This window comes from Halomicrococcus pelagicus (assembly GCF_050954125.1).
On the sequence record NZ_JBPBWC010000018.1, the window covers coordinates 57,672 to 105,333 of the forward strand.

Consider the following 47,662-nt stretch of genomic DNA (forward strand, 5'->3'; position numbering starts at 1 on the left):
ATTACAGACCGTAATCCGACGCAACTGCGCGCAGTCGCGAGGACTGCGACTCCGCTCAACACCCGCGCCTTCGGCGCGGTGCGACGGGATTTGTCGGGCTGTGGTGGAGCAGCCGACCCTCACGGACGCACTGGGCGTTCGGGTGTTACTTCCAGCCGACCCGTTCCGGGGAGGCCGAGGGGAATTGAATTCACCTGCGGTGGCGGTGCGGACCAAAACGGTGACGTCACGGGGACAAGCCCCGAGGTACTTCACTAAGTGGTGAACGTGACTGTGCTCCAGTTGTGCAGCGATCAATGCTGCTGAAAACGGTGGGGCGTAGGGAAGCCTCAGGAGAGATTTGAACTCTCGACTGACTCCTTACAAAGGAGTTGCTCTGCCAGCCTGAGCTACTGAGGCACCAAGTGGAATTCACTACTGTTAGCAAATTATTCTTCCGATCCGTCGGGTATTCCACAGCTATCCTTGCTCACCTGGGATTCGTTCGAAGCCCAGCGTTTGAAAGTCGCTATCAAAGGCGAAGATATGCTCGATGTCGTACTCGCGGGCTAGCACCGCACTGGTGTAATCGACAAAGGAAATTTGTTGGTCGTCGTAGCGTTCGAACTCCTCACATGCCGTATCGAACGTCTGCTTGCCGATGGGCAGAATATTGAACGTCTGCGACTCTCGAACCGTTGTGAGAGCATCCACCGCTGCTGGCTGCCCAATCTGATACAACATTAGCGTCGTAAACTCAGACAGCACATAGCGGCTCGTGAAGACGGGTCCATACTCGCCAGCTTCCATTCCATCGAAAACGGCATCTGCAGCGTCGTGGTTGACATCGTCTTCATCAAATCCGGCATACAGTCCACCTGTATCCACAAATATCGGCAGTGGACGACTCATTCTGACTGATTGGACTGATCTCGATACAGGAGGTCATCCACTCGCTCGGACGCATCCGTTGCTGTCCCAGACCGATACGTCGTCCGTGTAAAGATCGGATCACTTGGCTCTACTTCATTGACGCCATCCTCATCGGCGAGCCACCAGACCATGCGGCCAGCAGTCTGTCGATTCTTCACCCGCCCCTGATTTTCGAGTTGGCCAAGTTTGCGCCGAGCCGTTTCACGCGAGCAATCGAGGACGTCAGCGACGTCGCCCGATGTCACCACGGGACCTTCGACTTCTTCGAAGACTGCGAGCACGTCAGTGAGGGTGACGGTTTCGACGTACCGTCCTGAGTCGCCCCGGTCTTTGGACATACCTGCGACTACAGTCTGGGGCTGCTTAGTCCTGTTGGTGTACACCATATGGTGTATGGCAATCTTCACGCCATATGGCGTATACAATATGGATGGAGAACGGTACCCCCGGGCGTGTTGAAGCGTGCCGGGTGCTGGTACACCCGGCACCGATCTTTTGAAAATGAGGCTCAGAAGACCATGTCAACGAAATCGCCTGCAGACCTTGAATCTGGCGAGAAGGTACAGCAACGCACACAGTTCAGTTTCCGCGTCGAGGCCCCCGGAATGGTCGAAGTGACTAACGAGAGTCACGACAATCCCGCTAAGCATCAATACGTCGTGACGCTGGATGATGTGACCGAAGACGCGATGGCCTGCACCTGCCCGCACCACGTTCACCGGAGCGCGTTCTACAAGCCCATGGCCGCCGTCAAAGACGCGACTGCTGACGGCTTGCTTGACGCCGTCCCCGCTGACGACGATGACGAGAATGATGGGCCGCGCATAACTGGCCCGCACGTCCGCCAGGACACGTACGGCAACGTCGATCACCACTACTGGCGGTGTGAACAGTGCGGGGCCGAGACCACTGACAAACGTGCTCTCGACAACTGCTGCTAACCGGTTTTCTTCTTGTTTGTCGAGTCGCAGTTGCTGACCTGGTTAGCTGGGCTGGCTAATCGAGCTTGCGTGGTGTTCGATTCGAGTCCAAAACCTCCACATTTGTCGAGTCTGCTACCTCTACATGGAGATTTTTCGAGCATGGTCTACTTTCTTCGAAGAAATCTGCTTAGTTTAGTCCCAGCCTAGTGGTGACAAATGCGTAAAAATACAAGAACTGTGATATAGACAGAGGTGGTATGCAAACACCCTCGCGACGGCAGTTCTTCGCCGTTTGTGCCATACTCCTGTGTTGCCTCGCACTTTTTGCTCCCGCACTTGCCACCCAATCGGTCGAGCAAGGAGATGAATCGAACCCCTGCGTCGGAACCATCGCGAATCCAGCAAACGGAACTACCGTGGTCGCGGTGCAAGGTTACTCATGGCTCGAAGATGGCGGCAAATCACCTGCGAAACTCGTCGCCATCGGACCGAAAGGGAACGTGAAATGGGTACACCATACTGCAAAACATGGTATGGTGTGGGGCTACGACGTCGACCCCATGCCGAATGGGAATCTCTTCGTCACCGGAACGGCGAATAGGCAAACAGTTGTCTACGAGTTCAACCCTCGAACGCAGGAGCACGTCTGGAAGGAGACACTCCCCATCCACGACACACACGACGTTGACCTCATCAACAACGGGACGCAGTTGCTCGTCGCCAACATGCGCGCCTACGACGAGGACGAAGAGCGCAACGACGACAGCATCTTCGTCTACGATCTGAAGAAAGACGAGGTCGTCTGGCGCTGGTATTTCCGCAACCACTACCCGAAGAACACCGCGAAGAATTACTCCAACGACTGGACGCACGTCAACGACGTAGACAAGATTGGCGATGGGTTGTATCTCACCTCGCCGCGAAACTTCGACCAGGCCATCGTCATCAACCGTTCGACGAACGAAATCGAGATGCGACTCGGCTCTGACGGCAAACATGACATTCTCCACAAACAGCACAACCCGGACTATTTGGAGAGCGAGGATGGAAATCCGACACTCCTCGTTGCTGACTCCGAGAACGACCGGATCGTCGAGTACGAGAAACGAAGCGACGGCTGGAAGCGGACATGGGCGCTCGGCAACCGAGACGACCTGAGGTGGCCCCGCGACGCCGACCGTCTGCCGAACGGCAACACGCTCATTGGTGATTCGAAGAATCAGCGCATCCTCGAAGTGACGCCGACGGGCGAGGTCGTCTGGGAGTTCTACGCACCATGGCTGGTGTACGACGTGGAGCGAATCGGCACCGGTGACGAATCAAACGGTCCGACCATTGCAGATCAAAATGCGTTGGGGAGATATCGCGTGAAAGGGGACACCGCGAAGTACAACGCCAAGACCATGAAGCGATGTCACAGCTACCTTCAGTCGATCGACGGATGGGCGGACGGCCAACGACCGGAGATGACAACCATAACGGGCGGTTCGGGAGTGAACGATGACGATGACCGTAATAACGGAAACCTTGGCGGGCTGGCGAAGCCTGGCACTGTCACCGATCACGAGGCTCCATTCCTGGCTGTTGCTTATAGGGATTAGGAGATGTGTTGATGCTCTCTGAGGGCGTAGTAGCGTCATAACTCGTGAAGGCTTAAAATTGGATGGTGTCGATCCGGAGTAGTTACGTTCCAGAATGGAGCAACGTGCTTTCTAAACTCGTCTCGGTACTTCGAGAGCACGTACACATTCTCCTCCCCCAGTGGAATGATCGTGCGAACGTCATCCCGTCGAGCCAGCTGTAGAAGCGCGTCTTTGTATCGATGCACATCTTCGGTCGGCGACGGTACCGTGACCGCCTCGTCACAATATTGTGACTCAAACGCCGGAGTGTTCTTCCACTCCGAACACGCAATCGTTCGGACGCCCTCCCGTCCGAGCGATCGTAGACACGTTATGGGACTAGCCGCGTCGACCTTACAAATAATTACTCTTCCCTCACAGGAAGTATTTCATTTCTAAAGCGAACTCCATGACAAAGTTAGAGGCTGCGTACTGAATCAGAGTCTAGCGAGTTTCTTCAAGTATTAATGCAGATATCATCATTCAGGGATTCTATTTTTCAACCAGTTCTGCCCCCAGGTAGGAAGTGCTTCATTGCCTTTTTCACCTAGATCGTGAATGTCCGGGGAAATATTGAATTAGCACATTCTATGCGAGCAGATTAGAGACCGTCATTGATTGGGATGTCGTAGCCAGCGTAATTAAAGGCCAATTTGTAGTTTTTCGATGCTTTCATCATAACTGTCTGCTTGTGAAATATTATTGGACCGTATTTGTACAATAGCGGCTGAATTATTGGATAGACGGTTTTCTGTAACAACGATACCATTACTTGCAATAAGAAGGATTGCTTGCACACTACTATCCATGACCGTATTACCGGTGATATCGTTGTTATCACTGTGTAGAAGACGAATACCGACAGCATTCTTAGTGGCGGTGTTGTTTGAGAGTAAATTTTGATTTGATTGATCACCGAGATACACGCCATAGAATCGGTTTGAAGCAGTGTTATGTATAATAGTATTGTCATCTGATTCAGATAGCCACACTCCAGCAATCCGATTAGAAACAACTGTATTGTTGATAATTGTATTCTCGATAGTACCGATGAGAACGATTCCATACTCATTTCGTGCTGCAAAGTTCGATTCTATTACATTATTTTTCACACCGTTTTGAATCAGATGAATACCGAACAACGTATTGGATGAGGCAGTGTTATTTGCGATCACGTTATCATGGCTTGTTTCCTGAAGCGATATTCCATATACTGCATTCTGTATAGCGGTGTTATTGATAACACTACTTTGATTCGAACTAAGTAATGTGAGACCAACTCGATTATTCTCAGTAACCGTGTTCGCGACTGTTCCGTTTGTAACGTGAATATAGCGGATTCCATCGTCCCAGTCGGACACATTTATATTCCGAACACTGACATTCTCAGTGGACGTTTTGAACGATCCAACGAGTACTCCTCCGGTCCCAAATGCACCCGTCCCGTCGATTGAATGTCCGTTTCCGTTGAGCACGACATTACTCGACGTGATCCGAATGCACTTGTTGGCGTTACTGTCTTCGATATCTTTTGTGAGTTCGTATCGTCCAGGTTTGTCAATTGTAGTACATGCATCGATTTCCTTCGTATTTTGTTGGTTTTGAGGGTCTGTTCCAACGAAATTGAGGCCGGTGTACAGGAGGCCACAAAGGACGAATACAAGTCCACTTACAATTATCGCGATTTGAAATCGGCTTCGGGCGATATCGGATGCCATACGGGACGCAAGAACCATGGTCAAATTAATTCTACGCCGATGATAAATAAAATGAGACAAATAATTACAATGGCTGTGCATGTGTGAAGATCGACGACCTCCACGAATCGCTGAAGGAGCACGTGTTGATGAAGGACACGTCCTTCTCTCGATAGGGCCGCGCAAGGGGGCTAAGTGATTCCGAACATGGTAGGACGAAGTGGTTCAGGTAGTCAAGTATCGCTTCAGTGCAGCGGCACTGCCGATACTAGCAAGTGCCGCGAGCACGCCAAATCCAGGTTGATCTGTCTTCGTTGTGGACCGATTCGTGGTTGTTTGTGCATTTGTCGTTGCTGACGTTGTTTGAGAGGTGGTGATACCGAAGTCCGCAAGTGCGTCTCGGAGCGTGACGATATCGATATTTCGGTCTTTCGCCATCCGAATCACCATCCGAATTCGAGACGGTGGAAGTCTCTCTTGCCACCAACTATGGCCACCCAGAATACCGAGGCCGTTCTGCGATGCAATCTTATCCAGGAACGTTCTAAGTTCAGATTTCGTGGCAGACCCTTCCCGGAACAGCATTCTGGAGAGATGAGGGAGCCGGATTTGGCTCGGCTCCATGATCTGAGGACTTCCGCCGGCTGTGGACTCCGCGTTCGCCACAGCCGTATAGTACTCGTCGACCATCTCCCGAGTTCGTTTTCCGTATCCGGCGTACGGCATCACGATGTTCGTCACGTTCACACCGTACCCCTCCAGTTGCCGTTTCGACTTCTTCAGCGCCGTTTGTATGACGTCTTTTGTATAGTGTGTGAAGACCTCGTCACTGGCCGTGAACGACTGTCCGACCGAAGATTGAACTCTAACAAATTTGCCCCGGTTGTCAGAGCCTTTTCCAGAGACAGTGACGGTCGCCGATTGGGAACCATTGCTAACGACGAGTGTGTCACCCGGAAAGCTCCCATGAAAATTCTCCTCTACGTAGATTTTTTGATCATTGGCTGCGATGTCTCGTGTGACCGTAATATGCCCCAGCATCCGATGTTTGACCGAATGCGACATGATTTCCCAGCCTTCATCTGTGAGTTCCTGAATTTGATCTCCACTCAAGTTCCCGCTTTTCCCGACATACGATGAGGGAACAGCCGAACAGGCTGGGACACCCTCTCTGCGATGAGCTTTCTGATAGGTGTGCGTGTAATCCTCGATGGGGCCATCGTCGTACGTGAACACCAGTTTCCCATTTGGCGGAGCAGCCGTGGCCGCCATTCCGGTCACCGTTGGCGCACCGGCGATAGCCAGCCCGTTTTTGAGTACCGCTCGCCGTGTCGCTGAATTCGGACTGTTGCTCATTGTTGCTCCCTCTGCGAAGCATCGGCATGCCTGCTTGTCCGAAGCGACTTCAGCATACGCGTTCGGTTGCCGACTTGGCCGCTTGCCTGCCGGATGGCAGAGACACGATTCGCTATCGAATTCCCGGCTTCGGCAGCGATACCCAAGCTTTGCCACCTAAGGGCATTCGACAGAACGCCTGGCAAGGACCTCTTGCGATGTTCAGCCACTATATCGGCTCTATAGCTCCGCTCACAGGCCCTACACAGCAACTGCTGGGTGTTCGTTACGCCGTCACTGGATGGCTTCATGAGTTTATTTGCACGTAAACCTGATCCAATGTTTGTTATGACGATGATACACCTACACAAGGAGTTCGTTCCAAGGAGGTGGTATCACCGCGAAGCGTTGTCCTTATCGCTGCTTGCGCTTTTCACTTGGTGGACTGACGCTAACCGGTTGGTAGGCCCTGTCAGTTGAGTTGATTATTTCGACCAACCCGCCCTTTCTTAGTCAAGAGGCGTATAACGAAGGTCGGTCCCTACCTATACGGCCTCCAATGGATGACGATGGAACCCTGACCGAGGAGATTGACGGTTGGCTTTCACGAGAACGAATCCAACGGATTTCCTGCGACGCCTTTTTATTATAATATACAAATTCACAGAAAATAGACCATGTCAGCGATATACACCTGTCTTATCCCTTGAAAATCGCCGCCAAAAACTCGCCCACACATCATTACCGATGACTCGTGACAAGCAGAAACGGCGACGCATACTCAGGGCCTCCGGCGCACTTCTCGCCGGATCGTCCCTAGCTGGCTGTTCTAATTCGCAGCCCAAAGACGGCGAAGGCAGCACAACGTCGACTACGACTACTACTACTGCAAAACAATCGATCGATCCAAGCCGCGTATCGCTAAAGAAACTCGACCAACTGTACCCCTCGGCTCAGCCCCCGCCGAGTTCGCCGAAGCCCAGCGGCGGATACTCGGAGGTCGACGTCCGAGACGACGGGCGGTACGCCGTTCTCGGAACTAAGTGGGGTGTTGACGGCAGTTATCTCTTTGATATCACCGATCCATCCACTCTAAAACAGGTTCACTACCTGCCTAACGAGGACGATGCACCGACCATCGACGTCAAGTTCGACCACCGGAACGGCCTGTACTATCGGGCGATAGAGCGAACGTGGCCCGGCAACTTCGAAGTCGTCGACTACGGATACTCAGCCGGAAAGCCGACGGAACCGACGGTCATCGGCACCGTCTCGGACGGCAAGTCACACAACGTAGAGCCTCATCCAAGGAAGTCGGTTCTCTACACGATGAACTACCAGCTAGAGACGAACGGATTTGACGTGTACGACGTCACGGATCCGTCGTCGCCGCGTAAACTCGGCGAGTATGGGCCACAGGGTGCAGGTCACGACATCAACGTTGATCCGGAGCGCGAGGTACTCTGCTGTGCGTACCAGTCTGGGAAATTTATCGGACTTGTTCTCTACGACGTGAGCGACCCGAGAAACCCGAAGGAAATCAGCCGCTTCGACTACAGGAAGCGAAACCCGTACAATCAGGCGAAGGTTGGCGAGCAAGCGTTCGGAAGTGCGCACCACGGTCACTTTGATCCGCGACGCGACCTGCTCGTTATCGGAGACGAGCGCACATCGGGAGTTCCGGGTGGCAAACACGTCTTCGACGTCGGATGGAAGAACGGATCGCTGGCCGATCCAATTCCCGTCGGCTTCACTGTCTCGCCGAACGCTCGTCGGATGGGCGACGAGTTCGCCGAACGCTTTGACTGGACCGGCCACCACTTCAATGTCGTTCCGTGGGGGGACGCCACGTTCGTCGTCGCCGCCGACTGGCACGACGGGGTGGTGGCGTACGACATCACCGACCCGACGAACCCGCATCCGGTCGATCGGTATCCGACAGACGACGGGACGCAGGCGAACGCGCCGAACGACAAAGTTTCGCTGCTCGGCGAACCGCCGATGGCGTGGAAGGCGGCGTACGACGACTCGCGCGACCGTAAACTGATCGTCGGAAGCGATACATTCACGGGGATTTACACATTCGAGCTAACGGCTGGATGACATAGTTTCGGGGCAGGGACGCTTTCAATCGCATCGACTACCAGACCAACGACGACCGCCTTGTCATCCTTCCAATTGACTGTGAGTCATCCGCCTGCTGGATGGACCTGCTCGATATCGCCCGGCACTGCGAGCGATTCACCTCGCCCAACTGGTGGCTGGTCTGCATAGACGTGGCCAGCGTATCGGGTGGTATCGCCGCTCGAAGACGGTCCATACCTGACCGTGATCACCGACGGAGTATCCCACCGATAGTTTTTCCCGCATACGCAAGTGCGTCCATACCTCGAGGAATCGTATACACCTCACCAAGCGTTTCCGGCGTCGATGGCTCGAAATCCGGATCCTGCAGTCGCTCGATAGCCGTCACAAGCATCTCCTCACAGACCGCGATTTGATGACGTTCGACCTCACGCCACGTATCTGCATTATCGATCGGCACTTCGTCTTCTACGACGATTTCGCCAGCATCAAGCGAGTCACTAATTCGCTGGAGCGTCACCCCTGCTGTCGGCTCATCATGCAGAAACTCCCAGAGTCCCCCAGGTTGGCCACGATACGCCCGGAGATCCCCGCGATGGAAACTCAGTACGCCGTGGGTCGGCTTCGATAACAGCGGATCAGTGAAAATGCCGAACCCAAACCGGATAACGACGTCCGTGTTTTCTCCAACTGTTTCGGTCACCTGATCCGGCAGATGATTCCCAAAGTCTGTGTCCGTAACTGCCTCACAATAAATCCGGTCCGTATCGTCAAAGCCGGCAATCGAATTGATCGGCGTGGGTTCACGATACTCCGGTGTGTCGGCGAGCTGTCGGGCAATACCAAGTAGCGACCACAATGCATGTGAATTGAGTCGCATATAACATAGCTGAAGATACGTCAGCAAGCCGCCGGGGAACGACTCTTCGAGATACTCACTGAGATTCATCGGTGATGAATCATCTCGAATGACGAGATGCGTGATCTCAACATCTGTCTCCGCAACCATCTTCTCAATTGCGCGCTTCTGCCATGTCGGAATTGTTTCGCCGGGTAAGAGGATTCCAACATGGAGTATATCTTGCTGTGATGAATCTAATACAGTTTGCCGCTCCGGATTGCCTTGTTTCACTTGTGGAGAAGAAGTCGTACTCTCTTCTGAGAGGTGGTTTGAGGGTGGCATACCGGTGAGACCCTATTTCTTCCTTGACCCTAGGTCCCTTTGTTACTACATAGAATAGTCTGCGATTCGAACGGTAGCCAAGGATTGCGTTCTGATACAACCTGTTCCTGCAGTAACGACTGCATCATTGCTGGTGGATCGCGAGATCGGCTGCCTTAGTCGCTGTTCGCTGTATCAAAAGCGGCTTATCAAGTTAATCCGCACGAGCGGCGCCTCGTTTCGCCTGAGAACACCCCTGAGTCCCTCGTTGACACAATCGATTGGGGCGATCTCCGAGCAGGCTCAGCGATAGGCTGGTGTCACCGAATACGGTCTAGACATATCTATGAAAGTCTGCTATCTCCACAAACCACGTCTGCGTTAGTAGATTGTTCGGGAGACCGAATCCTCAGGTAGTTATCCGAGAAGGAACGGCGGTGACTGGCCAGTGACCTCCTCCACGCCCGTGAGAGCGTGGCATCCCCTATGGGATATCAGCCGAGTGTGGCGTTCGAGGGTTCACCCCGCACTTCCAAGGGAACCAGCAACATACTGGGGGAACCTCGGTTTCACTCCCTCAGTAGGGCTGTGGTCCGGTCACTCAGGCCCCGTCTCCGGCCGAGTCATCGGCAGACGTGTGTTCTCTGGAATGGCTCTCTCCGCCGGAGTAGCCCGTCTAACCATGTAGTACAACCGCTTCAACGGACCGGCGTGGGATATCATCCGCCCCGGCTAGTGGCGGCGGTTGTCGCGCCGGGCCTATCACGCGACTCGCGCCTAAAGACGCGGGTATGCGTTAGACATTCCTATCAGCCGGCGAGCGGAGGTCACGTGAATACAAAAGCTGTGGCTCCCGCTAGCTGCATGAAGCCGCTGTGGCCCGCCATTCGGCGGGCCACAGCTGCTCACTCCTGGTGGATCATACGCCTCCTTGCGTTGCAGCATGTGGGAGATTGATACAAGCAGTCTGCGAGCCATTGCAACAATCGCAATCTGATGGTTCTTCCGCTCTGCAACAGGAGCGTTTGTCTGCGCCTGAAGGCGTGAGGCGCGTTCACGACCGTGCCTTGCGTGAATTCCCGTGACTGATCCAAACGTACTGGACAAGACTGTAGACGATTACAAGCGGCATGAAACTGACCTCCTCGCACAGGACCGAGATGTGGCCCAGGTGTCGACGGCGGACGTCGACAAGACGACTGCACGTCACCTTGTCAGTGACCTCGTGGACGATGGTATCGTGACGCCGGTCGCCGACCAGCGAGCGCTAGTCCATGAACCAAGTGGCGAGGCCTTCGATTTGATTCAGCAGATCGCTGTTTTCCATCGCGGGTGGACGGCTGGCCGCTCGCTCCGGCCGGGTCGGCGCGCGGTACTGGATGATTGACCTCCTCGGGCGCGCTCTCGCTCGCGAAGGCGCGAGCGAGAGCGCGCAGATGGGTCTGTTGGGCGTTGTCGTCGGAAAACCGCGATGTAGGAGCATCGCGGTGTCGGCGCGTGAGTGCCTTCAGGTCTATAGTGAGACCAATGTCAAGTAACAACGTCACCAGTAATGTAGTTTCGGTCGATGAACAGGCGTTCGAACAAGCGGACGAGCAGACGGTCGATACGGATGGGTTCCCGGTCGTCGACGGGACGCCAGAGTTCGAGGCGACGGTTGAACAGGAGACACAGACGAAGGTCGATGCGAACCACCCAGACGGGATCACGGACACGAGTGACGAGCGGATCCACGGTGCGACCCTCGAACAGGAAGAGCGCATCAAGGCACGGGAAGCCGAACTAGAGCGCATCAGTGCCCAAGCCGAACTGGGCACGCAGAACGGTCGGGAGAAGCGGACGCGGGATATTGTAGCAAACCGGAGTATCGAGCGCCGAACTGAGTTCCAGAAGCGCGCGGCGAGCGTGAACCCGATAGCGGATCCGGAGCATGACGATCCCCGTGCAGAACTCGCGCAGGAACAGTTGGCGGCGGTGAACAAGCAGTCGATGCGATTGGCGGAGAAGCTGGATGGTTGGTCGCGAGCGGCGATTGGCCGGCGGCTAGGTGAAGCCGTGGTCGGTGGGAAAGACCTGATGAGCGCGGTCGTCGGGGTGTTCGAGGAGCTGTAGACGGCACCCGCGCAGGTGGTTCCCATCGAGAAACTCGAGGAGATCGATCGCAAAGAGGTGAACATCGAAGGGATTGTGACCCAATTGTGGGAGCCGTCGAATTCAGCCATTTCCCAGGTGGGGCTCATCGAAGATGAGAGTGGGAAAACGAAGTTCACCAGCTGGGTTGCAAGCGACCAACCATGGATCGAAGAGGGCGAACGCGTTCGCATTCACGGGGCGGCGAAGAACTGGCACAATGGGCGTGTCTCGGTCGCACTGACCGGCTGGACCACCGTGCATTTCCCAGAGCGTGGTCGGTGGTGGGAATAGCCGGGGCGACGCCCCTTTTTTGCTGGTGTGTACCTGGTCACCACCACCTCCCACCACCTCCACGGTCCGGGCTGCTCACGGCGCTCCGAGCGCCATTGTGCTGCCGGGCTTTCGCCACAGTAGGTGCCCCTCCGTTGCTGTACTGCAAGGTGTTTGTTTGCCCCAGAGTGGATGAGGGGCGTCCCGAGCAACCCATCGCCTCCTCGTGAGTATCATGGCTACCAGGGAGATCTACGAAACAACGTTCGACGAAGACATCCAGACTGAGACAGAATTGAACCAATGTCCTGAGTGCGACGGCTGGGTCACCACCAATGCTATCGAAACCGTCTGCGAGGACTGTGGGCTTGTCATCGAAGCGAATCGAATCGACCATGGGCCGGAGTGGCGGGCCTATGACGATAGTGTTCGTGTGAAGCGCGACGCGTTGGCGAGGCGGAGATAGGGGCCAGAGACGAAGCGCTCATCAGACCCACTAGCCTGGCTTGAACCAGTGACACAGGAGATCGTTGAAGCATTGTACGTTGATCCATTCGCCGTGATGAACACAATTGGACTCATCGCGTTCGCGCTGGTTGGCGCAACTAAGGCGATACGCGAGGAGTTCGATATGTTCGGGGTCACAGTGGTCGGCCTCGCCACAGCATTTGCTGGCGGAATGACTCGTGACCTCCTCGTCAATCGGATTCCGCTCGCACTCAGCTCACCCATCGAGATCGCGCTCGGCTTGCTCGGGGTTGGGCTGGCGATTGGGGTGAGTGCTGCACTCGAGTCAGCCGACACCCATCCACTGACATTGGTCGCTGATGCGATCGGACTCGCCGCGTTTACCACGACCGGCGCCATCGTTGCAACACAGGTCGATATCCCGGCGTTTGGCGTCGTCGCGATTGCGACGATCAACGCGGCCGGGGGTGGTGCCGTTGCGGATATCCTGCTGGATCGCTCACCGTTTATCCTGCTCGACGACTTCTACGCCAGTTGTGCGGTACTGGGTGGCAGCACATACTGGGTTGTCGTCACTGCCGGCGGCGCCAGCGGAACTGCTGCAGCACTATGCGCAGCGGTGGTCGTTGGAACACGAATTGGTGCACTCATCTATGGATGGTCGCTCCCAACTGCACAACGACTAGGGTTAACGCGCGAGTAGGAGGCTTAACGGCCACGAGAGGGGGAGACAGATGAAGCGTGGGTCTCTCGTCGTTCGAATCGCCGGAGTCGTTCTATCATCATCGATTGACTACCGTCGGTTGTACACGTCTTCCAGGAAATCAAGGAGAAAGCCCCGCCCTGAAGGGCTGTCTTTTACCCACAAGTTGCGCGACTAGTATGGGAGACATCATCGACCGGCTCGTCACGAGGACACACTGACGTGTCCGTGTAGGTTCGAGGGGCACGCTGACCTCATGGCCTCAGAATCGTTCCTGAGACGGCGGAACTGCACGGTTGGGTCGATGGCATGGCCCGTGTACCTCACGTGGAACAAACACAACTGGCGGGACCACCATAGTTCGCCTGTGCCGGCTCGTCGCTCGGTTCCGTCTCCGATAAGTTCGGCTGCAACGAGTTCTCCTGCTCGTTCGGCGTGGACTGTCCCGTCGGTGTGGCCGTGTCGTTCGCCGTCTGCGGGAGTCGCTCGTCGCCAGGCCGGTTGGCCGTTTCCAAGTCGTCACCGCCTTGGAGAGACGCTGCGGGGGATCCATCACCCAGCAAACCTATCGACTCTGGTGACGCGACGTCACCCGCCGAGGCCAGGGCTACCGGGTCACGGCCGGGGCGCAGATCACGACGAGCACCGTCACGATCAGTGGTATCGTCGGACGTGAATTCATACGGTCGACAGGCAGCGGTTCGTTTAACGGAATGAGGCGCTAAGTCCCCTTCCTCAAGGAGCAACGCAGGGAGCGAAGCGACCGAGTAGCGCAGGAGGGAGGGGATACAGCGCCGCACAGTTCTCATACACCCGCGACACCCGGCCCACAGGCCCATCGCTTCCTTTATGTCTATCCACAGTCTATACATCAGTGATGGATAGGTTTGAAATCGAAGGCGAGGAAGTCCTCGACGGGACTGCAAAACCGTCAGGCAATAGTGCCCACGTCATCGTTCCTAAACGCTGGCGCGGAGCCGACGTGAAAGTCGTCCGCGTTTCCGAACCCACTTCAGACGAGTAGGCCATGCAGTACAACTACAAGTATCGACTCAACCCGCCGGAAGCTCTCCAAGAGGAGCTTCGCCACCACGTCGATACTTGTAGGCAACTGTATAACCACGTCCTCTACAAACTCAACAACTCTGACGACATCCCTGCCCGCTACGAGGTGCAGGGGCAACTCCCTGCCCTCAAAGCGTGGTGGGACGAGCTCGGAGACGTTCACTCGAAAGTGTTGCAGATGGTCGTCAAGCGCGTCTACGACAACCTCTCCACGCTCAAAGCACAGAAGGAGAATGGGCGTGCTGTGGGGATGCTCAAGTGGAAACCTCCTCGGGAGTACCGGTCGCTCACCTACAATCAGTCCGGCTTCAAACTCAAGAATACGAGTGGTCGGTCTACGTTGTGGTTGAGCAAAATCGGTGAGATACCCGTCACCCTCTACCGAGACATCCCCGAGGACGCAACCGTCAAACAGGTCACGGTTAAACAGGAACCCACAGGCGAGTGGTTCGCCACATTTGGCATCGACGTGGACGAAGACACCCCCGCGAAACCTGAGACGCCGGAGCAGGTCGTTGGCATCGACGTGGGGATTCTCACGTACGCACACGACACCGATGGCTGCGCCATCGAAAGTCCCGACTTCAGCGACGAACGTGAGCGACTCGAACGCGCACAGCGCGACCTTTCACGAAAAGAACACGGCTCTGCGAATTGGGAGAAACAGCGCAAAATCGTGGCCGAACGCCACGCCGACCTGAAGCGGAAGCGCCGAGACTTCCTCCACAAGTTGTCGAACTACTACGCCCGAGAGTACGACCTTGTGGCGGTCGAGAACTTGGACGCGAAGGGACTGGTCGAACTCCCCGGCAACTCACGGAATCGCGCGGGTGCGGCGTGGGGGACGTTCCTCCGGATGCTCGAATACAAGTGCGAGCGCGAAGGAACGCATTTCGTGGCGGTCAACCCGAGAGGAACGACCAAAGAGTGCGCGTCATGCGGCATCTCGACGGACAAGCCGCTGTGGGTTCGTGAACACTCGTGTCCTGCCTGCGGTTTCGAGGCGGACAGGGACGCGAACGCGGCGTGGAACATCCTTTCTCGCGGTCTCGAAGATGTAGGAGTGGTTCACTCCGAATTAACGACTGTGGAGACTGCGCTCCCGACGGGAACCGATTCGGTTCCTGCACAGCGCGTCGTTGAAACAGGAAGCCCCACCCTCACGGAGCGAACGGCGGCAGCCGTGAGCGAGTAGGGTGGGGTAGTTCACCGCGGACTTACCGATCAGATTGTGGAGTAAACGAACTGTCCATGCTTTACGCGGAACTGCCGACGGACCAGACAGGTGATCTCCTGCGACACGTGATGGGATGACAGTCGATTCGCCGAGCCGACGACGGGTACTCGGAGCCGTAAGTGCGCTCGGAGCGGGGTCTATCGCTGGATACCTCGACGCCGGAACCGACGGGCAGGAGGAGCAAACCCGGTCCGAAAGCCCGCGACAGGTGACGGCCGAGTCCTGTGAAATCCCAGTGTTTACCGACAAATACGTCGGATTCAGCGTCGGCCGGCCCGAGGGATGGACCATCGAGTACACCGGCGGGATCATCTGGCTCGCACCCATCGCGCCGGACGATCCCACGCTCGCGTTCGTCTACCCCGGCTGGCTAGAGGCTGGCGCGTCCGTCGACGACGTCGCGAGCGAGTTCGTCGCGGGGCTGAACGACGCGAATGCGGACGGCGGTACGTCCCTCCACTGGAACGCAGAGACCGGTTCGCTCACCGGGACGCGTGACGGAAAGGCGGTCGAAGGTGAGGTCTGGACCGAGCAGTCCGGCCAGTACGGACTGATCGCGGGCGGCTTGGGGCCAGAGGGAGCGTGGTCGTCGCTTCGGGAGACGGTGGCGAACATCCCCGCGTGTCTGGACCTGTTCCCGAGCGTTCCGCTGGTGGTCCGTACCGCCTCGGCGTCGGACGCCTACGGCGCAACGACCTGGGAATACGCTGCGCCGGAGGGATGGCAGGCGGGAGGGGCGACAAGCTTGACCATAGACGTCTACGGGGCTCGCAACGAGCAGGACGGGCTGTACGACGCACAGGTCTCGGTCTCTTCCTACCCAGTGATCCCGGGAACGACGTCGTTCACGCACGAGGAGTACCTCGACGCGTACCTGCAAAGCCAACGGGAGGCAGGCGTTTACTGGGAGATACTCGACCGCGGCGAACCGCGACTCCTCGGTGAGCTCCCCGACGGCATCGGCGGCTCCTGGGAGCTGAAGGCGTTCCCGCTGCTGATGAACTTCGGTTACCAGGACATGGTCGTCGTGGTCGTGACGGCCATAACCAACTGGCAGAACTACACGCTCTCGATGTTCTGGTGGCGCGCCGTGGCTGCCCGGCGATGGGACGAACTCGCCGCGATTAGCGCTATCGTCCAGTCCAGCATTACAATCCTGTCCCACCAGCCCGGTGCCGGACTCTCGCCGCCGGTCGCCGACTCCGGCGTGAGCGACATTATCGCGGAGGTCGGCGACGCCAACAGCGCCGCCCAAGACCGTATCGGAGACCAGTTCTCGGGTGCCCTCCTCGGCAACGACCGCGTCGTCATCGACGACTACCCGGACACCGAGATACTCGTCCCGTCCAACAACTACGACCCGGCACAGTGCCCGGAGGGGCAACGTCCCATCCCGCACCCGGCCACTGGCGAGATGGTGTGCGGCACCGTGCTCTGAGGCCACCAAATCGAAGCGAGTGGACGACTACTCGAGCGTAGTCGATTTTCGCGGCCTGGCCGGGCAGTCCGAATCAATCCTATTCTTCCCCCAATATTCCGAACGTACAGTTTGTGGCCGTTCAAAAGGACGTGATGTGTGATCACGCCTCGGAGGTGTTTTTCTTGTCGGAGCACGGCTCTCCGACAATGTGTGATGGAACCTTCTATTCAATAAGCTTTTCATTGAGGCAAAACCATCAAACAAATATATAGAAATACTAATATTATAATATATTCACAATTTTGGGCAGGTAAGAGTTGTTATCAACATTTATCTGGGTGGTTGGAATCGTCATTTTCACTATTTTCGGAAGATGGCTCAGGATAGAGTGGGAGCTGGTAGGCCACTTCCTCTTGTGTATTGCCGATAGTGTACGATACGGTGGCGGTCAGGAGGTGCGGAGCATCATCTGCGAAGGGTAGTCGTACAACGGTCCACGAGACTGATTTGGAGGACCCGGCTTCCACCCTGTCGACCCTCGTCTTTCCTTTTGGGAGGACCTTTACACCTGAATTGCTCGGGGAAGTGAGGGTGACACTAACTGAGGTTAACGCCGAGGATGAGCTGTTGGAGATCGATGCTTTGAGGTTTGTGGTACGATCCTCGACTGTCAACTGGTCGCTGTCGAACGTGACCACCGATGCAGGAGTGGGAAGCGATTTATACCAGATGTTGCGATACTGGACAGGTCGGCCGTGATCTTGGAGTTGCAGCGGCATTTCAGGGGGATGCGGACTATACTCGGGGAGAGCCTTGTAGGGTGTCGACCCATGAACCACCGTTTGGCTCTGGACGAGGACGTCATTCCAGTAGACGGTCACGACACCCGGCGATTCCACGTCCCCATTGTCTTTGAAGCGGGGCGCGCGCCAGATAATGTCGTACGATTGCCATTCTCCGGGGGGCTTGGCAGCGTTGACTAGTGGTGGATGCTCGCCATAGAGTGCGCCTGCCATGCCGTCGGCGTAGGTGGGATTCTCATAGCTATTTAGCACCTGAATTTCGTAATTGCTGGCCAGCCAGACACCACTGTTCCCCGGATCTTGGCCACTTCCACTGGTGTCCGATGGGACTCTCCATTCAACGTGATAATGGGCGTCACCAATGGTTTCTTTGGACTGAAGCCAATCACCGCTGACCTCGGCATAATTCTCCGTGGTGTTCCATTTAGGAGGACTGCCGTCGGGACTCTCCCAATTGTCGAGGGAGATGTCGCCGTTCGAGCCATCTCCTAGGAGAACAGTTGCGTCCGCTGGGGGTTCACTGAACGTGAGCTCACCGGGATCGACCACGGGTGGTTGGGGACGACACGCATCCCCGAATCGCCAGCCTGACCACGGCTGAACAGGAGTGTTATTGAATCCTGGTCCAGCACAGGTCTCAGGATACTGTTCGGCATCGCCGTCGTGGTCTGCAGCGGCCGGGACGGCAAACCCGCTAGCCATCGCTAGCCCTACTGTGCTCAGTACCGATCGCCGTGATACTTTGTTATTATCTGCCATATCTGCAATCTCTATTTTTGTCCCAGGTGTATAAAACTTAGCCATCTAACATGTCTTTCCATAATTTGAGTGCCTTTTATGAGAGGACGATGAAATTACAATGTCGATGGAATATCGAGCAGTAGCTTGTCTAAATTCACAGGAAAGCTCGCCGGCAAAGACTAGAAGAACACCTTCATTGTCGAAGATGGCTTGCTCAAGGTCAACTACGACGAATACACTGAGTGAAACGGCACCTTCGGCCATTTTTTTTACGACGATGAGTTTCTACTATATTCTATTCACTGTGTTAACACTATTTCTTTGTGAACTTGAAGTATTCTCAACTACTTGTGGTATATAACTTAATCTACATACTGTTCAAGCGCCTGATAAGCCTTCTTGGCAGCCAAATCAGGAGAGTTGGGATAGGTGTACAATTCTAGCGTTGCAAATCCATCATAATCAATATCATCAAGTGCTTCGAAAATTGACTCAAAATTCAGATCTCCGTCACCAGGAATGCGGTGATAGTGTTTGCCTCGCCGACCGCCGACAATGTCTTCTACATGAATACCAGTAATATGACCGGCACATTGGCGGATACTGGTAGCTGGATCTTCTCCATAAACGGCTGCATGGCCGATGTCGAGGTTAACCCCTAACGAGTCACGTCCGATATCTTCAATAAGCGTCAAGACCTCGTCGGTGCACTCAACTAGTAGTTCAGGCTCAAATTCAATGCCAACTGTAACTTTCGCTGATTCTGCATAATCCAGGATCTCATGGAGGGAGTCGATTAGGTACTCTCGAGCCTGTTCTGGCAAGGTACCTGGGAGTGGACGACCAGTTGCAATGCAGACCGATGGTGCACCGACTGCAGCGGCAAGATCAATAGCCTGCTTCGTATATTCAATCCGCCAGGTGCGATCATCGTCGTCTGCAGTAATGATTGTCGGGTCGAAAAACGATGAAGCTGGAGCGTCGTCGTAGTAGCCTTCAGCGGTGTTTGCGTTGATATTGGACACTGCAATTCCTGTCTCCTTGATGACGCCTTCAAGTGCTTTTAGATCTTCGTCATCGAACTCCGGCAAAAATGCATGGGGGATGTCGGCTAACAGTTCGACTCCATCGTACCCATGATCTGCAATGTGTCGGACAGCCTCCGGAAGTTCCATCTTTGTGTAGGCGTTCGTAGAGAAGGCAAGTTGAACCATACTCGATGGTTATACTCTAGAATAAAATTCCTTACCCTTAATCACTCGTATTTGACATCCACAGCACGTCCTACGAAGCCCGATCTATAATTGCACACGAGAGCATATATAATATTTCTATCTAATTATATCATCTAATTTAATCCACTGGTTCTGCTTACTACTCTGATGGATTGCATCAAGGACACATTGAACCTGATAGGCATCTTCGAAAGAGGGGGAGAACTCTTTGCCTTCTCTAATTGCGGTGAGGAACTCGTAGTTCTCATGGACGAAGATGTGCTCCCAACTGATGACGTGACCCGGCGGCCACCAGTGGTCGATATAGGGGTCAGACTCGTCGGTCACGAGCACGGTCTCGTAGCCGCGGTCGTCGCCCCGGAGGATCTTGAGTTCGTTCATGCGTTCGAGCGAGAACTTCAGGCTTCCTTCGGAGCCATGAATTTCGATGGTGTGGTCGTTCTTGTGCCCCGTGGCGAACCGCGAAGCCTCGAAGGTGCCCATCACGCCGCCCTCCAACTCAGCCTGCGCGGAGTACGCGTCGTCCACCGTGACCGGCCGCGTGTCGTCCTCGTCGGGGACTGGACGCTCATCCACGAACGTCTGAAGGTGACCTGAAACGCGTTCGACATTCCCCACCAGGAATTGGGCGAGATCGAGAGTGTGAGCACCAAGGTCGCCAAGTGCACCTGAACCGGCGAGCTCCCTGGAATTGCGCCACGACCACGGCGCGTCGGGGTCGACCAGCCAGTCCTGCAGGTAGCGCCCGCGGAAGTGGTGGATCTCGCCGAGTTCACCGTCGTCGATGAGCTCCTTTGCGTACTGGAGGGCTGGGACGAACCGGTAGTTAAAGGCACAGCCGGCAAGGGCGTTACTGTCAGCAGCTGCCTCACGCATCTCCTTGGCTTGCTTGAGAGTCGGCGCCATCGGTTTCTCACAGAAGACGTGGGTGTCAGCCTCAACTGCTGCAATAGAGGGTTCCGGGTGGATATGATTGGGACCGAGATTGTAGAGGATATCTACCTTCTCAATCGCTTCATTCCAGTCTGTCGTGGTATTCGCGAAGCCGAACTGCTCGGCCGCCTCTGTTAGTGCTTCTTCGTCCCGACCGATGAGCGTATGGCGAACTGTCTTTGGTGCCTCCGGAAAAAACATTGGCAACCGTGCTAGGGCGTTTGAATGGGCTCTGCCCATAAATCGATATCCTAGTACGCCGATATCAATGGTGTCTTTTGTACTCATCCTTATCCTCTATTCGGCCCAGTACGCCTCGCCAGGCGTTGTTTGGAACACGACGCGTTGCAACAGTTCGACCGCCTTCTCTAACCCTTCGCGCGAACTAGTCAACGAATCCTCATGTTCGACGGAGAGCACGCCGTCGTACTCCACCATCCGAAGGGCGCTCACGATGTCCTTCCAGTGTTCCTCGCCGTGGCCGTAGCCCACCGAGCGGAACAGCCACGAGCGGTTGGCCTCCTCGGTGTACGGGGTTGTGTCGAGCACACCTTTGTACCGGGCTTGGGCCTCGTACACTTTGGTGTCTTTGGCGTGGAAGTGGTGGATAGCGTCGCGTTCGCCGAGGAACCGGATTGCCTCGGGCACGTTGATACCCTGCCAGTAGAGATGCGAGGGGTCGAAGTTCGCGCCGATCCGGTCATTGGTCGCATTCCGCAGTTCCAGCAGTCCGGCGGGTTCGTAGACGAGCATGTTCGGGTGCATCTCGATAGCGACGTCGACTCCGTGGTAGGCGGCGTGCTCACCGATGTCACGCCAATAGGGGATAGCGACCTCTTCCCACTGGTACTCCAGCACGTCGGCGTGCTCCGACGGCCACGGGGCGGTGACCCAGTTGGGCACCTCGTCGTTCGGACCACCGGCGGGTAAGCCTGAGAAGCACGTGACGATGTCCACGTCGAGTTGATCGGCCAGTTGGATTGCCTCGCGAAGTTCGGTATCGGCCTCCTCGGCCACCTCGTCATCCGGATGAAGCGGGTTGTTGTGGGTCGCCAACGCAGATATCCATAGATCATTTTCTTCAATAAGATCAAGGAGTTCTTCCTGTTTCATCGTGTCATTGAGATACTTTTTCCTTGGAAGGTGATCGTCGCCGACGAATCCGCCACATCCTAACTCAACAGCACTAACACCCTGGTTCGCGAGATATACAAGGGCTTCTTCAAGCTGTTCGTCTGCCAGTGGAACCGTGAGTACACCTATGTCCATAGAAATTAGTACTAAAACCGAATACTTTAACATTATCATATTGGCAACCTAGAAAAATAGGTCTTCCTTCGCGCAGTACCAAGAGCGACTAGAAACAGTAGGAGAGAATTTGGTTCATACTATCCCGGTCAACATCAGGAAGACTGGTACTATATAACGAAATTTCGAATAGTAATTGTTTAAAAATATTAAAACAATTAATATCGAATAGAATAAAAACTATGATAGATTGCTATAGTTCTTATCATGAAATATTGGATTGGGACTTACAAACAGTATAAATACAAGGAGTCAATAACAGTTGGTGCTATTGTCGGTTATAAATATATAACAAAAATACTATATAAACCAAATAAAAGAGGCGGTCAGACCAAATACAACTGCAATAACAATCGGCTAAATTAGGAGATCGAGGGGACTAATGACACGGACAGGTATCTGGCTCATTGGTATCTATGGCAATGGAGCGACAACGGCAACAGTCGGCGCACGGGCCCTTTCTACCAGGGAAACAGACACGGTCGGATTAGTCACGGCACGAGAGCCGTGCACAAGTATTGACCTACCGAAGATTGAGGATTTTGTTTTTAGCGGTCATAATATTGCAGCGACGTCCATCCTTTCAACGGCTCGCTTATTGTCAAAGAGTGGGACCCCATCTCCTAAAACAGTCAGGGTAGTATGAGATGTTTCTCGAAGGTCTTCAGAAAGTAACGGAGACTGCCGAGACGGTCGACGTTGACGTACTGGTTGAACCTAAACTAGATTTGCCAATAGGGCCTTCAGATAAATATTTTTACTTGTTATTCACATCGACTCCTTTCAAGTTGATTGTAACTTCGATATAGGTCATTTCTAGTGTGTTGGTGGAGATCTTGTTGACCTTATTCACGAACTCTATCCACGCACCTAATACTACCAACCTGAAGATATCCACGCTGACTGCACACACACAGATGTACCCAACGTGGGAATAGCGCAATAGATCTTTTCGCAGAGGTCGGCGCACCAACTGTTTGTGTTGTAACCGGCCATCCGTTTCCGGGGAACCTCCCCAGAACAGGCCAAGGATACTATTTGACTTACTTCAGGACATCCTTGATCACGCCGAGTCAATGGAAATCAAGGTTGGATTCGCATTTGATCCTGAATTACTAACCGGTATTTCTCTTTCGTGATAACGTTCATAGTGAATCGAGATATTCCTCTTCTCGCTCTGTTCTCCATTCCAGAATTAATATAATGCTTTGATGTATAAAATGCAATCTACCGCAAGTATCCATTACAGTTCTAAGATTGTAATGACAATCTATGTAAACTATTGCCAATCATTACTGAGGCTAGTAATCTTTAAGCAAAATCCAAGTAGGATATTAAATACAGACAATAAGATACATTATTACCCTACTATACATTCATAATTACTGTCTGTTGTGGAATGCAGAACGACATTCCCGTTACAAGAGTGGAGTGTAAAAGGGAGAATGAAGAGTTGAGAGCTACTAATAGCGGATACCACTAATAGAAAATACAAGCAGAACAGAATATAGGGGATTATAGTATACTGACATACAGAACAGACACTCAAACCGGAGACGAACAATAGTAACGCGTGTGTCGCGCACCGAACGTATACCATACCGGTAACGACGGGCAGGCCTCATCCGTTACATCCGATTTCACAGGATTTCGAGGCGGAAGCCCACGACTTTAGTCATGGGAGGACCCCGATAACCGGGAAACAAACCACGTTCTTCGGCAATCCGACTCCTGAACGTATATAATACGCCACTCCGTCCGTGAAGTTACAATGGTGGTCAAACGAACCGTCCCCGTTAAACTTGACGTACCCGACGAGCGATGGGACGACCTCCATACCACCATCGACCAGTTCAACGACGCCGCCAACTACACGGAACAGAATGCACGCAAGGACGACGGCTACCTTATCCTCAACAAGTCGAAGATACACGACCGTGTGTACTACGACCTCCGAGAGAAGACCACCTTCCCGCGAACCGCTGCGTTCGCGCCTATTCGAAAGCCGTCGAAGCTCTCAAATCGACGGTCGCTGAGTGAAAAAAGGGAACAGCCGCCCGCTCCCTCGATTCTCGAAGTCGTCCGCCGTCTACGACAAACGGACGCTCACCATCAAGGACCGGTCGGCGACCCGTCCGTTGACCGTCGAAAGGGTCGCCGTCGAATACGTCCTCAGCGACTATCAGCGGTCGTATCTCGATGACGACGACGAAAAGCGAATGGGGACCTTGCACTACCGCGAGGATGAAGACGAGTTCTACCTCCACATCGTCCTACTGAAAGAGATCGAACAACAGGAGGGCAACCGTGTGATGGGCGTCGATTTGAACTTGAAGAACGTCGCCGTAACGTCACCCGGCGAGTTCTACGACGGTGGCGAACTACTGCGGGGCCAGAACCACTACTTCCGAGTCCGCCGGAGCCTTCAGAACAAAGGCACTCGCTCCGCGAAGCAGACGCTTGCGCAACTGTCGGGACGAGAAACCCGCTTCGTTCTGAATCGTCTGCATACCATTTCTCAGCGACTCGTTGAAGAAGCGCGGTCCCACGACTGTTCGTATATCGCCGTCGAGCAGTTAACGCATATCCGCGATCGGATGGATAACGGGAACGACCGCATCAAACGTCAGATGCACAATTGGGCCTTCAGAGAGCTACAAAAATACTTGAATGGAAAGCCGCCGAATACGGTATCTCAGTTGAACCTATCCCGCCCGCGTTTACAAGTCAGATATGTTCTCGGTGCGGCCATCAGTCGTCCACCAACCAAGGTCCAGATGGGTGGTTCTCGTGCAACGAGTGTGGATACAAACTCGACGGCGACTACAACGCGGCGAAGAACATCAGTCTGAAATTGCTTACTGTACCCGAGGGCAAACGTCGCTCGGAGTTGGGCACGGTCAGCTTGCCCTAAAGTCCGGGACGTTGAATTTGAGTGACGGTCGTCCGTCCGCCGAGTTTCGGCCAGAAGAGGAGTTCCACGGACAAGCCCACGAGTTTACTCGTGGGTAGCTGACGTAGTTATTATTGAATAGCTACCTCCATCTCCGAACCCAATTTGGTGGAAAATTCCGGAATGAGTGACTCTACTTGGATGATCGCCGGTCAGGGGCTGTAGAGTTTGGCGGGATGGGTGTCTGCACCTTCGATGGCACCGATGCCGCCAGGTTGCCAGGGCTGATTCAGTTTTTCAAGCCAATCGGCTCCGATCTGCATTGACTCGAGGGGGTTCTCCGGTGCATCGTGCTCAAAGACGAGATAGTCAGTGTCTCCGGTGTTGCGGAAGGCCGTCGCCACTGCACGCATATTGACGTCGCCTTTGTGAATCTCGGTAAATTCCTGGGGATCGACAGTCATATTTTTCATATGGAGTGATCGAACGTTTGTCGAGTGGTCCACGGTGAAGCTGATTGGATCCCGGCCGCCGACAAGCGCCCAACCGACATCGAGTTGGATCTGGACTTGGTTATCGAGATTCTCGGCGAAGATGTCGTAGCCAGTCGTGTCGCCGATCTCCGTGAACTCGGCGTCGTGATTATGATGTCCAAACTCAAGGTCGTACTCGGCCAGCTTGTCCGCCACCGCGTTACACCGCTCGGCGAAGTCAATAACCGCAGCCTCGTTGCCCCAATCGTCGGGACCAGCACCTGGGTCAATGAGGGTAGGGTTGCCGAACTGTGAGAAGGTTTTGGCCATCGCTTCGGTGTTGTCTTCGACGGCGCTGATACTGATGTGGGCACTGCTCATCTCGAGACCAGTGTCGTCCATCGCCTGAAGGATCGGGTTCACGTTAGTATTGGCGCCGACTGAATAGGGCTCGAAAGCGTCGTAGCCAGCGTCGGCGGCCTTCTGTATCAGCTTTGGTACCGAGAGGCCAGTGTCACGGTACGAGTAGAACTGCGTGGAGATGGGAATGTCTTCGTCTGTCTCCTGGGCCGCGACGGTCGTCTCTGTCTGCCAGGCAGTGGACGAGATTGTAGTACCCACGCCGGCTGCACCAATCCCCTGAAGAACTCGCCGACGATTCATGCTGAAGCGCTCGTTATCTGTACTGGTCTGATCGCCTGATTTCTGTGCCATAGAATATGAATTACCACCATGGGACTTAATTGTTTGGGTGTATGGGGGTGGAATCGAGCGTCGTGTTGAATAGATGCTGAAGAGTGTTAGAGTAGCTCACAGCGCGGTTTTATGTTGGTGATGGCGAACATGAGGACGATTTCACGCCTCGGGAGTGATCCCGAAACTTCTCGTGGATTAGTCGGACACTCGCACTCGATAATCGCCCGTGATAGCCTCAGGCGGTAGGGTGGGTCACGGTTGGGGGTCCACGGCCCCGATGCCTGCGGTCGCACCGTCCGAACCTGCGGGAGGCTGTTGAGAGCAGGCATAGTCCAGTCCTGATGCCTTTCACGGCGATGTTGACGCTTGTACGATGGTCGTTGTGGTCTTGATGGGACCCGACCGATGCTTGAATCGCTTCTTGTTACGATTCGTAGGCTCCGTATGCTTGCACATTGGGTATCGCTGACTCATGTACTCTGGATTAATCCATGCAGTCGGAATCCCCTCGAACGACGCCTTGTAGCATATGTAGTATTGGAGCGCACGGAAGGGTAGTTAGTGCAAGCGTCGGTTCATCCGCGTGCCGTAGTTGATACTGTCACGCATCTCTCTGGGGTCTTCAAAGACGATGCACGGTTTCTCAAACTGACGGCTCCACTCCATAATGTACCAACTGACTTTGTAGAGGCAGTGACGGACGAACCGTTCCTCATGCCTTCCAGCATGTCGTGGATACTCGGCTTCCCCGCATTCTGCGCTTGTTTCTGCATCGTGAAGTAGCGATAGCGTTCGAACCTGATCTACGGGAAGTCGATAACAGGACGCGCTCCCCTCACCCCATCTCACTTATACTTTAATCGGTAATTTTAATACCCCTGGGTTAATCTTTGCTCGTGGAATAGTAACATGATACAACTCGAAGCGGTAGACGTTCAAGAAGATGAGGAAAACCAAACTGGTCCACCGGCTCACGCGAATAATCCGAATCACGCGTGGCGAGGCGTCGCACCCGCAGCGATTAAAGACAAAAAGAATCCGACGCTGGAACTAGTCGCAGGCCAAGAGCACACCATCAAATGGACGAACAAAGACGGAGATCCCCACAATTTCGTGATTGAGGATGCTAACGGCAAAAAGCTCCTCAAGAGTAAGGTGCGGCCGAAGAAAGGTGCGACTCAGACCGTTACGTTCACTGCGACCGAAGAGATGGCCGAATACTACTGCCAGCCCCACAAGCACGATATGCGGGGCACCATCAAGGCGAGGGCAGCCTCGGCCAGCTTTTCGGTAAGTGACCTCAATCCCACAAAGCTAACCGTCGAACAGGGCGACTCCCTTGATGTCTCCGCGACGATCACTAACACTGGTGGCATCGAAGGAACACAGGAAATCACCCTCGTCATCGACGGTGAAACCGTCGCCTCCCAAGATCTTACCCTCGCCGCGGACGATAGCACCACTGTCACTTTCAAAGGCATTGATACAAGTGGACTTGACCCGGGCGAGTACACTCACACCGTTGCTACCGAAGACAACGAAGCTAGCGGAACCCTAATTGTTGAGGAGAATATACCTTGGAATCGCGACCTTGATGTGTCAAGAAATCCGAAGAAGGCTACCAACTGGGACAACTACAATGTTAGTACTGTCCTCGCGAGGGGCGACATCGAAAGCCAATACGACCTCCAAGACGGCGAGGAGGGCGAGTGGATGCAGATGGCTGTCGATCCCCAGGATCGGATCTGGGTCATCACCCGCGGGGCCCCCTTCGTCAGCGAAGGTGACGGCTACGCCGAGGTCGCCTGGGTCGATCCAAACTCTGGCGAGCACCAACTTGCCCTCGAAATTCCCGTCTCCTTCCACGGCGGACACTTCGCCGAACCACACTACGCCGGGGAATCGTCCGCCGCCCGTGAACTCGGCGGACAGGGGATCGCGATCGATCCCAACTTCGAGGAAAACGGCTATGTCTACATTATGTACCATCCTTCGAGCGAGAACTTGGAGGAGGTTGACAATCCTTACCACGACGAGATTTTCTACGCCAACACGCTCGTCTCTCGGTTCGAGATGGCCGACGACGGCACCCTCGACCCTGACTCCGAGAAGGTCGTCTTCAAGGTCCCCGAGCAGTATAACACCTGCTGTCACCACGGTTGCTACATCACCTTCGGCGAGAACCGCGAATTCTACATCTCGACCGGCGACAACTCCAACAACGTAGGGCATCCCACTCACGACTGGCCACCCGACGATACTGTCAATGGGCTACCAGGGGCCACTGTTGACACGTACATGGGCGACGAGCGCCAAGGGATCGTCGGTGGGCGACCGGGTCCGGTCGCCGACGCCCAGCGTAGTTCGGGTAACACGGCTGACAAGCGCGGAAAGGTCCATCGGATCATCCTCAACGAAGACGGTAGCTACGACATCCCCAACGGCAACCTCAAAGAGATCTGGGAAGCGGAGACCGGTGAGTCCTACTCCGACGAAGAGTTCCTGCCGGAGATCTACGTGATGGGAATGCGCAATCCGTTCACGATCTCTGTTGACGAGCACACTGGCCATCTTTGGACCGCCCACTACGGCAACGACGCTGGGGGGCACAGTGTACTCGGCATGCCGGGCTTTGGGAGCTACCACCTGTGGTCTGAGCCGGGCAACACCGGCTATCCGTGGTTCCGGGCGTACTACCCCTACCGCGACTACGACTTCGAGACTGACGAGGTCGGCCAGCCGTTCTGGCCTGACAACCTCCGCAACAACTCGGTGAACAACACCGGCATCACGGACATCCCCAACGTCACCCCGGCGCTCTTCTGGCACCCCCAGAGCTTCGAGAATTTAGCGAATGCCACCGAGGTCCATCCTTGGCTGGACCAGCCTCGCCCTGGTGAGAACACCTATCCCGAATTCGAGCCCGGCGGTTCGGCGGACGTCGGCGTGGTCTACCGTTACTCCGAGGATTATGGCCAGGGGGCACTCGATCCCTTCTTCGACGGCAAGACGTTCATCATGCGACCGAGTAACTCGGACGTCACCCGGTATGTCACCTTAAATGACGACGGCAGCCTTGAGATGAATGAGTTCCTTCCTAATGACGACACTATCTCTGGTGCCTACGACATGAAAGTCCTCTCTGACGGCCGGCTGATTATCATGGGCATGTACTCCGGCATCCACGTTGTCGAGTACCAGTCTTCCGGCGGGGACTCCCCGCCGGGAGAGGATGATCCGTCAGGGGAAGCGATCGAACCAGGGACGACAATCGAACTCAATGGCCTGATCTCTGGCTGGGAAGGGAACGCGCCCGACGGAATCAGTGGTCAGACGAACCCGACGCTCACGCTTCAGGAAGGCGGTGAGTACACCGTCACGTGGACGAATGGCGACGGGTCGCCTCACGATTTCGCGCTCCAGGACGCCGATGATAATAACATTAAGAAAACCGACATCGTGTCGGAAGAAGGCGCCACCGTATCGCTGACGTTCACCGCTTCCACGGAGATGGTTGAGTATGTCTGCACCGTCCATCCAGGTACGATGGCGGGCACCATCGATGTGATCTAACCGGGTAGGATACACTACTAGTCTTTGAATCCACAGTCTTCGGAACCGGCCGAAGCTACGCTAGCATACTCCCATAATCTGTCTAATTTATTATTACATTAAATTATTAAAATATAGTTAATTTATTAAGTGAGCACGAGGAGCCGAAGATATGAAGAGATTATCCAGGCACGGATTCTCTTGATAATTGATGAAAGCTCACAGATATGGCCATCTGTGAATCCTCGACTGTCCGTCCACACCTTTCGCGCACCAAAACGCTACGCTAAGCGTGGGATTGCGGCGCTTCACCGGCGTAACTCCGACCGCCCTTACTTGCCTAGCCCGATACGGAGCATATGAAGGGCCAACATTGTCTCCTCGGTGAACCCGCTAATCCCGAAGAGGGTGGCGGTTTCGTTGGGATGAGCGACGATTTGTTTCGCTTTCGACACCGAAGTACAGGTGAAGAGTCAAATTTCATACTATACAATACTTCGACTCTTTGTTTTCTCCGGAGATAACGGAATCGTCGCGACGCTGTCTAGCGATCCAACAGAGCAAATTGGGCTTTAGCCGGAATTATCGCGCTCAGAACGCTGTGAACGAAGTGAAGTTCGGCGATTGGAGAACACTGATTTGAATGTCGTGAAGACTTGTATGACCCACGCCGGAGACGGATAACACTGAGCAAAGTGCCAGAGCGTCCAAATTGTTCGGGAATTACTACTTGTTGTCACGTTGACTGCTCAGTGCGAAGGCTGCACGAGTAGGAAACTGTTGCTAGGTCGAGTACACTCTCAAGCACAGATTCTTCGTATTTATATATGACATACTATTTTTAGAGAGTAATAGTAAATAACTATAATAGAAACGCTTATTAAGTAAGTATGTGATGATATCAAGTAGCACTCTACCGATAAATTGAGTGCTACTAACAGAGAGATAATATATGAGGGATTCAAACCAAAAAGAAGAAGAAAACAGAGTGCATGGTCAACCAACAAACCGACGAAAAGTTCTCCAAGGGATTGGTACTATTGGCTTAGGAAGTTCTTTCGTTGGACTCGGACAGGCCACAAAGAACCGGTCCAATAGGAAGAGCCCCGGAAACAAAATGAATGAAACCCGGCCGCGCCGAGTTGTGCCAGGTGCCGAAGGACTCAGCGCGGATCCACCGTCGGACGCGACGATCCTATGGGACGGTGAAGAGGCCTCTCTCGACGATTGGCAGCACTATCCTGACGGTCGTGATGCTGAATGGATTGAGCACGACGATTACTTCAAGGTCAATATTGGAACCGGCGACATTCAACCCAAAGAAGCAATAGGTGACTGTCACCTCCACCTCGAGTGGCGAGTTCCCGAAGGCTTAGAAGGAGAAAGTCAGGGACCAGGAAATAGTGGGCTCTTCATGATGGAAACGTACGAGTTCCAGATACTCCAGAGCTACGAGAATCCCACCTACCCAAGCGGTCATGCCGGATCGTACTATAAGTACAAGCCGGGCGGTGGCAGCGCGCCGCTGGTTCTCCCAATCCGTCCACCGGGTGAATGGCAGGAGTACGATATCATCTGGCGCGGTCCACGCTTCGAGGATGGAGAACTCGCGCGCTATCCCCAGGCGACGCTCTTCTTCAATGGTGTGGCCGTCCAAACCCACCTCGATATTCCGGGCCCCGTCTGGTATGATACGTTGTACGATTTCGATCACGAGGACTTCGGCCATCCCCGGGACAGTGATGGGACATTCCTCGAGGAGGTTCCCTTCAATCTGCAGGATCACGGCCGCAGCCAGGACATGGTGCACTTCCGGAATATCTGGTATCGTGATCTGCCCGAAGACCCCGTCGAGATAGACAATCCCGACGCAATGCCCCAGTATGACAGTTCGGGCGGCGACTACGAGATGCCCGAGCAGGTCGCGCCCGGTGGCGTAGGAACGACCGGCGATGCGCCCGAAGACGCTGATGTGTTGATCGATGACGAGCTGACTCTTGAGCCAGGAGACGGCGACTGGGAGAGCGACAATAAGTACGGCGATGCACAGTTCCACGTTGAGTACCGCATCCCCGCGGACGTTAAGGGGAACGGCATAGACCGGGGTAATAGCGGCGTCTTGATGATGGGCAAGTACGAGATTCAGATCGTCGATATGCGCTCCTACCGCAACGACGACGCCGACGAGTGGGCCGGCGCCTTCACGGACCAAGCCGAACCTCATCACGACGCTGTCCGCGAACCCCGTGAGTGGCAACAACTCGATATCCTTTGGCAGGGCCCGCGCTTTGACGGTGACGAAGTTTCACCGGCACAAGTGACAGCGTTACTCAACGGCGTCGCAGTCCAGACGCGGCTCTTAGTCGATGGTCCGAACGCCGACGGTACGCTTGCCGAGTATGAGGAGCATGCGTCCGAGCTGCCGCTTCGCCTCCAAGAGGACAACAGCCAAGTACAGTTCCGCAACACTTGGGCACGTTCGCTCGACTGATATCTGTAACGAACAGGGGTTTCGATAAATTACCCCTTCCTACTTACCCTTCGGGTTATATTTGTGGAAGGTTGAAATCAAGAGAGTAAACAGTCCGACGTGGAGTAGAACGCTTCCTCTTGAAGTTCCTCAGAATAGTCTCAAATTACCGTGCGCCGACATTTCATCTTCGGTTACTTCCAACTGTGAGAACAAACAGCGTTTGGCGGAATGCTCCAACAGTCCGTCTCGCTTGGCGCTTTGAAGTTCCGGCCCGAGCCGCTCGACGCATGGGTGTCGGGTGCGCTCGTTTACCTAAATCTCATCACAATCCATGTCTAGCGTCTCTCTGAGCAGGTCCGCGAGTGATATGCACATTTCTCCTTACGACTTGCGCGCTTCTCAAACTCCTGAACTAAACAGTGCCGATCGGCCTTTATCCCCCAATATAGAGCGTTCTGTGATATAGAATATCTGGTATAAATCTATATCGTTGGTGAAAATTAATTTGTGAAAATTTTGTAACTAAAGACAATTACTGCAGATTCAAACTAATATTACAGAACTAGTGCTGTAAAGACCATTCCATCGCCTGTTCTGTAATACGTTATATTTAATAAACTTGTTCTGTAATGGGCAACCAATGAGAAATTGAATATTTTGGATTGTAGAACGGGATCTAGAAAGAACAGCACTAGCCTGTGATTCTTTATAAGATATAATATATTTGGTATTATGATTCCTGTTATTGGTGATAACTACGATTACTATTCCGGAGGCCGGCTGCATTGAGTAGTTCGTTCGACGGAGGAGTTGATGTACGGGTGGTCGCGCCGACCATTGTAGACCATCTTGGAGCAATTGACAGTACTTGGAGCTTGTTCGATAGCACCCCTTTATTAAAATAGAGAAATAAATATAGAATATATCTAAAATCGGAGATTCAAAATATTTTTGTAATCTATAAGAAAAGAGTCCTCTCGTTGAGAATCGCTTGAACAATAGAAAATACAGGCCGTTGGCTGCAATACTGTTGGGTATTAGCCAATATACTTTCTAATACATGTGCATAGTTCTATTTTGCCCTTACCAACAGGTATTTATTACATTGCTACGTCATGGTTTCCCATGGTGGAAAAGGTATAAAGTAGATCATCAATTCCACACAATATGATTGAGTAAGACGCTTAAAGACGGTATTAGATCGGGAAAAGGTCCGGAAATAGAATGATAAGGAAATATAAGAAAATGCGCGATTTAGATCAAGCGGACGCGGAAGAGAACGGTGCTAGTAATCAAACGACGTCAACTGTGAACCGACGAAAGGTTCTCCAAGGGCTCGGTGCCGTTGGGCTTAGTACCGCTTTTGTCGGACTTGGACAAGCCAAGACGAAGGGCTCCGAGGAAATTCCTACTTCCACCCAGTTCTGGACGTACAACAATTCAGATCTCTCTGTTGCGGAGTTGATTTACGAATCTGGCGATGCCGGGTACGATACCGTCGAACCCTACTATATCGACGACGAAAGCGCAGTCGCAACTGCACTTGAGGAGACTGGTCTACAGTTTTCTAGTGCTCATGTCGGACTCGGAGATCTGCAAGAGAACTTTAAGGAGACTATCCAGACCTACTCTAAGTTCGGTGCTGACGCACTCATTCACCCGTATGAAGGTGATGAAGCGTGGAATAGCGAGGAAGCTGTTATTGACTGGGCTGAGACGGTCAACGAAATGGCTGACAGGGTAGCTGCCGAAGGAATGGAGTTTGGCTACCACAATCACGCCCATGAGTTCAAAAAATTTGGTGATAGATTTGGCTACGACATCTTCGCCGAGCATGTCAACGACAATGTCCACCTCCAACTGGACGTAGGGTGGGTCCTTGTCGGCGGAGCAGACCCAGTTGCAGTCCTTAATAGACACAGTGACCAGATTAAATCGCTCCATATGAAGGATATGAAGGTGAGTGATGATGAAAACGACTTCGTCGAAATTGGTGAGGGAGACGTCAACATGGAGGCTGTCGCCAACGTTGCTCGTGAAGCGGCCGATATCGATTATCTCATCTATGAGTACGACGGAGCGCCTAATCCCCTGAAATCTCTTAACTACGGCGCTGAATATCTTGAAACATGGAATGGACCGCGGCATCGAAATTGGAACGGTAAGTGAAGAAGGGGTACTACACCCTTTCAAGAGTCAATATTCTCTATACTAGCATAGCAAGAGTTAGAATTAGATCCTATCTTCTATTGCTCATATGTAATATAGCTTTGGGTGCTGTTTCTAATTGCCGGGAAAGAACCAATGATAACCCACCACTACTACGTTGGATTGAGATAGCATGGCAAATGGCAAACGATCAACCGATAGAGAGGACAGCGAGAATAGCGAATCAGCGCCGCTTACTACCAGCAGACGGCGGTTAATGCAGGTTGCTGGAGGAGTTGGAGCAGGTAGCCTCATCAGCAATGGCACAGGCGTCGCGCAGAAGGCTACTGATGACAATGTGATTAAGCTTGAAGCGGCCAAAGTTAAACCAGATGGTGAGGATCAACAGAGTCCCCCGAAAAACGCAAAGAATCGAAGCCCCCCCAACCACGCAAATAAGCCAGAACATAGGTGGATAGGAGTCGAACCAGAGAAGATTGCAGATCAGAGGAATCCGACTCTCTCGCTGGTTGCAGGTGAACAGTATACGGTCGAGTGGACGAATACTGACGGACGTCCCCATAACTTCACTATTGAGGATACCAATGGCAAGAAAGTCCTCTCAACTAAGGTCCAACCCAAAAAGGGGACGACACAAACTGTGGAGTTCACTGCGACAGAAGAGATGGCCGAATACTACTGCCAGCCCCACAAGCATGATATGCGGGGTGCCATTCAAGTCGGCAAGAAACCGTCCTTAGAAGTAAATATCCTGGTGTTCTCGGCAACGGCAGGCTACCGTCACAAAAACATTGAGTATGGCGTTCAACAGCTCAAGGCACTCAAGGATCGCATTGCCACCGAAACTGGCGCTGACTCTGTGACTATTGAGACGATACCTCAAGACGCCTCCGCATTCCCCTCGAACGCTAGCGAACTCGAACAGTACGACACCATTGTTTGGTTCAACACCACAGGGGATGTCCTTAACGCCGACCAACAGGCCGCATTCGAGCAGTATATCCAGAACGGCGGCGGCTACGCTGGAATCCATGCAGCGGCTGACACTGAGTACGATTGGAGCTTCTACGGCGATATGCTTGGCGGCGCCTACTTCGCCGATCATCCTGCCGTCCAGGAGGCCGAAGTTAACGTTACCGACAAAACCCATCCATCGACTGAACACCTCCCAGACCGATGGACGGCCACCGATGAGTGGTACGACTACGCCGAAAATCCCCGTGGTGACGTCCATGTCCTCGCCTCCGTCAACGAAGACAGCTACACCGGCGCAACGATGTCGCGCTCCGACCATCCGATAGCCTGGTGTCGCAAATACCGAGGCGGGCGCGCCTGGTACACCGGCCGTGGCCATACCGAAGATGCGTTCGACGAGGATGCCTTCCTCGAACACATTCTCGGCGGCATCCTTTGGTCTGGCGGATTTGTCGAAGGCGATGCATCTGGCACCGTCTGGTCCAGTTACCAGAAGACGCAACTAACATCGGACGTGTCTGAACCGATGAAGATGGACATGACGCCCGATGGTAGACTCTTCTACACCGAGCGTGCAACGGGCAAGGTCGGTATCATCCATCCAGATTCGGACGAGATTACAACAGCACTTACCCTCGACGTCTACTCCGAACAGGAGGATGGTCTCCAGGGGATCGCCTTCGATCCCGACTTCGAGGAGAACAGCTGGGTTTACCTCTACTATGCACCGCCAATGGACGTTGTCGGTGACCAACCCTACAACGTGTTATCGCGGTTCAAGGTGGAGGGAGACACCATCAATCCCGACACTGAAACGGAGATCCTCCGTGTTCCCACTCAGCGCGAAACATGCTGTCACGTTGGTGGCGCTATCGAATTTGGATCTGAGGGTAAAGAACTCTACCTCTCAACAGGCGACGACACCAACCCGTTCGCATCCAGTGGTTACACACCAATCGACGAACGATCTGGTACATGGCCAGAGGATAGCGATAATGCTGGGATTCCATATGCATACTGGGACGCCCAGCGGACGGCCGGCAACACTAATGACCTTCGAGGTAGCATCCTGCGGATTATTCCTCAGGACGATGGATCGTACGAAATCCCCGATGGAAATCTCTTCACTGGCGATGAGTACGCCCAAGCGCGTGAAGATGGATTAGTGCGTGAGGAAATTTACGTGATGGGCTGTCGCAATCCCTTCACGCTCACGGTCGACGATGAAAGCGGGTTGCTGTATTACGCTGACTACGGTCCTGACTCTGGTTCCTGGAGTGCCGACCGCGGTCCGCCTGGTATCGTCGAGTTCAGAGTGGTGAATGAAGCCCAATATGCCGGGTGGCCGTACGTCCGCGGCCCGAATATCCCCTACGTCGACTATAATTTCGCAACAGGGGAGTCGGGCGATCCATTCGACCCTGAGAACCCTGTCAATACCTCTCCGAACAACGACGGACTCAAGGAACTACCGCCGGTCACTGAGTCGACAATCTACTACCCGAAAGGCTGGGACGAATTTATTAACAACGTCCCCTCGTATGCGCAAGAGTTCGTCCCCGACCAAAACCCATGGCCGTCTCTTCCCCCAGGTGGTGCTCCGACGTCAGGACCAGTCTATCGGACTGGAGATGGCGGTGCTGAGGGTGCTCTTCCTCAGTCCTTCGACGGTAAATGGTTCATCATGGAGTGGGGAGCGGACTGGCTCAAGTACATTACGTTCGACAAGGACGGAAATGTGCTTGAAGTCGCACCGTTCCTACCCAACTACAACTATAAAGGACCGATGGATCTCACGGTCGGACCAGATGGAGTGTTGTATCTTATGGAATACGGGGAAGGCTTCTTCGGCGGGACAAACCCCGGCATCTACCGAATCGATCATCTAGCAGGACTCTTGGGATCCGATGCACTCTCGTTCACCCTCGACAGTGGTGAGTTGGCGCCTGGAGAGTCGACAACAGCAACTACAATACTCACGAATCTAAGCAACAGTGAGATAAAGAACATTCAATTCACGCTGACCGCTGACAGCGATCAGATCCAGATTAGTGCACCGGATCAGACGAGTTTCAGTTCGTTGGCCCCCGGCGAGGCGCAATCAGTCGAGTGGCAAGTGACTGTCACTGAAGAGACGACAGAAGGTGAATACAGCCTAATTCCGCAGGTCACATACACCCAGAGCGGTAATAAGGATCAGATCCAACAGAGCGCCTCATTAGCGGTCACCGCATCGGATGGCGGTGGTGGCGGTGGTGGTGGCAGTGGAGCCATCGACCCGGCCACTACGATCCAGCTTGATGGGCTTATAGATGGTTGGGAAGGGACGGCACCTGACTCGCTTACTGGCCAGACGAACCCAACACTCACGCTTCAGGAGGGCGGAGAGTACCAAGTTAAATGGACGAACAGCGACGGGGCTCCCCACGACTTTGCTCTCCAGGATGCCGATGGCAACAATCTTGCTAAGACGGATATTGTGTCAGAAGAAGGTGCTACAACTTCATTGACGTTCGTTGCTTCGGCAGAAATGGTCCAGTACGTCTGCACTGTTCACCCGAACGCGATGGTGGGCAATATTGAAATAGTCTAATAAAGATAAGAAACACAACCGAAAATTAAATTCATAGAAATTAGGATCAAAGGAAGCCGCGACATCGATATCGCAGCGCAATCGTCGGACAATCCCAGCGGTAACCCAGGTATAAAGTATTTTATTTAAGTACTTTGGTAACTAATGTTGGGAGTTCCCAGCAGGTTAGGTGGGGACCAGAACTGACGGGGTGGCACTGTCTAGTTGAGCACCTCCTCGGCAGGCGTTCGTCCATTAAGTGCTTGATTCGGTCAATCGGGGTGAGAGTGGTGTTTACCCGCCGCAACCAGCGGCGGGTGCTGGCCTAACTGCCCTGCCAGAACAGATGAAAGCGGTCGATCCGCATCGTGACGGTCTGAAACTACTTTTCGATGTAGTTTCGCTCACTATAGCTGAGCAGCCCACTCAACTTTCGGCGAGCAAGCGCAGCCAGATACCTACTAGCATCTACCAGAAACTCCGCATCAGAGATATCGACAGTGCTGTGATGCCGCACCTATTGCTCTCCCAGTCATCCGCTGTCGAAAATCAAGTTAGCCGCAGGACCGATGGGAGCTACCGACTGTCGAATCCACGTACGGCGAGAACGGCGTGGCACGTCATGGCGACGTCGTCGACGCTCCGTTCATTGACGACCTACGACAGGCTCGAATCCACTACAGCAAGCGGTTCGGGATAGAAGCAAGCTACCGTCTCTCCGCGTCAACACTGATCTCAACGATGACGAAAGATCTAACGAGATGGCTCTTATTCGTCGCGCTCAACCTCCTGATCCAAAACATCTGACGGTACTTGCACTGAAAGTACGTGGCGACGCTTGCCGAGGCGGGCGTCGCCTCTGGTGGTGGCCGTTCGAAGAATCTGTCGACATGGTGACCCGAGCAGTGGTGATGGCTCTCGCGCCGTGAGGGCCGTCCCTGCGACCAACCACCGGATGTCCAGTTCCACTAGCAACTGGTAACCGAGTACGCCCAATCGATCAGTGGCAACGCTGTCGCAGTCAGTATCTATCGCCACCGACTGCGACGGCTTCCCATCTCTTGTCATGGCAATATATCCTTAGAGCACCATCCGTCTCTAGTTCGTCAGTAAATTTACGCTTCAACGACAGTTAGCCGAGGACGCTTTGTGAGGTGCTGAATGTACGCTTCGGCAACTAAGAGAGCTGTTCCTGATACCTTCAATGGTGTTTGTACGAAAAACGCTACTGAGAATCAAGGGAGAAGCAATCAACTCTATCTCAATAGTTTCTATGTCGTCGGGGTCTACCTTCTATGGGTGGACTGCTAATGTTCAATATTTGAACGAACCATAATATTAAATGATTCCCACTCTAAACCAGAATCGTGGGTTAGAATGACAAGCGAAAATTATAGCGTATATATGATGGGTGCGGAAAAGTACAAAGCGTGTCGTAATCACAATTATGAATGATAAATCAACTATGGATAAAATAAGTAGACGTCGTTTGCTCAAAGCTAGTGCATCGATAGGAATAGCTGGGGCGATACCTCAAACCTCAAGCAGGGTAGCTGCCCAATCATCTCCTAGCCTTGAGAAATATATACAGCCACTACCGATCCCAGAGGTCAGAGAACCAGACAGTGAACAGCATGGCGTTGATTCTTACCAGATTCCGGTGACGGAGTTCACTCAAAATCTTCATCCAGACCTTCCCGATACGACGCTTTGGGGCTTCGACGGTGTGTATCCAGGGCCACTTATTGAGGGTCAACGGAACCAGCGTATGCGAGTCCAATTCGACAATAGTCAGCTTCCGACGAACCATCTCTTAGAAGTTGATGAGCGGATTGGTGGAACAACAGCTGAGAACCACCCTGGGTACGAGAAGTCAGTCCCTGTCCCAGAAGTCCGGACGGTGACTCATTTTCATGGACTTAAGGTCGACCCCGAAAACGATGGGCAAGCGGATATGTGGACATCTCCCAGCGGTGTTGTAGGACCGCGCTTTACCAATGATTGGCAGGAACTCCCGATGCGCCAATCGAGATTAACATCGACATATCATGACCACACGCTTGGCATCGTTCGGCTAAACGCCTATGCCGGGCTAGTCGGCATGTATTCTATCCGGAGTCGAAAGGAGGAGAAGCTTAACTTGCCAAGTGGGGAGTACGATATACCCCTCCTCCTACAAGATAAGTCATTTAACTCGGATGGCTCGCTAGATTATCCCGATTCATGGGTTCCGAGGTTTGCTGGCGATACTGCGGTCATTAACGGAGCAGTATGGCCATATCTTGAGGTTGAACCCCGACGATATCGTTTCCGGATAGTAAACGGTGCGAACCATCGAACGTTCAGTCTGCAACTGCATAACGAATCTAGTCAGGGTATTCCAACACTACATCAGTTCGCCCCCGACCATGGATTTTTGGAGTCGGTTGTTCCAATCGGCCCTGCTGGGGATCTTGATTCGCTCGTTCTACAGCCGTTTGAGCGTGGAGAAGTTATTGTTGACTTCTCTAAGCACGCAGGTGAAACATTCACACTCACTAACAACGCCGAGTTACCATATGGAGGTGAAAACTCAGGCAGTGATCTTGGGGAACTGATGCAGATTCGGGTTACTGATCCAGATGAAAATCCGGTAGACAACAGTGTGAATCCTACGAACTTGAAGCTTCCATCTTCTAAGAAATTAAGTAGGAATGCAGCAGTTAAAACCCGTGAGATGGATCTTGACTTAACGGTGAATGATAGGTTAGTCACATATCAACTAAACGGATACGGATTTGGGGAAGAAGGATCAGTTGTACGGCCGCAGCTCGGAACAACTGAAATTTGGGAACTGAAAAATAACACAAATGATTCACATCCAATCCATCTTCATCTAGTCACCTTTAGAGTAATCGGACGTGGACCGAATGGAACTGATGCTCCTGATCCAAATGAACAAGGTCATAAAGATACTGTTCGGGTTGAGCCGGGTGAAACAGTGAGAATTCTTACACGATTTGATCGTTATACTGGCCAATTCCCTTGGCATTGCCATATGCTTGAGCATGAGGATAACAAAATGATGCTTCGGTTTGAGGTGACACCCGGACAGGGACAAGGAAAAGGAAATGGACGGCAAACTCCTGGACAGGGACAAGGGGAAGGAAAGGGACAGCAATCTCCCGGGCAAGGACGAAGTCGTGAACAAGAGGCTTCTGGACAAGACCATGAATAGCGCCCGCGAGATGATTTCGATGATAATGTTGATTTGAGCACTGCAGGAGGATCGGTGATTCAAGGATCAGTCTCCACAACTGAAATACTTTCCTGGCGATATATGGTGAACCGCATCGGGGCTTGACCCCGAGGCACTCGGCCTGCTCCGTCTATAGATGCTCATCACATCAATAGGAGCATACTCGAATGAAGATAATATTGATAGATACTCCGCCTCTTCGTCGTCAGTATCTTCAAACATGATCCGACGAAAGTTCTCACCCATCTCGACAAGTTCGGTGCGTTGGTTACACACGCGCCGTGCACTGCTTCGTCGGTGATTTTGATGTCTTGGAGAACGTCCAAGACGTCGATCCGGGTGTCTGACCGAAACAAAGCCCTCGTCACATTGTTTTAGTGCACAGACCTGCTCATAATCGAGGTAGCCACGGTCGAAAACGTGAATCGACGAGTCAAGATCCTGAAGACCTCAACATTGCCCTGGAATGGTCGAACTGGGTTGGTTCCGGCGTTTCACCCGCTATCACAGTCACATCAAGCACTAGTAGTGAGGAGCTACTCTAGCAGTGAGGCGCACTCAAATGAGTTGGTGACTCTGTCAGTAATACCAAGGAGCTCTATAATAGTCGGTGTGACTTCTCGTGCATCAACTACTTCATCGAAGGAACTATTGGGTGCTGCTGGCCCGCCAACGCCGTATATTCCGAATGCTGCCTCGTCGACACGGCCGTGTGACCCACCGACCTTTGTCGGGTCGAGCGAAGCGAGGCCCTCCTCACCGAAGAACAGTTCACAGGGATCAAAGCCAGGTTTGGCGTGGATATCCATATCGGTCGCGTACGACGGCGCGTCGGCGCGGTCGTGCCACCAATAGTATTGGAACCACGCGTCGGGTTCCGCGACGAGGACGAGGTCGCCTGCGTTCGGATGGTCGATGCCGTACTCGACCTTCCCTTCTTTGTCGAGAACCTCCTCAATCCCATCAATTACCTCGAGATTTTCCTGAACATCAGTAACTGACCCACTAGTATAGACGTGAGCAATTTGGTGGTCAACCATCGCAAAGGCGTCCGAATCTTGGAAATTGACCTCTTCACCACCTTCGCTACCTTCGGTTATAGCTAGTAGATCATTCTCTCGGAGTACGCGGTTCGGGAATACAGGAGTGTCGACTCCATGAAAACCATATTCGCTGACAACGTTCACAACCGTCTCATCCCAGCGGTCGTCCGCTTGGAGTGTATCAAGGAAGTCGCCGACGAGAGTGTCGATCTCTTCGACTGCTGAGCGCAGTTTCTCGCCGGGGCCGTGCCGGAGTCCGGCATAGTCGAGGTGTGGAATATAGATCCAGAGTAAATCCGGGTCAACCTGTTCAATTCCCTCGATTGCTGCATTGAGTATCCACTCACTGCTCGATTTGCCAGCAGCTGGCCCCCAGTAGTTGTGCAGGGGGAAGTGACCGTACTCTTCCCGGAGGTCGTCGTAGAACCCGTCAGGGTTTGTCCAGCAGTTCATCTCGATCAAGTTGTTGTTTTCGTCTTCAATAGGTGATGGTGTGACAGCTACGTCGGCGTCCGACCCGATAAGGTGCTGGAAGAAGAATGCGCCCGTCGTCAGTCCGGCGTCACGAGCCGTCTCCCAAATCCGGTCGCGATCATCGCGATCGCGCTCCCAGAACGCTACTTTGTCGGCTTGGCGGTCGTACTCACCACTGGCGACGTCGCCGTGCTCGTCCGGCGATAGCCCCGTGGCAAGCGTCGTCTGTGCCGGGACAGTAAGCGCGGGGAACGGTGGACGGAGTGCTGATACATTGCCGAGGAGCTCAGCGAGATTTGGAGCAAGATCGTCAGTTACGTGTTTGGGTTGTAGGCCAATTACGTCAAGCACGACGATTCTTCCCACGTCAGAGCCAGTCATCTGTTTTCCTCCTGTACATAGTTTTCTGCATATTTATAAAGCAGCTCGAATTGACGGGAAAGGTCATGCTCGTCGACGCTGAGTGGTGATTTGAAGAATGAGGCGAGCTGCGGCTGGAGGCCCCCCTCTCCGTGTTTGTCGGCGTGAGCGGTGAGCCGTACGAGGTCGAGGATGAGTGGCGCGGCCAGTGCTGAGTCAGATCCTTCCCACGTGAACTGCATCTTCATCTGCGTGTCAAGGAAGCCCTGGAAGCGGATGTCGTCCCATGCGGTCTTCCAGTCACCCAGCGGGGGTGTATAGTCGATGCGCACTCGGTTATGGAACTCTTCATTGAGGATGCTATCAAGGACGCCGCCCTTGCTCGCTAGCTTTCCTGCCTCGTTCGCCTCGTCCTCCAGCACTGCCCCGTCGGTATTGCCGAGGATGTTATGGCCTTCCCAGGACTGCACCCGGAGGTTCCGCTGAGCGAACATCGGCGCGAGTGCCGACTTCACAAGCGTCTCACCAGTCTTGCCGTCTCGACCCATGTGAGGCACTGACTTCTTGTCTGCCAGTTCACATAACCCGCCTAATGCGGACCCCGTGCTAGGAGTGAAATTGATGTAGGGGTGCTCCTCGACGAGTGCGGCGTAGGCGTATAACGAACTAGCCGGTAGATTCCGGTCGTCCTCGTCGATAGCCGACTCGAATGCTTTTACTGTATTATATCGATCTGGAGATTCTAGCGGCGGCTCAGTTGAGGCAACATTGACAACTATTAGCCTGTCGAGTCCGTGTGTATCTACGAACATTGCATAGTCGTCTCGAATTTGGGAAACGATGTCGGCCACTGTTGCCTCGTCGATAGCCTGACTATCCGCGAGGTCCTCAACAACTTGCCCGCAGCTGATCGGCGTTCCAGTCTTCACCCGTTCGTCTATTGCTTGGAGATCATCCCGTACGGTGTTCAGTGCTGTTCTGTCTAGAACACCACTAGACAGGTGTACTTCTTCAGCAGTTTGTTCGATACTTTGGGTGCGGATGTCATGCCCGGCGAAAACCAGATCACTGACTTCAGGGAGCGATAACGATGCCACCGGCTCTCGAGCTGTCACCATCCCAGTCATCTCACTCACTCCTCTTGCAATCGCTCGCGCCCCGACCATCGCTAGCGTTGCAACGTTACCTCGTGCTCCGATTAACCATACTCCAGTACTCATATTGAGCGATTATCTTTAAGATACTAATATGTTTCTCTATCCTTATTAAGGCAGTCAATCATCTTGGATCTGATTGATTGTAACTTAGCGATTGTGCCGAAGTTACTCCACTAGCATTACCAGCTCAGATCAGTATCGGAGTCCCGGCGGGAGAGCTGCTCTTGGCTTTCACTGAAATCAAGATTTTTGTCTAGCACCGTCTCCTGGGGATGTTGCCACTCTTCGTCGCAGTTCTCGCAACGCCATACTTCGTGTGGACGACCATCGTCCGGCGTCTTCTGTACGGAATTAATTGGGTCACCGCAGTGCGGACAGACTTCAGGCATGGATGTACTAAAGAGACAGCGGGTGGTAAGCTTTTGTAACCCGGCCTCTTTTTTCACCATCAAGTAACTTTAATATCCTTGAATTACAATCGGTGGGTATGTCGATTCCAATAATCGATCCCCATATGCACATGGTATCTCGGTCGACTAACGACTATGAACGAGCACGCTTAGCCGGCATTGAATGCTGCGTGGAGCCTGCATTCTGGAGTGGAACCGACAAGCAGCACGCAGAGTCCTTCTTCGATTACTTTGAGCAGATTATTGACTTCGAGACAGACCGCGCTGATCGAGCCGCTGGCATCGATCACTATGTCACTATCGCACTTGAGCCCAAAGAGGCCAATTACCCCAAGATGGCTGAGCGAGTAATGGACCGGATTCCAGAGTATCTCGAACGTGAGAACGTCATCGGTGTGGGAGAAATTGGTCTTGACCAGGACACTAAGGAAGAACGAGAAGCGTTCCGTCGTCAACTTCGGATGGCCGAGGAACGAGAACTACCAGTTATTGTTCATACGCCGCACACGAATAAGCCAGAAGGAACAGAAACTATTGTAGAGATCATAGAAAATGAGGACGTAGCTGAGGATCGCATCGTCATTGACCATAACACAGAGAACACTATCGATACAGCAATCGAAACCGACTGCTGGATTGGTTTTACTTTGTATCCTGGCAAGATCAACGATGAGACAGCGATTGATCTGTTAGAGGAGTACGGCACAGACAAGATGCTCCTTAACAGCGCGGCTGACTGGGATCCTTCAGACCCGTTGGCTGTGCCGAAGGCTCGCGATAAAATGCTTGATCGGGGATGGGATCGCGATGAAGTCCGGAAAGTCGTCTTCGACAACCCCTTTGAGTTCTTTAACCAATCGCCGAACTTCAATTTCGAACTATGACAATGCAGTTCGGATTCTCATCCAATGCTTTCCGGGAATATACATTAACTGACACTATTGAGATTCTCGCCAATATTGGCTATGACGGTGTCGAGATACTGCTTGACGAACCACATCTGTATCCAACAGAGTCAAATGAGCAAGAAATTGAGCGTGTTCAGCGCTCACTTGACGAACATGGTCTTGTCGTGAGCAACTGTAACGCGTTCATGCTCAGTGCCGCTGAACGGAGTCAAGAAAGTCGGAAAGCAGAATACGGACGTGAAACGGAAGCCTTCCACCACCCCTCGTTTGTTGAACTTGATGCTGACGATCGTCAAAAGCGAGTGGAACACACTAAAACTGCTTTGAGGACAGCGGCAGCACTCGACGCACCACATATTTCAATCCCGCCTGGTGGTCCAGTACCAGCGCGGAAGTCTGATGAACAGGCAATGGACGAGTTTGTTAACGGACTACAGTCGGTCGCTAAAACCGCCGAGGCGGTTGGAGTTGATATCCTGATTGAACCGGAACCGGACTTACTCATCGAGACCTCCGAAGAATTTCTCGAATTAATGGACCGGGTTGACTCTCCTCGAGTCGGTTGTAACTTTGATGCCGGTCATTTCTTCTCGGTTAATGAGAATCCTGCAGCACTCGTTGAGAAACTCTCCGAGTTTACTCACCACTACCACCTCGAAGACATTCCTGCTGACCGGACTCACAAACATACTCAACTCGGGGAAGGAGCGATGAATATCGACGAATTCCTCTCTGCGGTTGAGGAGACGGACTATGAGGGGTTCGTCACCGTTGAGCTCTATCCGTACCAGGAAACAGCTGCAGAGTCCGCTCATGATGCGATGCAGTATTTACAAGAACATGGCTGGACTTGAATATTCTTCCCTACTGATGGACTTAAACCAAGATGGACGGTGACAAGAGAAGTTATCCCTCGTTTAAAGCATATGCTAAGCTAGTCCGTCTTCCGAATCTTTTCACGGCTCCTCCCGATGTCGTACTCGGTGCCGCACTCGCAAGCGGAATTTATTCTCCGGCTTCAGTCAGTGGGATCACTGGACTCATAACCGCGTCTATTCTGCTGTACGCTGCGGGAACAATATTGAATGATTACTTTGATATCGCCGAGGATGCCCGTAATCGTCCGGAACGGCCACTTCCTTCTGGGGAGGTGTCACCGAGACAAGCACTTATGCTTGGCATCACACTGTTACTCGGCGGTGTCGTGGCGGCTTGGGTTGCTGTTGGCCCGGTTGCTGGAGCAGTAGCTGGATGTCTTGCACTTCTGATTGTACTCTATGATGGTATCTTCAAGGGGTCCGTTGTCGGTTATTTATTCATGGGTTCTGCTCGAGGATTAAATGTCCTTCTTGGAACGACAGTAGCGGTGTCATCTACTGTATTTTCACCACAGGCGGCTGTAGTTGCCGGCTTCATCTTTCTGTACATCGCTGCAGTTACGTACATGGCAGAGTATGAAACTGGCGGCACCAATAGTCGGCCGGTGCTACTCGCAATGGGTGCGATGATGCTTGCTGCACTCGGCCCCCTCGGATTCTCACTTGCTTATTCGTCTAGTTGGCTCAATTTTGCCCTTGTGGTAGGTTTCGACGCTTTATTTGTTGGCTGGACTGGCCGAATGCTGTGGACCGCCTACGTCAACCCCATACCCGGAAACATTGGACCAGCTGTCGGGGCATGTATTCTTGGACTCACAGCACTAGACGCGGCGTTTGCTACAATTGTCGGATTCAGATGGGCAATTATTATTTTGGCATTCGGGATCCCTGCGATTGGTCTCTCCCGACTGTTTGATGTGAGCTAGAAGGCTATCTCTCAGGACTGATGGACTTTCCCGTAAATTCCTTTCTTCTCTTAAACTTCGTTGTTATTGATCGAGGATCAAGCGTCTATTCCCGTCTTCAGGCCGTGTCAAAGGGATAAAATAGACAGATCACCGTTAGACCTGTAGTGAACGCCGTACTACCTCCAGTCGATTGTGAGGGTAGTTCACAGATGCTATTTACTGAAATGATAAGTAACGGCGCTGTATTCGTTCGTTTCTTAGAGAAGAGGAAATATATCTGGAATCTAGTGAATACTTCAATTCCCCCTACGAACTGTAGTTTGCTGTTCCTCTTCTAGAGCTTCGAGGAGAATACCTGCGGCTTTAGCCGCAGGATGAATCCGAGAAGATGGAACCAGTCCACGTTCGCTCGCCAGTTCGAGATTTCCAAT

Annotated in this window: 30 protein-coding genes, 1 tRNA gene and 7 pseudogenes; 21 read left to right on the forward strand and 17 right to left on the reverse strand. The window is 53.3% G+C overall.

Translation table 11 applies throughout. From position 1 onward, the window contains the following. Positions 1 to 325 precede the first annotated feature (325 nt). The 3 genes from ACRYA2_RS21840 to ACRYA2_RS21850 all read right to left on the reverse strand — a co-directional run bounded on the left by ACRYA2_RS21840 (position 326) and on the right by ACRYA2_RS21850 (position 1,298). Positions 326 to 399: transfer RNA gene (locus tag ACRYA2_RS21840), tRNA-Thr, on the reverse strand. Positions 400 to 459: 60 nt separating this feature from the next. Next, a complete protein-coding gene (locus tag ACRYA2_RS21845) occupies positions 460 to 891 on the reverse strand; it encodes a type II toxin-antitoxin system VapC family toxin (RefSeq protein WP_433633040.1) in 432 nt (143 codons plus the stop codon). After that, positions 888 to 1,298: a hypothetical protein gene (locus ACRYA2_RS21850; protein ID WP_433633042.1), complete on the reverse strand. Its 411-nt coding sequence runs from the start codon at positions 1,296 to 1,298 to the stop codon at positions 888 to 890. The genes ACRYA2_RS21845 and ACRYA2_RS21850 overlap by 4 nt, the downstream gene beginning before the upstream one ends. 219 nt (positions 1,299 to 1,517) lie before the next feature. On the opposite strand from ACRYA2_RS21850, the gene ACRYA2_RS21855 reads away from it, so the two are divergent. Together ACRYA2_RS21855 and ACRYA2_RS21860 are read left to right on the forward strand one after the other, a co-directional pair. After that, positions 1,518 to 1,853: a DUF8118 domain-containing protein gene (locus tag ACRYA2_RS21855; protein ID WP_433633043.1), complete on the forward strand. Its 336-nt coding sequence runs from the start codon at positions 1,518 to 1,520 to the stop codon at positions 1,851 to 1,853. Positions 1,854 to 2,260: 407 nt separating this feature from the next. Further along, positions 2,261 to 3,436: an arylsulfotransferase family protein gene (locus ACRYA2_RS21860; protein WP_433633045.1), complete on the forward strand. Its 1,176-nt coding sequence runs from the start codon at positions 2,261 to 2,263 to the stop codon at positions 3,434 to 3,436. Between the two features lie 35 nt (positions 3,437 to 3,471). On the opposite strand, the gene ACRYA2_RS21865 is transcribed toward ACRYA2_RS21860, so the two are convergent. From ACRYA2_RS21865 to ACRYA2_RS21875, 3 genes are all read right to left on the reverse strand, one after another. Beyond that, entirely contained in the window at positions 3,472 to 3,822 is a 351-nt protein-coding gene (locus ACRYA2_RS21865; protein WP_433633086.1) for a hypothetical protein, read from the reverse strand. Positions 3,823 to 4,098: 276 nt separating this feature from the next. Continuing rightward, entirely contained in the window at positions 4,099 to 5,175 is a 1,077-nt protein-coding gene (locus ACRYA2_RS21870; RefSeq protein ID WP_433633047.1) for a right-handed parallel beta-helix repeat-containing protein, read from the reverse strand. A 204-nt stretch (positions 5,176 to 5,379) separates the two neighbouring features. Further along, entirely contained in the window at positions 5,380 to 6,510 is a 1,131-nt protein-coding gene (locus tag ACRYA2_RS21875) for a polysaccharide deacetylase family protein (protein WP_433633049.1), read from the reverse strand. Positions 6,511 to 7,236: 726 nt separating this feature from the next. Between ACRYA2_RS21875 and ACRYA2_RS21880 the strand changes: the two genes are divergently transcribed. Continuing rightward, entirely contained in the window at positions 7,237 to 8,592 is a 1,356-nt protein-coding gene (locus ACRYA2_RS21880; RefSeq protein ID WP_433633051.1) for an LVIVD repeat-containing protein, read from the forward strand. A 229-nt stretch (positions 8,593 to 8,821) separates the two neighbouring features. On the opposite strand, the gene ACRYA2_RS21885 is transcribed toward ACRYA2_RS21880, so the two are convergent. Further along, positions 8,822 to 9,757, reverse strand: a complete 936-nt coding sequence (locus tag ACRYA2_RS21885) for a formyltransferase family protein (RefSeq protein ID WP_433633053.1) — start codon at positions 9,755 to 9,757, stop codon at positions 8,822 to 8,824. Positions 9,758 to 10,636: 879 nt separating this feature from the next. Then, positions 10,637 to 10,744 (reverse strand): annotated as a pseudogene (locus ACRYA2_RS21890) (IS110 family transposase); the annotation flags it as partial. 73 nt (positions 10,745 to 10,817) lie between these two features. Here ACRYA2_RS21890 and ACRYA2_RS21895 point away from each other — a divergent pair. The 7 genes and pseudogenes from ACRYA2_RS21895 (at position 10,818) to ACRYA2_RS21925 (ending at position 17,050) form a co-directional block, all read left to right on the forward strand. After that, complete coding sequence (locus tag ACRYA2_RS21895) at positions 10,818 to 11,123, forward strand: DUF8069 family protein (protein ID WP_433633055.1); 306 nt, start codon at positions 10,818 to 10,820, stop codon at positions 11,121 to 11,123. A 140-nt stretch (positions 11,124 to 11,263) separates the two neighbouring features. Further along, positions 11,264 to 12,160: pseudogene (locus tag ACRYA2_RS21900) on the forward strand (DNA-binding protein). 214 nt (positions 12,161 to 12,374) lie between these two features. After that, positions 12,375 to 12,587, forward strand: a pseudogene (locus ACRYA2_RS21905) (TFIIB-type zinc ribbon-containing protein); the annotation flags it as partial. A gap of 114 nt (positions 12,588 to 12,701) precedes the next feature. Further along, complete coding sequence (locus ACRYA2_RS21910; RefSeq protein WP_433633088.1) at positions 12,702 to 13,310, forward strand: trimeric intracellular cation channel family protein; 609 nt, start codon at positions 12,702 to 12,704, stop codon at positions 13,308 to 13,310. Between the two features lie 877 nt (positions 13,311 to 14,187). Beyond that, positions 14,188 to 14,334 carry a DUF2080 family transposase-associated protein gene (locus ACRYA2_RS21915; protein WP_394298909.1) on the forward strand — a complete coding sequence of 49 codons (147 nt, stop codon included), beginning with the start codon at positions 14,188 to 14,190 and terminating at the stop codon, positions 14,332 to 14,334. A gap of 3 nt (positions 14,335 to 14,337) precedes the next feature. After that, entirely contained in the window at positions 14,338 to 15,570 is a 1,233-nt protein-coding gene (locus ACRYA2_RS21920) for an RNA-guided endonuclease InsQ/TnpB family protein (protein WP_433633058.1), read from the forward strand. A 115-nt stretch (positions 15,571 to 15,685) separates the two neighbouring features. Beyond that, complete coding sequence (locus tag ACRYA2_RS21925; protein WP_433633060.1) at positions 15,686 to 17,050, forward strand: hypothetical protein; 1,365 nt, start codon at positions 15,686 to 15,688, stop codon at positions 17,048 to 17,050. A gap of 305 nt (positions 17,051 to 17,355) precedes the next feature. Here ACRYA2_RS21925 and ACRYA2_RS21930 read toward each other — a convergent pair whose 3' ends face one another. The 4 genes from ACRYA2_RS21930 to ACRYA2_RS21945 all read right to left on the reverse strand — a co-directional run bounded on the left by ACRYA2_RS21930 (position 17,356) and on the right by ACRYA2_RS21945 (position 22,013). Then, complete coding sequence (locus ACRYA2_RS21930; protein ID WP_433633062.1) at positions 17,356 to 18,594, reverse strand: 3-keto-disaccharide hydrolase; 1,239 nt, start codon at positions 18,592 to 18,594, stop codon at positions 17,356 to 17,358. A 344-nt stretch (positions 18,595 to 18,938) separates the two neighbouring features. After that, on the reverse strand, positions 18,939 to 19,790 hold the full coding sequence (locus ACRYA2_RS21935; RefSeq protein ID WP_433633064.1) for a sugar phosphate isomerase/epimerase family protein: 852 nt from the start codon (positions 19,788 to 19,790) through the stop codon (positions 18,939 to 18,941). Between the two features lie 117 nt (positions 19,791 to 19,907). Then, positions 19,908 to 21,032, reverse strand: coding sequence for a Gfo/Idh/MocA family protein (locus tag ACRYA2_RS21940; RefSeq protein ID WP_433633066.1), 1,125 nt, complete (start codon positions 21,030 to 21,032; stop codon positions 19,908 to 19,910). A gap of 9 nt (positions 21,033 to 21,041) precedes the next feature. Continuing rightward, entirely contained in the window at positions 21,042 to 22,013 is a 972-nt protein-coding gene (locus tag ACRYA2_RS21945; RefSeq protein ID WP_433633090.1) for a sugar phosphate isomerase/epimerase family protein, read from the reverse strand. A 2,351-nt stretch (positions 22,014 to 24,364) separates the two neighbouring features. On the opposite strand from ACRYA2_RS21945, the pseudogene ACRYA2_RS21950 reads away from it, so the two are divergent. Next, positions 24,365 to 24,673, forward strand: a pseudogene (locus ACRYA2_RS21950) (RNA-guided endonuclease InsQ/TnpB family protein); the annotation flags it as partial. A gap of 17 nt (positions 24,674 to 24,690) precedes the next feature. Beyond that, entirely contained in the window at positions 24,691 to 24,966 is a 276-nt protein-coding gene (locus tag ACRYA2_RS21955; RefSeq protein ID WP_433633092.1) for a zinc ribbon domain-containing protein, read from the forward strand. Positions 24,967 to 25,157: 191 nt separating this feature from the next. Here the strand turns inward: ACRYA2_RS21955 and ACRYA2_RS21960 are convergent, their stop codons facing one another. Continuing rightward, the gene (locus ACRYA2_RS21960) at positions 25,158 to 26,132 is read right to left on the reverse strand and encodes a sugar phosphate isomerase/epimerase family protein (RefSeq protein ID WP_433633068.1); all 975 of its coding nucleotides are present in this window, start codon (positions 26,130 to 26,132) and stop codon (positions 25,158 to 25,160) included. A gap of 177 nt (positions 26,133 to 26,309) precedes the next feature. After that, positions 26,310 to 26,935: pseudogene (locus tag ACRYA2_RS21965) on the reverse strand (IS200/IS605 family accessory protein TnpB-related protein); the annotation flags it as partial. An 88-nt stretch (positions 26,936 to 27,023) separates the two neighbouring features. Here ACRYA2_RS21965 and ACRYA2_RS21970 point away from each other — a divergent pair. The 4 genes from ACRYA2_RS21970 to ACRYA2_RS21985 all read left to right on the forward strand — a co-directional run bounded on the left by ACRYA2_RS21970 (position 27,024) and on the right by ACRYA2_RS21985 (position 37,876). Beyond that, positions 27,024 to 29,687: a plastocyanin/azurin family copper-binding protein gene (locus tag ACRYA2_RS21970; RefSeq protein ID WP_433633070.1), complete on the forward strand. Its 2,664-nt coding sequence runs from the start codon at positions 27,024 to 27,026 to the stop codon at positions 29,685 to 29,687. Positions 29,688 to 30,810: 1,123 nt separating this feature from the next. Then, entirely contained in the window at positions 30,811 to 32,157 is a 1,347-nt protein-coding gene (locus ACRYA2_RS21975; protein WP_433633072.1) for a 3-keto-disaccharide hydrolase, read from the forward strand. Between the two features lie 1,290 nt (positions 32,158 to 33,447). Continuing rightward, on the forward strand, positions 33,448 to 34,308 hold the full coding sequence (locus ACRYA2_RS21980; RefSeq protein ID WP_433633074.1) for a sugar phosphate isomerase/epimerase family protein: 861 nt from the start codon (positions 33,448 to 33,450) through the stop codon (positions 34,306 to 34,308). Between the two features lie 172 nt (positions 34,309 to 34,480). After that, the gene (locus tag ACRYA2_RS21985) at positions 34,481 to 37,876 is read left to right on the forward strand and encodes a ThuA domain-containing protein (RefSeq protein ID WP_433633076.1); all 3,396 of its coding nucleotides are present in this window, start codon (positions 34,481 to 34,483) and stop codon (positions 37,874 to 37,876) included. Between the two features lie 251 nt (positions 37,877 to 38,127). On the opposite strand, the pseudogene ACRYA2_RS21990 reads toward ACRYA2_RS21985, so the two are convergent. Continuing rightward, a pseudogene (locus ACRYA2_RS21990) lies at positions 38,128 to 38,351 on the reverse strand (IS6 family transposase); the annotation flags it as partial. Between the two features lie 101 nt (positions 38,352 to 38,452). On the opposite strand from ACRYA2_RS21990, the pseudogene ACRYA2_RS21995 reads away from it, so the two are divergent. Next, positions 38,453 to 38,827: pseudogene (locus ACRYA2_RS21995) on the forward strand (ISH3 family transposase); the annotation flags it as partial. 475 nt (positions 38,828 to 39,302) lie between these two features. Next, positions 39,303 to 41,072 carry a multicopper oxidase family protein gene (locus ACRYA2_RS22000; RefSeq protein ID WP_433633078.1) on the forward strand — a complete coding sequence of 590 codons (1,770 nt, stop codon included), beginning with the start codon at positions 39,303 to 39,305 and terminating at the stop codon, positions 41,070 to 41,072. A 557-nt stretch (positions 41,073 to 41,629) separates the two neighbouring features. On the opposite strand, the gene ACRYA2_RS22005 is transcribed toward ACRYA2_RS22000, so the two are convergent. Then, positions 41,630 to 42,991 carry an alkaline phosphatase family protein gene (locus ACRYA2_RS22005; RefSeq protein WP_433633080.1) on the reverse strand — a complete coding sequence of 454 codons (1,362 nt, stop codon included), beginning with the start codon at positions 42,989 to 42,991 and terminating at the stop codon, positions 41,630 to 41,632. Further along, a complete protein-coding gene (locus ACRYA2_RS22010) occupies positions 42,988 to 44,190 on the reverse strand; it encodes an inositol-3-phosphate synthase (RefSeq protein WP_433633082.1) in 1,203 nt (400 codons plus the stop codon). The genes ACRYA2_RS22005 and ACRYA2_RS22010 overlap by 4 nt, the downstream gene beginning before the upstream one ends. Positions 44,191 to 44,641: 451 nt before the next feature. Between ACRYA2_RS22010 and ACRYA2_RS22015 the strand changes: the two genes are divergently transcribed. The 3 genes from ACRYA2_RS22015 to ACRYA2_RS22025 are packed head-to-tail and all read left to right on the forward strand — an operon-like array spanning position 44,642 to position 47,249. Beyond that, positions 44,642 to 45,421 (forward strand): TatD family hydrolase, encoded by a 780-nt coding sequence (locus ACRYA2_RS22015; RefSeq protein ID WP_433633094.1) that lies wholly within the window; start codon positions 44,642 to 44,644, stop codon positions 45,419 to 45,421. A gap of 2 nt (positions 45,422 to 45,423) precedes the next feature. After that, positions 45,424 to 46,299, forward strand: coding sequence for a sugar phosphate isomerase/epimerase family protein (locus ACRYA2_RS22020; protein ID WP_433633096.1), 876 nt, complete (start codon positions 45,424 to 45,426; stop codon positions 46,297 to 46,299). Positions 46,300 to 46,331: 32 nt separating this feature from the next. After that, positions 46,332 to 47,249 carry a UbiA family prenyltransferase gene (locus ACRYA2_RS22025; protein ID WP_433633084.1) on the forward strand — a complete coding sequence of 306 codons (918 nt, stop codon included), beginning with the start codon at positions 46,332 to 46,334 and terminating at the stop codon, positions 47,247 to 47,249. The last annotated feature ends 413 nt before the right edge of the window (positions 47,250 to 47,662 follow it).

Bases quoted from the DNA above. Each gene is read 5' to 3' on its own strand.
- ACRYA2_RS21925 (WP_433633060.1), top strand. From the start codon at position 15,686: ATGACAGTCGATTCGCCGAGCCGACGACGGGTACTCGGAGCCGTAAGT.
- ACRYA2_RS21850 (WP_433633042.1), bottom strand. From the start codon at position 1,298: ATGGTGTACACCAACAGGACTAAGCAGCCCCAGACTGTAGTCGCAGGT.
- ACRYA2_RS22000 (WP_433633078.1), top strand. From the start codon at position 39,303: ATGAATGATAAATCAACTATGGATAAAATAAGTAGACGTCGTTTGCTC.
- ACRYA2_RS21985 (WP_433633076.1), top strand. From the start codon at position 34,481: ATGGCAAATGGCAAACGATCAACCGATAGAGAGGACAGCGAGAATAGC.
- ACRYA2_RS21845 (WP_433633040.1), bottom strand. From the start codon at position 891: ATGAGTCGTCCACTGCCGATATTTGTGGATACAGGTGGACTGTATGCC.
- ACRYA2_RS22020 (WP_433633096.1), top strand. From the start codon at position 45,424: ATGCAGTTCGGATTCTCATCCAATGCTTTCCGGGAATATACATTAACT.
- ACRYA2_RS22010 (WP_433633082.1), bottom strand. From the start codon at position 44,190: ATGAGTACTGGAGTATGGTTAATCGGAGCACGAGGTAACGTTGCAACG.
- ACRYA2_RS21910 (WP_433633088.1), top strand. From the start codon at position 12,702: ATGAACACAATTGGACTCATCGCGTTCGCGCTGGTTGGCGCAACTAAG.
- ACRYA2_RS21915 (WP_394298909.1), top strand. From the start codon at position 14,188: ATGGATAGGTTTGAAATCGAAGGCGAGGAAGTCCTCGACGGGACTGCA.
- ACRYA2_RS21945 (WP_433633090.1), bottom strand. From the start codon at position 22,013: ATGGACATAGGTGTACTCACGGTTCCACTGGCAGACGAACAGCTTGAA.
- ACRYA2_RS21970 (WP_433633070.1), top strand. From the start codon at position 27,024: ATGATACAACTCGAAGCGGTAGACGTTCAAGAAGATGAGGAAAACCAA.
- ACRYA2_RS21875 (WP_433633049.1), bottom strand. From the start codon at position 6,510: ATGAGCAACAGTCCGAATTCAGCGACACGGCGAGCGGTACTCAAAAAC.
- ACRYA2_RS21935 (WP_433633064.1), bottom strand. From the start codon at position 19,790: ATGGTTCAACTTGCCTTCTCTACGAACGCCTACACAAAGATGGAACTT.
- ACRYA2_RS22005 (WP_433633080.1), bottom strand. From the start codon at position 42,991: ATGACTGGCTCTGACGTGGGAAGAATCGTCGTGCTTGACGTAATTGGC.
- ACRYA2_RS21855 (WP_433633043.1), top strand. From the start codon at position 1,518: ATGGTCGAAGTGACTAACGAGAGTCACGACAATCCCGCTAAGCATCAA.
- ACRYA2_RS21880 (WP_433633051.1), top strand. From the start codon at position 7,237: ATGACTCGTGACAAGCAGAAACGGCGACGCATACTCAGGGCCTCCGGC.
- ACRYA2_RS21870 (WP_433633047.1), bottom strand. From the start codon at position 5,175: ATGGCATCCGATATCGCCCGAAGCCGATTTCAAATCGCGATAATTGTA.
- ACRYA2_RS21930 (WP_433633062.1), bottom strand. From the start codon at position 18,594: ATGGCAGATAATAACAAAGTATCACGGCGATCGGTACTGAGCACAGTA.
- ACRYA2_RS22015 (WP_433633094.1), top strand. From the start codon at position 44,642: ATGCACATGGTATCTCGGTCGACTAACGACTATGAACGAGCACGCTTA.
- ACRYA2_RS21940 (WP_433633066.1), bottom strand. From the start codon at position 21,032: ATGAGTACAAAAGACACCATTGATATCGGCGTACTAGGATATCGATTT.
- ACRYA2_RS21920 (WP_433633058.1), top strand. From the start codon at position 14,338: ATGCAGTACAACTACAAGTATCGACTCAACCCGCCGGAAGCTCTCCAA.
- ACRYA2_RS21960 (WP_433633068.1), bottom strand. From the start codon at position 26,132: ATGGCACAGAAATCAGGCGATCAGACCAGTACAGATAACGAGCGCTTC.
- ACRYA2_RS22025 (WP_433633084.1), top strand. From the start codon at position 46,332: ATGGACGGTGACAAGAGAAGTTATCCCTCGTTTAAAGCATATGCTAAG.
- ACRYA2_RS21885 (WP_433633053.1), bottom strand. From the start codon at position 9,757: ATGCCACCCTCAAACCACCTCTCAGAAGAGAGTACGACTTCTTCTCCA.